This window comes from Nonomuraea sp. PA05 (assembly GCF_008086045.1).
GTDB lineage: Bacteria > Actinomycetota > Actinomycetes > Streptosporangiales > Streptosporangiaceae > Nonomuraea > Nonomuraea monospora.
Genome location: NZ_VSEY01000003.1, coordinates 113,508 through 160,761, shown reverse-complemented (window position 1 = coordinate 160,761; position 47,254 = coordinate 113,508). Strand labels below are relative to the sequence as shown.

At 67.8% G+C, this 47,254-nt stretch carries 94 protein-coding genes and 1 pseudogene (2 of these 95 only partly in view); 4 read left to right on the top strand and 91 right to left on the bottom strand.

From position 1 onward, the window contains the following. The 4 genes in view from FXF51_RS06095 to FXF51_RS06080 are tightly spaced (at most 33 nt apart) and all read right to left on the bottom strand, a layout consistent with a single transcriptional unit that may run on beyond the window. Positions 1-172 carry the beginning of a hypothetical protein gene (locus FXF51_RS06095; protein WP_148433265.1) on the bottom strand. The gene continues 860 nt to the left of window position 1, outside the view, so 172 of the gene's 1,032 nt are visible here — the first part of the coding sequence; its start codon is at positions 170-172; its stop codon lies beyond the left edge, outside the window. A 3-nt stretch (positions 173-175) separates the two neighbouring features. After that, positions 176-1,693, bottom strand: coding sequence for a phage portal protein (locus tag FXF51_RS06090; protein ID WP_187414210.1), 1,518 nt, complete (start codon positions 1,691-1,693; stop codon positions 176-178). 33 nt (positions 1,694-1,726) lie between these two features. Continuing rightward, positions 1,727-3,367, bottom strand: coding sequence for a hypothetical protein (locus FXF51_RS06085; protein ID WP_148433263.1), 1,641 nt, complete (start codon positions 3,365-3,367; stop codon positions 1,727-1,729). Continuing rightward, positions 3,351-3,608: a hypothetical protein gene (locus FXF51_RS06080; protein WP_262379310.1), complete on the bottom strand. Its 258-nt coding sequence runs from the start codon at positions 3,606-3,608 to the stop codon at positions 3,351-3,353. Before FXF51_RS06080 ends, FXF51_RS06085 begins: the two co-directional genes overlap by 17 nt. A gap of 447 nt (positions 3,609-4,055) precedes the next feature. Between FXF51_RS06080 and FXF51_RS06075 the strand changes: the two genes are divergently transcribed. Next, entirely contained in the window at positions 4,056-4,403 is a 348-nt protein-coding gene (locus FXF51_RS06075) for an HIRAN domain-containing protein (RefSeq protein WP_148433261.1), read from the top strand. 286 nt (positions 4,404-4,689) lie between these two features. Here the strand turns inward: FXF51_RS06075 and FXF51_RS06070 are convergent, their stop codons facing one another. The 11 genes from FXF51_RS06070 to FXF51_RS06020 form a co-directional block, all read right to left on the bottom strand. Beyond that, positions 4,690-5,022 carry a hypothetical protein gene (locus FXF51_RS06070; RefSeq protein WP_148433260.1) on the bottom strand — a complete coding sequence of 111 codons (333 nt, stop codon included), beginning with the start codon at positions 5,020-5,022 and terminating at the stop codon, positions 4,690-4,692. Between the two features lie 5 nt (positions 5,023-5,027). Then, positions 5,028-5,327, bottom strand: a complete 300-nt coding sequence (locus tag FXF51_RS06065; RefSeq protein ID WP_148433259.1) for a hypothetical protein — start codon at positions 5,325-5,327, stop codon at positions 5,028-5,030. Further along, complete coding sequence (locus FXF51_RS06060) at positions 5,324-5,821, bottom strand: hypothetical protein (protein WP_148433258.1); 498 nt, start codon at positions 5,819-5,821, stop codon at positions 5,324-5,326. The genes FXF51_RS06065 and FXF51_RS06060 overlap by 4 nt, the downstream gene beginning before the upstream one ends. Then, a complete protein-coding gene (locus tag FXF51_RS06055; protein ID WP_148433257.1) occupies positions 5,818-6,120 on the bottom strand; it encodes a hypothetical protein in 303 nt (100 codons plus the stop codon). The genes FXF51_RS06060 and FXF51_RS06055 overlap by 4 nt, the downstream gene beginning before the upstream one ends. Then, on the bottom strand, positions 6,117-6,383 hold the full coding sequence (locus tag FXF51_RS06050; RefSeq protein WP_148433256.1) for a hypothetical protein: 267 nt from the start codon (positions 6,381-6,383) through the stop codon (positions 6,117-6,119). The genes FXF51_RS06055 and FXF51_RS06050 overlap by 4 nt, the downstream gene beginning before the upstream one ends. A gap of 90 nt (positions 6,384-6,473) precedes the next feature. Further along, entirely contained in the window at positions 6,474-6,626 is a 153-nt protein-coding gene (locus FXF51_RS60585; protein ID WP_187414209.1) for a hypothetical protein, read from the bottom strand. Positions 6,627-7,093: 467 nt separating this feature from the next. Next, complete coding sequence (locus FXF51_RS06040; RefSeq protein WP_148433254.1) at positions 7,094-7,450, bottom strand: hypothetical protein; 357 nt, start codon at positions 7,448-7,450, stop codon at positions 7,094-7,096. Between the two features lie 4 nt (positions 7,451-7,454). Continuing rightward, on the bottom strand, positions 7,455-10,340 hold the full coding sequence (locus tag FXF51_RS06035; RefSeq protein ID WP_148433253.1) for a hypothetical protein: 2,886 nt from the start codon (positions 10,338-10,340) through the stop codon (positions 7,455-7,457). Positions 10,341-10,408: 68 nt separating this feature from the next. Further along, on the bottom strand, positions 10,409-10,861 hold the full coding sequence (locus FXF51_RS06030) for a hypothetical protein (protein WP_148433252.1): 453 nt from the start codon (positions 10,859-10,861) through the stop codon (positions 10,409-10,411). Between the two features lie 2 nt (positions 10,862-10,863). Continuing rightward, a complete protein-coding gene (locus FXF51_RS06025) occupies positions 10,864-11,088 on the bottom strand; it encodes a hypothetical protein (RefSeq protein ID WP_148433251.1) in 225 nt (74 codons plus the stop codon). After that, positions 11,072-11,359, bottom strand: coding sequence for a hypothetical protein (locus tag FXF51_RS06020; protein WP_148433250.1), 288 nt, complete (start codon positions 11,357-11,359; stop codon positions 11,072-11,074). The genes FXF51_RS06025 and FXF51_RS06020 overlap by 17 nt, the downstream gene beginning before the upstream one ends. A gap of 127 nt (positions 11,360-11,486) precedes the next feature. Between FXF51_RS06020 and FXF51_RS60580 the strand changes: the two genes are divergently transcribed. Next, entirely contained in the window at positions 11,487-11,636 is a 150-nt protein-coding gene (locus tag FXF51_RS60580; RefSeq protein ID WP_187414208.1) for a hypothetical protein, read from the top strand. 314 nt (positions 11,637-11,950) lie between these two features. Here the strand turns inward: FXF51_RS60580 and FXF51_RS06015 are convergent, their stop codons facing one another. The 27 genes and pseudogenes from FXF51_RS06015 to FXF51_RS60565 all read right to left on the bottom strand — a co-directional run bounded on the left by FXF51_RS06015 (position 11,951) and on the right by FXF51_RS60565 (position 22,305). Further along, positions 11,951-12,178: a hypothetical protein gene (locus tag FXF51_RS06015; RefSeq protein WP_148433249.1), complete on the bottom strand. Its 228-nt coding sequence runs from the start codon at positions 12,176-12,178 to the stop codon at positions 11,951-11,953. A gap of 184 nt (positions 12,179-12,362) precedes the next feature. Beyond that, the gene (locus tag FXF51_RS06010) at positions 12,363-12,833 is read right to left on the bottom strand and encodes a DUF6221 family protein (RefSeq protein WP_148433248.1); all 471 of its coding nucleotides are present in this window, start codon (positions 12,831-12,833) and stop codon (positions 12,363-12,365) included. Next, entirely contained in the window at positions 12,833-13,474 is a 642-nt protein-coding gene (locus FXF51_RS06005) for a hypothetical protein (RefSeq protein WP_148433247.1), read from the bottom strand. The genes FXF51_RS06010 and FXF51_RS06005 overlap by 1 nt, the downstream gene beginning before the upstream one ends. Positions 13,475-13,705: 231 nt before the next feature. Beyond that, positions 13,706-13,951, bottom strand: a complete 246-nt coding sequence (locus FXF51_RS06000) for a hypothetical protein (protein ID WP_148433246.1) — start codon at positions 13,949-13,951, stop codon at positions 13,706-13,708. Between the two features lie 256 nt (positions 13,952-14,207). Further along, positions 14,208-14,993 carry a hypothetical protein gene (locus tag FXF51_RS05995; RefSeq protein WP_148433245.1) on the bottom strand — a complete coding sequence of 262 codons (786 nt, stop codon included), beginning with the start codon at positions 14,991-14,993 and terminating at the stop codon, positions 14,208-14,210. A 150-nt stretch (positions 14,994-15,143) separates the two neighbouring features. Next, entirely contained in the window at positions 15,144-15,506 is a 363-nt protein-coding gene (locus tag FXF51_RS05990; protein ID WP_222871142.1) for a hypothetical protein, read from the bottom strand. Beyond that, positions 15,503-15,877 (bottom strand): DUF6221 family protein, encoded by a 375-nt coding sequence (locus FXF51_RS05985; RefSeq protein WP_148433244.1) that lies wholly within the window; start codon positions 15,875-15,877, stop codon positions 15,503-15,505. Before FXF51_RS05985 ends, FXF51_RS05990 begins: the two co-directional genes overlap by 4 nt. Next, complete coding sequence (locus FXF51_RS62420) at positions 15,874-16,053, bottom strand: hypothetical protein (RefSeq protein ID WP_148433243.1); 180 nt, start codon at positions 16,051-16,053, stop codon at positions 15,874-15,876. The genes FXF51_RS05985 and FXF51_RS62420 overlap by 4 nt, the downstream gene beginning before the upstream one ends. Before the next feature lie 90 nt (positions 16,054-16,143). Next, a pseudogene (locus tag FXF51_RS63665) lies at positions 16,144-16,224 on the bottom strand (DUF6011 domain-containing protein); the annotation flags it as partial. A gap of 35 nt (positions 16,225-16,259) precedes the next feature. Continuing rightward, positions 16,260-16,457, bottom strand: coding sequence for a hypothetical protein (locus tag FXF51_RS05975; protein ID WP_148433242.1), 198 nt, complete (start codon positions 16,455-16,457; stop codon positions 16,260-16,262). After that, positions 16,454-16,999 carry a hypothetical protein gene (locus tag FXF51_RS05970; RefSeq protein ID WP_148433241.1) on the bottom strand — a complete coding sequence of 182 codons (546 nt, stop codon included), beginning with the start codon at positions 16,997-16,999 and terminating at the stop codon, positions 16,454-16,456. The genes FXF51_RS05975 and FXF51_RS05970 overlap by 4 nt, the downstream gene beginning before the upstream one ends. Further along, entirely contained in the window at positions 16,992-17,270 is a 279-nt protein-coding gene (locus tag FXF51_RS05965) for a hypothetical protein (RefSeq protein ID WP_148433240.1), read from the bottom strand. Before FXF51_RS05965 ends, FXF51_RS05970 begins: the two co-directional genes overlap by 8 nt. Then, the gene (locus FXF51_RS05960) at positions 17,263-17,475 is read right to left on the bottom strand and encodes a hypothetical protein (RefSeq protein WP_148433239.1); all 213 of its coding nucleotides are present in this window, start codon (positions 17,473-17,475) and stop codon (positions 17,263-17,265) included. The genes FXF51_RS05965 and FXF51_RS05960 overlap by 8 nt, the downstream gene beginning before the upstream one ends. A gap of 221 nt (positions 17,476-17,696) precedes the next feature. Next, complete coding sequence (locus FXF51_RS60575; protein WP_187414207.1) at positions 17,697-17,849, bottom strand: hypothetical protein; 153 nt, start codon at positions 17,847-17,849, stop codon at positions 17,697-17,699. After that, a complete protein-coding gene (locus tag FXF51_RS05955) occupies positions 17,846-18,118 on the bottom strand; it encodes a hypothetical protein (protein ID WP_148433238.1) in 273 nt (90 codons plus the stop codon). Before FXF51_RS05955 ends, FXF51_RS60575 begins: the two co-directional genes overlap by 4 nt. Beyond that, the gene (locus FXF51_RS05950; RefSeq protein WP_148433237.1) at positions 18,105-18,644 is read right to left on the bottom strand and encodes a hypothetical protein; all 540 of its coding nucleotides are present in this window, start codon (positions 18,642-18,644) and stop codon (positions 18,105-18,107) included. Before FXF51_RS05950 ends, FXF51_RS05955 begins: the two co-directional genes overlap by 14 nt. Then, positions 18,637-18,906: a hypothetical protein gene (locus FXF51_RS05945; protein ID WP_148433236.1), complete on the bottom strand. Its 270-nt coding sequence runs from the start codon at positions 18,904-18,906 to the stop codon at positions 18,637-18,639. Before FXF51_RS05945 ends, FXF51_RS05950 begins: the two co-directional genes overlap by 8 nt. Beyond that, entirely contained in the window at positions 18,899-19,123 is a 225-nt protein-coding gene (locus tag FXF51_RS05940; RefSeq protein ID WP_148433235.1) for a hypothetical protein, read from the bottom strand. The genes FXF51_RS05945 and FXF51_RS05940 overlap by 8 nt, the downstream gene beginning before the upstream one ends. Next, a complete protein-coding gene (locus FXF51_RS05935) occupies positions 19,116-19,625 on the bottom strand; it encodes a hypothetical protein (RefSeq protein WP_148433234.1) in 510 nt (169 codons plus the stop codon). Before FXF51_RS05935 ends, FXF51_RS05940 begins: the two co-directional genes overlap by 8 nt. Then, positions 19,618-19,884: a hypothetical protein gene (locus FXF51_RS05930; protein ID WP_148433233.1), complete on the bottom strand. Its 267-nt coding sequence runs from the start codon at positions 19,882-19,884 to the stop codon at positions 19,618-19,620. Before FXF51_RS05930 ends, FXF51_RS05935 begins: the two co-directional genes overlap by 8 nt. A 6-nt stretch (positions 19,885-19,890) precedes the next feature. Next, entirely contained in the window at positions 19,891-20,043 is a 153-nt protein-coding gene (locus FXF51_RS60570; protein ID WP_187414206.1) for a hypothetical protein, read from the bottom strand. A gap of 5 nt (positions 20,044-20,048) precedes the next feature. Beyond that, positions 20,049-20,321, bottom strand: a complete 273-nt coding sequence (locus FXF51_RS05925; RefSeq protein ID WP_148433232.1) for a hypothetical protein — start codon at positions 20,319-20,321, stop codon at positions 20,049-20,051. Positions 20,322-20,430: 109 nt separating this feature from the next. Continuing rightward, positions 20,431-20,886 (bottom strand): hypothetical protein, encoded by a 456-nt coding sequence (locus tag FXF51_RS05920; RefSeq protein WP_148433231.1) that lies wholly within the window; start codon positions 20,884-20,886, stop codon positions 20,431-20,433. Between the two features lie 3 nt (positions 20,887-20,889). Continuing rightward, positions 20,890-21,102 (bottom strand): hypothetical protein, encoded by a 213-nt coding sequence (locus tag FXF51_RS05915; protein ID WP_148433230.1) that lies wholly within the window; start codon positions 21,100-21,102, stop codon positions 20,890-20,892. A 71-nt stretch (positions 21,103-21,173) separates the two neighbouring features. After that, positions 21,174-21,458, bottom strand: a complete 285-nt coding sequence (locus FXF51_RS05910) for a hypothetical protein (RefSeq protein WP_148433229.1) — start codon at positions 21,456-21,458, stop codon at positions 21,174-21,176. Between the two features lie 23 nt (positions 21,459-21,481). After that, positions 21,482-21,880, bottom strand: coding sequence for a hypothetical protein (locus FXF51_RS05905; RefSeq protein WP_148433228.1), 399 nt, complete (start codon positions 21,878-21,880; stop codon positions 21,482-21,484). Between the two features lie 284 nt (positions 21,881-22,164). Continuing rightward, positions 22,165-22,305: a hypothetical protein gene (locus FXF51_RS60565; RefSeq protein ID WP_187414205.1), complete on the bottom strand. Its 141-nt coding sequence runs from the start codon at positions 22,303-22,305 to the stop codon at positions 22,165-22,167. 106 nt (positions 22,306-22,411) lie between these two features. Here FXF51_RS60565 and FXF51_RS05900 point away from each other — a divergent pair, with 106 nt between their 5' ends. After that, positions 22,412-22,684, top strand: a complete 273-nt coding sequence (locus FXF51_RS05900) for a hypothetical protein (protein ID WP_148433227.1) — start codon at positions 22,412-22,414, stop codon at positions 22,682-22,684. A 4-nt stretch (positions 22,685-22,688) separates the two neighbouring features. Here the strand turns inward: FXF51_RS05900 and FXF51_RS05895 are convergent, their stop codons facing one another. The 17 genes from FXF51_RS05895 to FXF51_RS05825 all read right to left on the bottom strand — a co-directional run bounded on the left by FXF51_RS05895 (position 22,689) and on the right by FXF51_RS05825 (position 30,297). Beyond that, on the bottom strand, positions 22,689-23,111 hold the full coding sequence (locus FXF51_RS05895) for a hypothetical protein (RefSeq protein WP_148433226.1): 423 nt from the start codon (positions 23,109-23,111) through the stop codon (positions 22,689-22,691). Next, positions 23,108-23,395 (bottom strand): hypothetical protein, encoded by a 288-nt coding sequence (locus tag FXF51_RS05890; protein ID WP_148433225.1) that lies wholly within the window; start codon positions 23,393-23,395, stop codon positions 23,108-23,110. The genes FXF51_RS05895 and FXF51_RS05890 overlap by 4 nt, the downstream gene beginning before the upstream one ends. Then, positions 23,395-23,739: a hypothetical protein gene (locus FXF51_RS05885; protein WP_148433224.1), complete on the bottom strand. Its 345-nt coding sequence runs from the start codon at positions 23,737-23,739 to the stop codon at positions 23,395-23,397. The genes FXF51_RS05890 and FXF51_RS05885 overlap by 1 nt, the downstream gene beginning before the upstream one ends. Positions 23,740-23,856: 117 nt before the next feature. Further along, the gene (locus FXF51_RS63415) at positions 23,857-24,135 is read right to left on the bottom strand and encodes a DUF397 domain-containing protein (RefSeq protein WP_148433223.1); all 279 of its coding nucleotides are present in this window, start codon (positions 24,133-24,135) and stop codon (positions 23,857-23,859) included. Continuing rightward, the gene (locus tag FXF51_RS62410) at positions 24,125-24,253 is read right to left on the bottom strand and encodes a hypothetical protein (protein WP_262379309.1); all 129 of its coding nucleotides are present in this window, start codon (positions 24,251-24,253) and stop codon (positions 24,125-24,127) included. Before FXF51_RS62410 ends, FXF51_RS63415 begins: the two co-directional genes overlap by 11 nt. Next, positions 24,250-24,492, bottom strand: coding sequence for a hypothetical protein (locus tag FXF51_RS05875; RefSeq protein ID WP_148433222.1), 243 nt, complete (start codon positions 24,490-24,492; stop codon positions 24,250-24,252). The genes FXF51_RS62410 and FXF51_RS05875 overlap by 4 nt, the downstream gene beginning before the upstream one ends. 5 nt (positions 24,493-24,497) lie before the next feature. Then, positions 24,498-24,959, bottom strand: coding sequence for a hypothetical protein (locus tag FXF51_RS05870; protein WP_148433221.1), 462 nt, complete (start codon positions 24,957-24,959; stop codon positions 24,498-24,500). Next, the gene (locus tag FXF51_RS05865) at positions 24,952-25,752 is read right to left on the bottom strand and encodes a hypothetical protein (RefSeq protein WP_148433220.1); all 801 of its coding nucleotides are present in this window, start codon (positions 25,750-25,752) and stop codon (positions 24,952-24,954) included. Before FXF51_RS05865 ends, FXF51_RS05870 begins: the two co-directional genes overlap by 8 nt. Beyond that, positions 25,749-26,117: a hypothetical protein gene (locus FXF51_RS05860; RefSeq protein ID WP_148433219.1), complete on the bottom strand. Its 369-nt coding sequence runs from the start codon at positions 26,115-26,117 to the stop codon at positions 25,749-25,751. The genes FXF51_RS05865 and FXF51_RS05860 overlap by 4 nt, the downstream gene beginning before the upstream one ends. Then, entirely contained in the window at positions 26,114-26,401 is a 288-nt protein-coding gene (locus FXF51_RS05855) for a hypothetical protein (RefSeq protein ID WP_148433218.1), read from the bottom strand. Before FXF51_RS05855 ends, FXF51_RS05860 begins: the two co-directional genes overlap by 4 nt. Beyond that, positions 26,398-26,901: a hypothetical protein gene (locus FXF51_RS05850; protein WP_148433217.1), complete on the bottom strand. Its 504-nt coding sequence runs from the start codon at positions 26,899-26,901 to the stop codon at positions 26,398-26,400. Before FXF51_RS05850 ends, FXF51_RS05855 begins: the two co-directional genes overlap by 4 nt. Next, positions 26,898-27,203, bottom strand: a complete 306-nt coding sequence (locus FXF51_RS05845; protein ID WP_148433216.1) for a hypothetical protein — start codon at positions 27,201-27,203, stop codon at positions 26,898-26,900. Before FXF51_RS05845 ends, FXF51_RS05850 begins: the two co-directional genes overlap by 4 nt. Continuing rightward, positions 27,200-27,406: a hypothetical protein gene (locus FXF51_RS05840; RefSeq protein ID WP_148433215.1), complete on the bottom strand. Its 207-nt coding sequence runs from the start codon at positions 27,404-27,406 to the stop codon at positions 27,200-27,202. The genes FXF51_RS05845 and FXF51_RS05840 overlap by 4 nt, the downstream gene beginning before the upstream one ends. Beyond that, positions 27,403-27,555 carry a hypothetical protein gene (locus tag FXF51_RS60560; RefSeq protein ID WP_187414204.1) on the bottom strand — a complete coding sequence of 51 codons (153 nt, stop codon included), beginning with the start codon at positions 27,553-27,555 and terminating at the stop codon, positions 27,403-27,405. Before FXF51_RS60560 ends, FXF51_RS05840 begins: the two co-directional genes overlap by 4 nt. Positions 27,556-27,690: 135 nt before the next feature. Then, positions 27,691-28,254: a hypothetical protein gene (locus FXF51_RS05835; protein WP_148433214.1), complete on the bottom strand. Its 564-nt coding sequence runs from the start codon at positions 28,252-28,254 to the stop codon at positions 27,691-27,693. After that, positions 28,251-29,324: a hypothetical protein gene (locus tag FXF51_RS05830; RefSeq protein ID WP_148433213.1), complete on the bottom strand. Its 1,074-nt coding sequence runs from the start codon at positions 29,322-29,324 to the stop codon at positions 28,251-28,253. The genes FXF51_RS05835 and FXF51_RS05830 overlap by 4 nt, the downstream gene beginning before the upstream one ends. Positions 29,325-29,397: 73 nt before the next feature. Next, the gene (locus FXF51_RS05825; protein WP_222871140.1) at positions 29,398-30,297 is read right to left on the bottom strand and encodes an HNH endonuclease; all 900 of its coding nucleotides are present in this window, start codon (positions 30,295-30,297) and stop codon (positions 29,398-29,400) included. 147 nt (positions 30,298-30,444) lie between these two features. Between FXF51_RS05825 and FXF51_RS05820 the strand changes: the two genes are divergently transcribed. Further along, a complete protein-coding gene (locus tag FXF51_RS05820) occupies positions 30,445-30,678 on the top strand; it encodes a hypothetical protein (protein ID WP_148433211.1) in 234 nt (77 codons plus the stop codon). 26 nt (positions 30,679-30,704) lie between these two features. Here FXF51_RS05820 and FXF51_RS05815 read toward each other — a convergent pair whose 3' ends face one another. From FXF51_RS05815 to FXF51_RS05675, 32 genes are all read right to left on the bottom strand, one after another. Then, positions 30,705-31,364: a hypothetical protein gene (locus FXF51_RS05815; protein ID WP_148433210.1), complete on the bottom strand. Its 660-nt coding sequence runs from the start codon at positions 31,362-31,364 to the stop codon at positions 30,705-30,707. Further along, positions 31,364-31,717: a hypothetical protein gene (locus FXF51_RS05810; RefSeq protein ID WP_148433209.1), complete on the bottom strand. Its 354-nt coding sequence runs from the start codon at positions 31,715-31,717 to the stop codon at positions 31,364-31,366. The genes FXF51_RS05815 and FXF51_RS05810 overlap by 1 nt, the downstream gene beginning before the upstream one ends. Then, a complete protein-coding gene (locus FXF51_RS05805) occupies positions 31,717-32,013 on the bottom strand; it encodes a WhiB family transcriptional regulator (RefSeq protein WP_316247608.1) in 297 nt (98 codons plus the stop codon). Before FXF51_RS05805 ends, FXF51_RS05810 begins: the two co-directional genes overlap by 1 nt. Beyond that, a complete protein-coding gene (locus tag FXF51_RS05800; RefSeq protein WP_148433208.1) occupies positions 32,006-32,233 on the bottom strand; it encodes a hypothetical protein in 228 nt (75 codons plus the stop codon). The genes FXF51_RS05805 and FXF51_RS05800 overlap by 8 nt, the downstream gene beginning before the upstream one ends. Then, positions 32,223-34,751: a helicase-related protein gene (locus FXF51_RS05795; RefSeq protein ID WP_222871139.1), complete on the bottom strand. Its 2,529-nt coding sequence runs from the start codon at positions 34,749-34,751 to the stop codon at positions 32,223-32,225. The genes FXF51_RS05800 and FXF51_RS05795 overlap by 11 nt, the downstream gene beginning before the upstream one ends. Continuing rightward, positions 34,744-34,998 (bottom strand): hypothetical protein, encoded by a 255-nt coding sequence (locus tag FXF51_RS05790; protein ID WP_148433206.1) that lies wholly within the window; start codon positions 34,996-34,998, stop codon positions 34,744-34,746. The genes FXF51_RS05795 and FXF51_RS05790 overlap by 8 nt, the downstream gene beginning before the upstream one ends. After that, positions 34,998-35,399 (bottom strand): hypothetical protein, encoded by a 402-nt coding sequence (locus tag FXF51_RS05785; RefSeq protein ID WP_148433205.1) that lies wholly within the window; start codon positions 35,397-35,399, stop codon positions 34,998-35,000. The genes FXF51_RS05790 and FXF51_RS05785 overlap by 1 nt, the downstream gene beginning before the upstream one ends. Further along, positions 35,399-35,605 (bottom strand): hypothetical protein, encoded by a 207-nt coding sequence (locus tag FXF51_RS05780; RefSeq protein WP_148433204.1) that lies wholly within the window; start codon positions 35,603-35,605, stop codon positions 35,399-35,401. The genes FXF51_RS05785 and FXF51_RS05780 overlap by 1 nt, the downstream gene beginning before the upstream one ends. Beyond that, positions 35,598-35,924, bottom strand: a complete 327-nt coding sequence (locus tag FXF51_RS05775; RefSeq protein ID WP_148433203.1) for a hypothetical protein — start codon at positions 35,922-35,924, stop codon at positions 35,598-35,600. The genes FXF51_RS05780 and FXF51_RS05775 overlap by 8 nt, the downstream gene beginning before the upstream one ends. Continuing rightward, positions 35,921-36,082 (bottom strand): hypothetical protein, encoded by a 162-nt coding sequence (locus FXF51_RS60555; RefSeq protein ID WP_187414203.1) that lies wholly within the window; start codon positions 36,080-36,082, stop codon positions 35,921-35,923. The genes FXF51_RS05775 and FXF51_RS60555 overlap by 4 nt, the downstream gene beginning before the upstream one ends. Continuing rightward, positions 36,083-37,099 carry a DNA cytosine methyltransferase gene (locus tag FXF51_RS05770; protein ID WP_148433202.1) on the bottom strand — a complete coding sequence of 339 codons (1,017 nt, stop codon included), beginning with the start codon at positions 37,097-37,099 and terminating at the stop codon, positions 36,083-36,085. After that, entirely contained in the window at positions 37,077-37,247 is a 171-nt protein-coding gene (locus FXF51_RS60550) for a hypothetical protein (RefSeq protein WP_187414202.1), read from the bottom strand. Before FXF51_RS60550 ends, FXF51_RS05770 begins: the two co-directional genes overlap by 23 nt. Beyond that, complete coding sequence (locus FXF51_RS05765) at positions 37,244-37,441, bottom strand: hypothetical protein (protein WP_148433201.1); 198 nt, start codon at positions 37,439-37,441, stop codon at positions 37,244-37,246. The genes FXF51_RS60550 and FXF51_RS05765 overlap by 4 nt, the downstream gene beginning before the upstream one ends. A 159-nt stretch (positions 37,442-37,600) precedes the next feature. Continuing rightward, on the bottom strand, positions 37,601-38,263 hold the full coding sequence (locus FXF51_RS05760; RefSeq protein WP_148433200.1) for a hypothetical protein: 663 nt from the start codon (positions 38,261-38,263) through the stop codon (positions 37,601-37,603). Further along, positions 38,260-38,619: a hypothetical protein gene (locus tag FXF51_RS05755; RefSeq protein ID WP_148433199.1), complete on the bottom strand. Its 360-nt coding sequence runs from the start codon at positions 38,617-38,619 to the stop codon at positions 38,260-38,262. Before FXF51_RS05755 ends, FXF51_RS05760 begins: the two co-directional genes overlap by 4 nt. After that, positions 38,612-38,890 (bottom strand): hypothetical protein, encoded by a 279-nt coding sequence (locus FXF51_RS05750; RefSeq protein WP_148433198.1) that lies wholly within the window; start codon positions 38,888-38,890, stop codon positions 38,612-38,614. The genes FXF51_RS05755 and FXF51_RS05750 overlap by 8 nt, the downstream gene beginning before the upstream one ends. A 44-nt stretch (positions 38,891-38,934) precedes the next feature. After that, entirely contained in the window at positions 38,935-39,375 is a 441-nt protein-coding gene (locus FXF51_RS05745; protein ID WP_148433197.1) for a hypothetical protein, read from the bottom strand. Continuing rightward, on the bottom strand, positions 39,372-40,028 hold the full coding sequence (locus FXF51_RS05740; protein WP_148433196.1) for a hypothetical protein: 657 nt from the start codon (positions 40,026-40,028) through the stop codon (positions 39,372-39,374). Before FXF51_RS05740 ends, FXF51_RS05745 begins: the two co-directional genes overlap by 4 nt. Next, positions 40,025-40,618 carry a hypothetical protein gene (locus FXF51_RS05735; protein ID WP_148433195.1) on the bottom strand — a complete coding sequence of 198 codons (594 nt, stop codon included), beginning with the start codon at positions 40,616-40,618 and terminating at the stop codon, positions 40,025-40,027. The genes FXF51_RS05740 and FXF51_RS05735 overlap by 4 nt, the downstream gene beginning before the upstream one ends. After that, positions 40,615-40,869, bottom strand: coding sequence for a hypothetical protein (locus FXF51_RS05730; protein ID WP_148433194.1), 255 nt, complete (start codon positions 40,867-40,869; stop codon positions 40,615-40,617). Before FXF51_RS05730 ends, FXF51_RS05735 begins: the two co-directional genes overlap by 4 nt. Beyond that, a complete protein-coding gene (locus FXF51_RS05725; protein ID WP_148433193.1) occupies positions 40,866-41,306 on the bottom strand; it encodes a hypothetical protein in 441 nt (146 codons plus the stop codon). Before FXF51_RS05725 ends, FXF51_RS05730 begins: the two co-directional genes overlap by 4 nt. A gap of 80 nt (positions 41,307-41,386) precedes the next feature. Then, the gene (locus tag FXF51_RS05720) at positions 41,387-41,896 is read right to left on the bottom strand and encodes an HAD domain-containing protein (RefSeq protein WP_148433192.1); all 510 of its coding nucleotides are present in this window, start codon (positions 41,894-41,896) and stop codon (positions 41,387-41,389) included. Further along, the gene (locus FXF51_RS05715; protein ID WP_148433191.1) at positions 41,893-42,288 is read right to left on the bottom strand and encodes a hypothetical protein; all 396 of its coding nucleotides are present in this window, start codon (positions 42,286-42,288) and stop codon (positions 41,893-41,895) included. Before FXF51_RS05715 ends, FXF51_RS05720 begins: the two co-directional genes overlap by 4 nt. Next, positions 42,288-43,091, bottom strand: a complete 804-nt coding sequence (locus FXF51_RS05710; RefSeq protein WP_148433190.1) for a hypothetical protein — start codon at positions 43,089-43,091, stop codon at positions 42,288-42,290. The genes FXF51_RS05715 and FXF51_RS05710 overlap by 1 nt, the downstream gene beginning before the upstream one ends. 90 nt (positions 43,092-43,181) lie before the next feature. After that, positions 43,182-43,340 (bottom strand): hypothetical protein, encoded by a 159-nt coding sequence (locus tag FXF51_RS60545; RefSeq protein WP_187414201.1) that lies wholly within the window; start codon positions 43,338-43,340, stop codon positions 43,182-43,184. Positions 43,341-43,467: 127 nt separating this feature from the next. Then, positions 43,468-44,013 carry an HNH endonuclease gene (locus FXF51_RS05705; RefSeq protein ID WP_148433189.1) on the bottom strand — a complete coding sequence of 182 codons (546 nt, stop codon included), beginning with the start codon at positions 44,011-44,013 and terminating at the stop codon, positions 43,468-43,470. Beyond that, a complete protein-coding gene (locus FXF51_RS05700) occupies positions 44,010-44,447 on the bottom strand; it encodes a hypothetical protein (RefSeq protein ID WP_148433188.1) in 438 nt (145 codons plus the stop codon). The genes FXF51_RS05705 and FXF51_RS05700 overlap by 4 nt, the downstream gene beginning before the upstream one ends. Further along, positions 44,444-45,412 (bottom strand): phage recombination protein Bet, encoded by a 969-nt coding sequence (gene bet, locus FXF51_RS05695; protein WP_148433187.1) that lies wholly within the window; start codon positions 45,410-45,412, stop codon positions 44,444-44,446. Before bet ends, FXF51_RS05700 begins: the two co-directional genes overlap by 4 nt. Further along, positions 45,409-46,353, bottom strand: a complete 945-nt coding sequence (locus FXF51_RS05690) for a YqaJ viral recombinase family protein (RefSeq protein ID WP_148433186.1) — start codon at positions 46,351-46,353, stop codon at positions 45,409-45,411. The genes bet and FXF51_RS05690 overlap by 4 nt, the downstream gene beginning before the upstream one ends. After that, a complete protein-coding gene (locus tag FXF51_RS05685; RefSeq protein ID WP_148433185.1) occupies positions 46,350-46,730 on the bottom strand; it encodes a hypothetical protein in 381 nt (126 codons plus the stop codon). Before FXF51_RS05685 ends, FXF51_RS05690 begins: the two co-directional genes overlap by 4 nt. Then, the gene (locus FXF51_RS05680; protein WP_148433184.1) at positions 46,727-47,023 is read right to left on the bottom strand and encodes a hypothetical protein; all 297 of its coding nucleotides are present in this window, start codon (positions 47,021-47,023) and stop codon (positions 46,727-46,729) included. The genes FXF51_RS05685 and FXF51_RS05680 overlap by 4 nt, the downstream gene beginning before the upstream one ends. Then, on the bottom strand, positions 47,020-47,254 hold the 3' portion of the coding sequence (locus FXF51_RS05675; protein WP_148433183.1) for a hypothetical protein. It continues 176 nt past the right edge of the window; 235 of the gene's 411 nt are visible here — the last part of the coding sequence; its start codon lies off the right edge, out of view; it ends in the stop codon at positions 47,020-47,022. Before FXF51_RS05675 ends, FXF51_RS05680 begins: the two co-directional genes overlap by 4 nt.

Below are 47,254 nucleotides of genomic sequence, written 5' to 3'. Positions count from 1 at the left end.
GGGCTCTGGCCATCGTCTGCACAATCGACGGCCCGACACCGGCCTGCCACGACTCCGTCAGCCTGGCCCGGTCGAGGCGCCGCCACCAGCCGAGAATCATCGCGATCAACGCCAGGATGATGCTCCGCTGGCGCTGCTGGTGGGCGACCGCTATCTCCTGCGGGGTCGCCACCGGCTACCTGACCGGTTCCGGCGCGACCTCAGCCAGGTCCTCGCCCTGCGCTGCTGCCGAGGTGGCGGCGATCGGCTGGACGCCGCCGTTCATCGCCTGGTTGATCGGGTCCATTTGCGCCATCTCTTCTGCCATGCGCATGACCCGCTCCACCTCAGGCGGTTCGAGCCCGTACTGTTCGGCGATCCACGGCAGCGGGAAGCCGATCGTCTTCAGCTTCATCAGCGCGTCAACCTTCTGGCCGAGCGCCCGGAACTGGGTATCGGCCCACATGACGGTGCCGCGCTGGCACGCCTTGGCCTTGCCTTCGTGGCCCATGGCGTTGGCCATGAGGGAGTGGATCTCGCGGATGGAGGAGTTGACGTAGACGATCCGCTCGCCCGTCTTCGACACCAGGCCGGTCTCCGCTGCGGTGAGCGCCTCAGCGGACAGGTTGGCGACCTTGCCGATCAGGTAGTGCGGCGGGGTCCGGGTCTGGGCGGCGATGTGTTCGATCGCCCGCTCGATCACGTTGCTGTACGCCGCGAGATCCGCTGCCGGCCACGACCCGATGCTGGCGTCCCCGGTCAGCCACAGGATCCGCTCGTTGATGAGCGTGTCCAACTCGATCGGGCGTTCACCGACCTTCTGCCCGCTGTCGTCGAGGATCGGCACCTTGGGCACGTCCGCGCCCATGACGACCCGCTGCGGCAAACTCGCGAAATCCAAGGCGTTCATCAGGTACGCCCAGGTCAGGTTGATGGCGTCCTGCATGGCCATCACACCCGAAATGTCGGACAGCGGCTCATCGTCGAGGAGCGTCTGGTTCCGCAGCTCCACCATCGGGACGACACCCATCGGATTCGGGATCGGCCACGTGGTGTCGAGGTCGCCCTGGCGCGGCTGCCAGCCGTACGGGCCCGCGTTCCGCACCACGTCGCTCCCCGCGGGGACGATCAGCCCAGACACGCTGTACCCGGTGCGGGCATACCGCGGCCTGGAGAACTTCCACACCTCGGTGCGGGTGTACAAGGTGGCGTACTCCAGCGTGTCGTCCGCCCACAGCTTCAGCGCCGCCGACCGTTCCCCGGTGTCGGAGTCGTAACCCACGATGGCCTGATCCGGGCGCTCCCACGTCACCCGCGGCTCTTCCTCGTTGGCAGGGTTGCCCCACACCAGGCAGTACGAGCGGGCCGCAGCCAGCGTGACGACGAACGCTTCGGATGAGGTGCGTTCGCAGTCGGCGACCTTCCACGCCTCCGACAGACCCTTGTCCGCAGTGCGCTCGTCCGGGTCCAGCCGGATCCCGAGCACGTTCATGCGTTCGGCCGGCGCCGCCGCCACGGGCGCGGTCCAGTTGTCGGAGAACCCCTTGAACCGGTCCGCGAAATAGTCGCGGAACTCCGGGGAGGCGTAGCAGAGCTTGTGCTTGCCCTTGTAGTAGTCAAGCCGCCGCGTGGTTTCCGTCTCCCGCCTGCGCAGCTCGTCGGCGAGCCGATTCAGTAGGTTGACCGCCTTGCGCGCCTCATCCGAGGCCGTCATGTCCGAGACAGGCAGGGGCATGGCCACCGGGCGTCACCTCCGCCGTGTCGATGACGCCGTGTAGATCAGGTTCTCCGCGGGTTTCTCGACCGTGAACAGGCCCGCAGCAAGCGCGTCACCGTACGCCTCGTGCGCGAGAACGGAGCACACGGTCAGGTCGATCTTCTGAGTGGGGGACGCCTTCGCCAGCACGTACCGCTGGCCAGGCCGTGGCGCTTTTCGCGTGTTCCGCTGGTGGATCGCGGTCGTCGGGCAGCCGTCATGCGTGAACGGCGACCCTGCCTTGCCGACATCGACCAGCAGCCGCTGACACGCGGCGTGCATCTGCACCGGCCGGTACGTCGCCCACCGGATGACGACCTTCTCGCCGTACTTCTCCACCCAGGCGTCGATCTCCGACTTCCAGTCCGGCGGATCCGCGTACATGCGCACCACCTGGAAACGCGTCATGAGCTCGTCCACAGCGGCAGACACTTCAAGCCGCGGCACCTGGCCGCTGAACGCCGCCGGATCCCACACCGTCGGCACCTTGTCAGGCCCGTACGTGGGGGTGAACTGGTAGCCGTCCGCGGTCTCCGCGCGGATGCCCGTCCAGTCGTCCACATCGCTGCCGTCGAAGCCGAGCACGATCGGCGTACCGTCGGGGACCTCGCGGGGCGCCTCCCGACCGTCCCAAACGTCGCCGTCGATGTAGCCGCCCTGGCCGTACACGACCCTGTTGCCGAAGAACCGTTCGGCCTGCGCCGGGTCCTTCTCCAGCAGCTCCGCTGCCTCGGCTTCGATCGCGTCAAGGTCAACGTGAGTGGAGCCGCGGTACACGAACCGGTGAATCTTCGCCCGCTCGGCCTTGTTCTTGTACGACAGGTGGGCAGGCGGGACGCGGTGGAACTTGAAGATGTCCGGCCGCTGCGACTCCGACGTCCTCTGCGCTACCGACTCCTCGGACGGGTCCCAGGCATTCGACGTCTCCATCGTCCGCCCGCCCATGCCGGCGGCGCCGCGCCGCTGCGTCTCGGCGACGCGCACCATCTTGTTCGTCTTCGTGTACAGGCCCGTCTCGTCCTGCATCGCGAACGTGATCGGGTTACCCAGCCGTGACGTCGCCGACGAGGTGACGACGTCGATCCGGCCATCGTTCGGCAGCCGGATGAACTCCTCGCCCGTCCGCATCAGATCCGCGAGCGGCCCCGACTTGGCCATCGCCTGCAGCGGCCGGTACACGTTGTCGACCTGGTCTTCGGACGTGGCCAGGAGCTGGATCAGCGGTGTCGGCCACGGCATGCCCATCGGCTCGCCCGGCTCGTACTCGTACGACCAGCCGCACCCGCACCCGTAGTCGCGGCAGTCGTACACCTCATGGCCCGTGGCCCAGCCCGCGAACACGGCAGGCCCGACAGCCTCAAGACAGATGATCGACGCCGACCACGGCCCCTTGCCGGTCTTCTGCGGAGCGATGACCTGCGAGCGCCGATTGTGGAACGCAGGAGCCAACTGGCCCAGCGTGGCGGCCGGCTTGACCCGGTAATGGTTGGCCGTGCACCAGAGCTGCCAGTCGTACATCTCGAACCGGTCGCCCTTGCGGAACCCGTCCGGGACGCTGCAATGCTCCTCGATCCAGTCGATCGCCACCCACAGCGTCGGAAAGTCGACGACGAACTCACTCGCCGGAGGCATCGCCCGAGATCACCGTGAGACGACTCCTCGCCGACCTACGCAGCGGAGCCTTCTGCGCCTTCGACGGCTCGGCCGGCGCCGCATCCGACAGCCGCCACCGGTTGCGCAGCATGCCCTGCGTGGACAGCCCGAGCGAGTCGAAGTACTGCCGGACCACCTTCTGCAGCTCGATCGACGACTTCGGCTGCTCGGCGCGGGCCAGCATGCGCACGCACATCGCGACCTCGTAAAGCTGGCCCATCTTCTCCCACATCAGCGCCTGCGGGCGGGACCAGAAGTCCGTCCACAGCTCCCACTCGCGGCCGTCCGGTTCGAGCAGAGGCCACTCGGGAGGGTCTCCATCCCGTCCCTCAGAAGGAAGGGTGGTCCACGTGGCTGCGTCCGCGGGCCGACTGCGCCGGAGCGCGTTCGGATCAGGCGCAGGACCGGACGCGGCGTGTCCGCCTCTCGGCATAGCACTCACTACTCCTCAGCCGCGTTGCGCGGCATCGGGCGATGGTCACCTTGCGTCACCACCTGAAGTTGATCAAGGACTCTCTGACCTGGCGGACCTCGGAGCCGCCTCCCCCGCGGTCCTCGTTTTAGCATGTTTGTAGCAGGTCATGCCCCACCCCGGCACCGTGTCCAGATACGGACAGTTACCTCGCTCGCGTGTTCGCGCGGATCATGAGGTGGTCTGCTGTTTCGCATGCATGTCGAGTACTCCGCAGTGAAGTTGCGTGGAGCGAAGTACCAGGGCGATCTCGCGAGGTATGTGAAGGCAGGCTCTGAGGTCGAGCTGGTGCGTGAGCCGGACAATCCTTACGACTCGGACGCGGTGCGGGTGTTGGCTGTGGTGCCGAGCCAGGGTGAGATCCCTGTGTCGATCGGCTACCTGGCCAAGGGCGCAGCATCACGGGTGGCGAGGGACATGGATGCCGGCCGTACGTTCCGCGGTGTGTTCGTCGGTGGTGGCGTGGATGCCACGCCGTACGTGGTGGTGCTCGCAGCAGGTGAGGGTGAGGACCTGAAGCTCACCAGGCTGAAGCACAGGTAGGTCAGGGCTGCTGGTGCTGGGCTGCCAGGTGGTCTATGGCGTGAGCCCATAGGCCCGGGATGGTGGCGATGTTGGCCACGCACGGGTCTGGGTACGTGCTACCGGTCCGGTCGTAGTAGGCGAGAGGCCGGCCGCCGTCATGGTGGTCGCGGCAGTGGAGCCCTACTCCTCCGTCCTCGCCACCCAGGAGGTAGAGGGACGGGTGGGTCAGGGCTTCGAGGAGAGCATCGACAGGCGCTCGGTCATGGAGGTTCTGGTCCACTGTCACCAGCACCTCCTTACCGCGCTACTCGGTGGGCGACCGTCCGAGGCCGGTGAGTGCGCCGTCCCACGTCAGTGAACCGACTCGCGGTGCGGTCGCCTGGAACATGGCGTCGCCGGTGCTGCCGTCGGGGAGGCGCAGCGTGGCCTCGCCGTAGGGTGGGCGTGCGTCCGTCAGTAGATCGCCGGTGATGTCCGCGTCCCACCTGTGCGCATCCCTGATGTATGGCCGGTCACCGCCAAGGTCGGGGATGTCGTGGTAGACGCGGACTCGCGCCTGGCACGGATAGTCCCGGCCGTCGCTCTTCGGGATGAGCATGGCCTGTCCCTGATAGGTGACGGTGGCGGCGATCTCCATGCCCGTCATTCTCTCTCGCGGGTGGGCGTCCTGAGGCCGAACCGTTTGCGAGCGGCGAGGTCTTCGGGAGAGCCGGGCTCGCAGTTCTCGATGTGCAGCCTGGGCGCGTGAAGTTGTTCGATGACGTACCCGAGCAAGGCAAGGCACACTACTCGATCACGGCCTGCGGGCAGGTTCCCGATGGGGGCGCGGTCCAGGATGGTGATCGTCGGGTTGTCGCCCTCGGTCACGTACAGCAGGGCCGGGCCTGGTGGCAGGTCGATGGTGCGTTGCGTCTCGTCTATCGGGACAGGGACGATGCTCATCGGTCACCTGCTGCCGGGTGGTGAATGGCGAGGTGGATGAGGGCCTGGCTCCACAGCCCGGAGACGGACGTGGCGAAGGTGATGCCCGTGTTCGCTGCTTGCTCGCCTTCCTTCGCTCCGAGGTAGGCGATCGTCTCATGAGCTATCGGCGTGCAGGCCCGGCAGTACATGCCGACGCCTCCGCCTCTCTGCCCGAACAAGACCAGGTCCGGGTTGATGAGGATGCGGTAGGCGAGTTCACGAAGATCGAAGCGCATGTCTCTGGACAGGGCTTCCTGCGTGGCCCGCTCCACGCCAGCGATGAGTTCGGGGGAGGAGACGGGCGCGTCCGTTGGCGTCTCGGGCACGCGGATCGTCTCGCCGCAGGAAGGGCAGGGAAGCTGCGCTCCTGGCACATCATGGCCGTCACCGCCACAGGAGCAGCGCCAGAACATCTTCACTGGCGAGGTCGAGTCGGGGGCGCACCTCACGGCGTGGACGACGCGGGCGCTCACCGCTTCCTCCCCCGCGAGCGGGAGCGGCGGTGGTACTCCGTCTTCGCCCTGCGGGAGCGCGGGCTCGTGCGGCCGAACACCAGCCGGTAGCCGGACCAGAGCAGGCGGCCTCGCAGCTTGAGCGTGTACGGTCCCGTCCGCTCCAGGAGCGACGGAGAGACCACGAGGAACCGTTGAGTCTTGGACAGCATCTCGATCGGCGTAGGCGGGCCGGTGACGAACTTCAGGTCCGACACGGTTTCTCCGAGCTCGACAGGCTCGCCGGTAGCGGGGACCCAGGAGACGCGGACCGTGGTCATCGGTCACCTGCCGGAGGAGTCCAGCCGAGAGCGATCAGCGCGTCTCGCGCTGCGTCGGGCATGGACAGGACGACCTCGGAGTCTCGGACGCCGAGATCGGCCACCTCGATGGCGTCGATGAGGAGTTCAGCCTCGACGGCCGGGCGTTCGCCTGCTTGGAAGCGGATCGTCAGACCGCGCAGGGCTCGGCTCAGTTCATGGTCGCCGAGCTTCACTGTCGGGCCGAAGACCGGTCCGGTGATGGACAGTTCGCGCTCTTGCATGGTTTCTCCCTGGTGTGGCGACGGCCCCTGAGTCAGGGAGATCTCAGGGGCCGTCTACCTCCCGCCGCGAACGGGAGGATCTTGTGTGGGTCAAGGGTTGATCAGGTCGGCGCCGGCCAGCACGAGGAAGGCGAAGCCGAGGCAGAACAGGGCTGCGACCCACGACTTGTGGACGAAGCCCACTACGGAGGCTGCGAGGAAAGCGATCAGGGCGAGAAGAGTGAAGAGGTCGGGGACGTTCATGACCGAACTCCTTCGTGGCAACGGTGCGTAACATGGGCGGGCGCTTCGACGGTTACCCGCCCGTGCGAGAGGCTGACTTTGTGCACGTCAGGACGACGTGCACGGAGAGTTACTATCGGGCGTTCCAGCCGCCCTTTTGGCTCTCGTTCGCCTGTGTGGCCTTGCCGTGACATGAGGCACACAGGCCGCGCCCGTACTTCGGGTCGTCCGGGTCCAGCCCTCGGGCTACCAGCTCTCGGCGGTCCATCGGGTGATGGTCCGCCACGGTGCTCCGTGCGGCTCCACACAGCACGCACGTGGGGTGCTTCGCCAGCACGCCCGTACGGAACCGATCACGATGGCGGGAGCCGTAGCCGCGCTGTGAGGCGCTGCCACGAGCCTTCTCAGCAGCGCTACGGCACTCCGGGCACCGGCCGCCGTCGCACAGGTTCGGGCAGCCCGGCGTGCTACAGACCGACGCTGCCCGCCTAGGCATCGGCGACGGACAGCCACCCCTCGATGGCTGTCTTGGTAGCCGATGGGGATCCGCGAGTCACTCTGATCTTGTAGAACCAGACGCCCGGCGACTCGGTCACACTCTCGGGGAAGGTGAGCGTGATCAGGCCTTGGGCTGCGTCGTCGATCGTGACGCCGTCGCCCTCGGTCAGCGTGAACACGCCCGTCGAGGCGTCGTCCTCCACAGCCTGGCTCGCCTTGATGACAGCGAACACGTCCGCGCCCGTGAGGCTGAGAGCGGTCCCCGAGTCGTCGACGATGCGGAAGGACGCGGACTCGTTGTCGTCCTCCACCAGCGTCAAGTTGACGAAGTCCGGCACCGCGTCCACCTCCTCACGTGAGAGATCCGCCGAGCTGACCCGTGGTGACCTTGGAGCCGCCGAGACCATGGCCTTCGATTCGGGAGCCGCCCAGGCTGTGCTGGGCGACCAGAGCGCCGCCGAGCCTTGGGGGTAGATGATCGGGAGACGCTCCCGCGGACACGGACGGCGCCGAGATGGACGCGACCGCAGCCACGGCGGGAGGACGTGCTGTCGTCGACACCAGGGCCGCGGGGATCGTGGCGAAGGCCTGCACAGCCGCGGGCGTGGCAGCAACCAGGACCGAGGTCGTCGGCGTGGGCACGGCAGCGGTGGCGAGCACGACGGCCGGCGTGGCCGTGGAGCTGGTGCCCGTGGCCGGGGACGGGATGCTCGCCGCGGCGGTGACCGTCGCTGGTGTGGCGGCGGCGTTCCCGTCGGCTTCGACAGTCGGGGCCGGGATGCTGGTGCTCGCCTGGACGGTGCCGGGCGTTGCGGTCGCTCCCGCGCTGACGGTTGGCGCTGGAATCGACGCAGACGCTTCCACGGGGTCCGGCGGGGCGGTGGAGCCTGCCGACACCTGAGGGGCGCTCACGGACGCTGTAGCAGCCGCCACAGGAGGCTGCGCGGTCGCTCCAGTCGTCACGGCCGGAGACGCGATCGCCGCGGCGGCGGTCACCGTGTCCGGGGTGGCGGTGGAGCTGGAGCCCGTCTGGATGCTCGGCGCCGGAACTGAAGCGAAAGCAGCGACGACGGCAGGGGTGACGGTCTGCCCGTACGAAACGGTGGGCGCCGGGATGGCGGCCGTCGCGGTGACGGTCGCAGGTTGCGCAACCTGACCGGTGGCGACGGCCGGCTGAGGAACAGACGCTACGGCCTGGACCGCGCCGGCTGTGACCGTAGCGCCCGCTGAGACGGCTGGAGCGGGGGTCTGTGTTGTGCCGGCGACAACGGAGGGGCTCGCCGTTGAGCCCGTCGTGGTGGTCGCCTGCGGGACGGTGGTGGTCGCTGGAACCACGTCAGGAGCCGCGGTCGCCCCGGCCGTGGTGGTGGGCGCCGGGATCGTCGCCGTGGCTGCGACGACGTTCGTGGCGGCTGTAGAGCCGGTGGAAATGGCAAGGGCGGGGATGGACGCGGCGGCCTGGACGGCGGCAGGGGTTGGGGTGGAGCCCGCCGCGACGCCCGGGGCAGGGATGGACGCCGCGGCGGGGACAGTAGCCGGGCCTGCAGCCGAGCCCGTTCGTGTGGACGGCGACGGGATGCTCGCCAGCGCGGCCACCACAGCCGGCGAAGCCGCAGAGCTCGTGCTTGATGCAGGGGCCGGGATCGCCGCGGTGGCGGAGACGGCGGGCGGGCTGGCGGTGGCGTTCCCGTCCGGGGCGGCGGGCTCCAGCACGATCGACCAGGCGCCGATCGCGTCACCGACACCGCCGAACGTGCGCGTGCCCGTGGCGCCGGGAGAGGCGACGACCTGATCCGCTTCGGCGTTGTAGGCCTGCGCGGACAGCGGGGTCCGGTCGGTCATCCCGGCTGGGGCGGTCAAATCCTGCGACGACTCGTCCGCGTACAGGACCACCAGCAGCGAGTTCGCCGTGACGGTGGTCACCGATGGCGCTACCGGGTCGGCGGCGTCGGACTGGGCGTAGATGGCCGGCGCGGTCGTACCGCGGTAGGCGAGGATGTCGATGATGGGGCCGCTGCTGGACCCGATCCAGGTGTGGTCGGTCGGGTCGCCGGTGACGGTCGTGGTCCAGGCGTTGCCGTCGAATTGCTGGCCCACCCGGCCGACGCCGATCTCCGTCCAACCGTCAGGCCCGTCCAGGAGTTCCGCGTCTTGGACGATCGCGAGGAGGACGTCGCCTTCCTGGATGCCGACGGGCAGGTTACCGATGGTGGATTCGGAGTGGGCGGCGTCGACGAACTCGACGGCCGCGCTGGTGGACACTGCCGGGGCGGGCACGACAGCGGTAGCCGCGACCACTGGCGGGGTTGCGGTCGCTGACGCCTGCGCCGACACGGTCGCAGCCGGGACGGATGCGGTCGCTGCCACCGTTGCGGGCGAGGGTGTCGCGCTGGCTGACACCAACGGGGCGGGAATCGCCGCCGTCGCCGCCACCACGGCCGGGGTGGCGGTTGAGCCCGTACGGGGGGAAGGAGCCGGAACGGCCGCCGAAGCCGGCACCACCGCAGGAGTCGCCGTCGCGGTCACCGACACCGCCGGGGACGGGACCGACGCGGTAGCCGACACCGCAGCAGGGGTCGCGGTCGCGCCCGTACCCGCAGACGGTTTGATCTCCGCCGCCGCCCAGTTCCACTCGCGCGACAGGCCGCCACCATTGAAGTTCAGGGTGACTGACGTGCCAGAAGACCCCGTGTTGGCGGCCTTGTGGACCGCTATCCCGGCAGTCTGGAAGAACTCATCCCACGGGAAGCCCGTGTCGCTGCTGGTGACGGCGCCCGATTCGAGGGCGTCCACCGCGATGCCGACCGCTCGGGAACCCGCGACGCTGGAGGTGTAGACAGCCGGGGTGATGCTGCTGGTGGCCGAGCTGCCTTCGCCGACGTTCCCCACAGGAGACGCCAGGTCCGCACCCGTCACCACCAGCAGCTTCAAGACGACGAAGTCTCCGCCGTTGCTGCTCGTCAGGGTGACGGTGCGGGCCGCCGACGCGGCAGCGGGGGCGGTGAAAATCTCCACCGCCGGCGTGTACGCGCCCGCGTCGTCGCCCAGCATCCGCCGCACCCGCGACGTCCACGTCAACGCGGTCCCCGAGTTGGTCACGGTGTGGGTGACCGCTCCGGAGTTGGAGGCACACAACGCCACCAGGAGACTGTTGGCGGGCGCGGTGAAACTCGCCGTGGTGACGGCGTCAGTGTCGGTGACCAGGGCAGGCGAAGAGGAGTCGATCGCAATCGCCACGCCCGCCCCCGAACAGCAGAAAACCGCCCGGAGGCGGTGAGGGTCGGGTGGGTGTCAGCGGCAGGTGGTCACGGCGTCCAATCGACCGTGAAGATGCCGGACCCGCTGTACTGCAGGAGGAACGTGCCCGCTGACGTGCTGTAATCCTGGCCCAGGTTGAGGAGTACCACCGCGTTGTCGCCCGCCAGGCCGTCGGCGTAGATGAGGGCGGCGCGGGCGTTCGTGATCGTCGAAGACGCCCAGGAGGAGTCGGCCGCGTCGAACGTGGTCGAGCCGGAGCTGCCCGTGAATGTGGTGGTGGTGAGCGTTGCCCCACCGGCGGTGTAGCCGGTGCCGCTGACTTCGTTCGCGTTGTACGGGGACACGCCGTACGCGGTGTCCGAGCTGAAGTTGGGTGTGATCGAATTCGTGAAGAGGGCGACCTTGAGCTGTGTCTCCGACGACAGGTCCAGGCCGAGCTGGGTGTCGTCGAACACGTCCACGATCGTGGCGATGTAGATGCCCGAAGCGGTGACAGCCATGATCAGACCTCCTCAGAAGTGGGGCTGACGAAGGCGTCGCCGCCGACCGTCGTGCCCTCGGTGCGGGTCTGGGATCGGGCCTCCCGCAGCGCGAGAGACGCCTCCCGGATGGCGGCCTTGTCGCCGCTCTCCTTCGCGGCCAGGAGGTCGTTTTCGAGGCCGGCCATCGCGTCGAGAGCGTCGGCCTGTGCTCGTAGTTCGGCGGCGCGCTCAGCGCTCGATGACATCGGTGATCTCCCTCTTCGACGCGGAGGCGGGAACGTGTGCGCGGACGGTTTGGATGCGCGCGATGACGGACTGCTGGTCGTTGCCGTGCTGGATGACGTCATGGCCGAGCTGGTCGGTGGTGCGCTTGAAGCGCTGGCCGAACCGGTCACGGCCTTCCGTCACCTGGTCGTGGGTGGCGTTCGTCCATCCGCTGGCGCGGGTCTGGACTCCCTTGTTGCGGAGCCAAGACGCGTAGGAGCCGTGAACTGCGGGGTTGTACTCCTCGCGCACGCCGATCACCTCCGGACATGACGGAGGCCCGCACAGTGGCGGGCCTTCGGACGCGGCTGTGTTGGCAGTACAGGTGTCGAACTCAGTAGTCACAGACAGCGTGTGCCTGCGCCGTTACGGTGCGGGCATGGCGAAGCAAGGTGACGACGACGAAGCGCCCCCGGTGTGCGGTACCTGCCTCGGTGCGGGCGGGGAGTGGATGGAGATGAACGGCAAGAAGGGCGCCAACCGCCAGTGGGTGGCGTGCGACACCTGCAACGGAACCGGCCGGGCGTGACGTGACCGACCCCATCACGTGCCCGGAGTGCGGAGGCCGGCGCGGGCAGCAGTTCGGGCCGCTGTTTCTGGCGTGCCGCTTCTGCGGCGGGCAAGGCACCGTGGGAGGCGACAACGAGCCTGCCGAGCGGAGCGAGAAGCCGCCTCCTCCACCGCCGACCGCGACCGACCACAAGGTGTGGACGGACCCGCTCATCGCCAGGGCATTCCTGTGCCGGTTGTGCTTCGGATCCGGTCAGCTCGCCCACATCGACGAAGAGGCCGGGACTCTGGTGACGGTGCCTTGCCGGTGCGCTGCAGTGGCTGAGTGAGTGGTCAGGCGCGCGAGCGTGGTACCCGTGAGTAGTCGACGCCCTTGATCGGCTCTACCTCGTACGCCTGCAGCCAGGACCGGTGGGGTTCCAGCCCACCCTTGTAGCCGGGGACGTCCAGCACGTACTCCACCAGCGCTTCCCACTGGCCCGTCCGGGTTTTTCTCCACTGGTGGAGGAGCCCTGCGCCGGCGGGGTGGTGAGGGAGACGTACGGAGGGCGGGTCTTGCATGTGGGCGAGCCTACCCGCGAGGTCGAACGACTATTCGAGTGAGTCCGCAGCCGCGTGGTTGATGTCCGGGCGGGCCAGGGAAGCCCAAGCGAAGGCGTGCGGCTGATCGTTGTGAGAGAAGCCGTACCAAGCCCGCCCGGAGGTCTACGGGATCAGCGCCAGCATTGGGCGGGCGGGATAACCTCTATCGGCTCTTCCGAGTCTGGACCCCAGAGGCGCATGCCCTGCTCCGGGTCGTAGTCCCAGTACATCTCTTCCTCTTCCGCTTCCTCCGAAGCGTGTCCCGTCGGCAGGCGCGGTGGCGGTAGCCCACCACCAGGCGGCCCAACGCATCATGCAGCGCGCCAAAGTAGGCCCCTCCGAGCGCGTAGCCGTGCTTCTCGAAGAGATCCAGTACCGACAATTCGGCCTCACACCGGGCGATCGTGTCGCGCGGGTCGTGGAGAGCGACGTGCTTCGCTTCGACCTCGCACAGGGTGCCGGTTATGCAGCACCCGCAGGCTTTGCCGAAAGCCCCGGCGTCCTCGATCTCGATGAAGAACCCTTCGTCACGGTCGTCGGCGGCGGCCCAGACCTCACCCAAGTTCTCCTCGGCTAGCGCCTTGTCGCCCTCGATCGTCGCCTTCAGCCAGGACAGCATCTCGTCGGAGGCCATCAGGAACTCGCCCTGGAAGCGGTCGCGGTCGGTAGCGTCGCAAGCCCGTCTTTGGCCGGGGCCCGGCACACCTTGAACCCGTCGATGTGGTCCAGCGTCAACGTGTCCACGGTGAACCACTGGGCATGCAGGGTCGCTCCTCGCGGCATGCCCGCCTGGTCGGTGATCAAGTCACGCGACACCCGCAGCGCTCTCTCCGGCAGGTGCAGCGGCGTCAGCACCAACGCATATCCGTCACCTGGCTCGTACCAGACCTTCACGTCGATACGGTCCAGCGAGGCGACGAACTCGGCGGCGCGCCGCTTATGTTCGGCCTGCCACTCGGCCATCTTCGCGTCCGCGCGACCTGAGTCGAACGTCTCGAACACGGCCCGCCAGCCGTGCTCCTCCAGCGTGTCGCCGTTGCCTGTGTCGATGCGGCGGTAAGACGTCCGCTCGGGGCCACGGAAAAGACTGTCGTACAGGGTCACCACGTGCCGGTCCCGCACGTACGCCGGGCCGTCCAACACGTCGAATGCCAGCACTCCATCTGCGAGTTCGCACTGCTCGGCGTCGACCCGGTCGGCAAATACGCCGACCACTTCGTAGCCACCGTCGTAGTCGTAGGAGTCGTAGTTGCTGATCGCGGCGTACACCTTCATCGGTGATCTCCAAGGGGGCTGTACAGGGGGTTGTGGTGCGGCCCGCCACCAACCCCCCGGAAGAGGCAGGCCGCACGATGAGGGGTTGGCCGCCCGGCCCGCGACCCTCGCAGACACGGGACCGGGCGACCTGGGGAGGGCTCGACACAGGCCATGGGGGCACGTCCTGCGGAGCCGCGCGTCTCCCTCAGCACCGAAGGGACGCGCGTCTATGGGAATCTCTACGGCTGTCTAGGCTGCGCGGGTGACCCGCTTGCCGCTGCCCGACGTACGGACCGCAGCCTCGTACGCCATGCGATCCGCCTCATCCACGTCAGCGACCTTGAACAAGCGCCGGCGCGGCGGACAGCCGGGGACCGGGGCGAGGTAGCCGATGCGAACCCACCGATCCACCGTTGCCGGCTTCACGCCTTTGAGATCGGCGGCTTGCTGCCGGGTGACGCACGGTTCGCCGTCGGGGTCGTAGTGGAAGCGCATCCGGGCCACCCCCAGACACGCGAAAGCCCCGGCGCTGGAAGCGTTCCGGGGCATAGATCGTCCGCTGTTTCCCAACGTTAGACCGCTCGCGATGGACTTGTCCAATCCTGTCCAGGCGACTCGCCGCACAACCGTTCACAGAGGTCCTTACGCTGCTCCGGCGTGAGGCGCACGGGCCACACTGCAGGCAGCAGCAGAACATCCCCGTTGGGCATGCGCACGACATCGAGAGGAGAGTTCGGGGAGGCGTTCACAATCACGATGCCTTACGTACCTTCTTGGCCTCGTCCACCAACTCCTGGTACTCCGACCACTTCAGGACCCGCTCGCAGGTACGGCGCCGGCACGTCACCTTGTCCTCGCCCACCTTCCGCTCCAGGGTGAGACCGTTGCATTCCGCGCAGCGCGCTCCCCTGAGCGGTTCGACGACAACGTCTGACGGGTCGTAGCGGACGAGCCTGCCGTGCCAGCGGTTGACCTCCTCGCCGAACGCGGGCGCCAGGTCCGGGTGGGCGAGGATGCGTTCCGCTCGCACCACCAGCCATGCCGTTCCCAGGGTGACGGAGTCGGCGAGCATGCCCTGCCTGGCCATCGTCTCCGCCCCCAGGTAGGCGGCTTTCCAGTCGCGCAGCCACCCGTCCAGTTCGTCGATGTCCTCGACGGCCGGCGACAGCGACGGCGGCTCGCTGCCCTTGGACGACACCTTCGCCTGGTCGGACTGGCCTCGGAATCCGTCCGCTTCCCGCAGGTACACGCAGGCGGCGCCGTCCAGCTTCGACAGCTTCGACTTGCAGGCGTACACGCAGTCCGGGCAGAACACCGGGTCACCCTCGATCCGGTACGGGAGGCGCGGCTCCTCCGGCTCGGCGGGCTCGTCTGGCCACACGAGCGGGGCATGCCACGCCGCGGCGTCGGCCTGCCATTCCGTATGGGCGGCGCGGTAGACGGCGTAGGCGTGCTCGTAGGAGCGGACCTTACGCCGGTAGCCGTTCATGCAGGCGCCGGCACACAGGCGTTCGAGGTCGTAGGTGCGCTGGGACATTTCGGCCTCCCCGAATGTACGCTTACGGGAGGCTTCGTTCTGCGGTGGATGAGGCTCAGCGAGGGTAGTGGGACGGGGCGGCTCTCCATGGGGGTGGAGGGCCGTCTTCGCTTCCAAGGTCAAATATGCCACGTATGTGCAGGTGACACCTCAGTTCGCGGCGAGGCTCGCTTCCCGCTCGGCCCGCACCTCGACTACCGCCTGCATGTCGGGCTGCTCGTACGGGATCCCCAACAGGTCGTGCAGCTTCTGGTAGATGCCCGTCTCCACGAGTTCGATCTGGACCTGCTGCCAGGGTGTGGCCCTGCCCAGCGCTCGGGTGAGGACCGCGATTCGGCGGGCGACATCCTCGCACCCTGCTGACCAACAACCGTTGTAGGCGAAGCGGATCTGCTCGTGAAGGTCTCCCCACAGGCGCATCAGTTCGTCGGCGGCGGCCTGGTCGAGGGAGGCGAAGCCCTCCTCGTTGGCGGAGTCGATCGCCTCCTGGAGTTCCTTCGCGCGGTCAGTCACGGCTCGACTTCCCCTTTCGCCCACTTGTGGCTGTAGTCCTCATGGTCGGCCCACGGCTCAGCGAGGGCGCACGCGATCAGGTACGCCTTGCCCCACCGCTCGAACCCGTCACGATCAGGGCCGAACACCTGCGTACCCGCGTCGAGGTCGGGCTGGATGATGTCGAGGATCCACCGCTTCGACTTCACGTCGGCGAGGACGGCGTGCATCGCTGCGTCCTCCTCTTCCCACAGGGTCGAGCCCATCAGACCGGCGTCGCGGGCCTTCTGGTTGATCTCAAGAGCCCCGCAGGCGTCCTTCTCGCGCTCGTCCAGGCGCATCCTGACGAACGCTTCAGGGCAGTACTGGAGTTGGGCGCGCGTGTCGGTCACGTCTCCCCCAGGCAGGTCGTACAGGGCCTCATCTTCGCTGTCTCCTCTTCGGAGACCTCGCGGATGGGGTGGCTCTCGTAGTTGTTCGGTGCGCTGGCGTTGCGTCCGCGCTGGAAGGCAGGACATTCCTGGTCGCGGTGGTAGAAGTCGCTCGCGTCCGTGGTGATGTACAGCATGGCTTCCTCCAGGAGGTTGGCCTGTCCCTCGCAGCATCCACCAGAACGGCGGGAGAAGCGCGGGCCTGGCGGGTCGATGATCCCGAGCTTCTCGGCACACTCCGGCCCGAAACCGCGCCTTCTCGACTCCGGCGCAGTCAGGTGACGGCCACAGCCTCCCAGACACAGCATCGGCGACAAGGGAGGGGCGTCAAGGTTGAGGAGGTTCACTCGAACGGCCCGTAGTCGTCCGGGTTCACGTACTCCAGCAGGTAGCAGGTGCAGTAGGTGTCCATCGTGTGCCCGCACGTCTTGCGGGGCGCGTCCGGGGTGATCGGGTCGGGGCAGTGGCACTCGTCCTCTGGGTCGCCGGTCCGGCCGTAGGCGCACTGGCGGGAGTGCCAGCGATCCTCAGCGGTGGTCACGTCTCCTCCTCGGTGGCTGTCGTCTCAGGGGGCAGGCTGGGCGGGTCAGGCCGTGGCTCATCAGAGCCGTACGCGGTGCCGTCCAGGTACTTGGACAGCATGAGCCCTGCCGCGTGGTGCATGTCGTCCGGCGGCCACGCCAGCCACTTGTCCCTGAGGTTCTCCATGCGGGCGAGCGCCAGTTCGGCCTCGCCCAGCTTGGCAGCGAGGCCGGCGGCTTCCTCGCGGATGGCCTTCAACTGGGCTCGGACGATGCTGTAGGCGTCCTCCCCTCTCCCGTCGAGGCGGTCGATGTAGGCGACCAGGTCTCTCGCGTACCGGCCTGCCACGCCGTTAGGGGAACACCAGAACCGGAAGTCCTCGTCGATGTAGCGGCGGATCTCGATCAGGCGGCGCTCGGCCTTTTCGGCACGTTCCCGCCAGTGGTCGCGGTCCTGCTCGGCTTCCTCGGCACGGGTGCGCTGCCTGGTCAACTCGGCGGCAACGGCCTTCTGGTAGCCCCTCTTCAGGACATCCCGGAGCTGTACGGAGTCGTCAGTCATGGGTCACCTTCTCCTCGGTGATCCACAGGCAGCCCTCGTCGTCGGGTTCCTCGTCGCGCTCGTGCACCGCCCACGTGCGTGCTCCCTTGGTCCCCAGAGCGGCATTGTTGACCGTCGTGGCCACGAGGTCGCCACCGAAGATGTCGTCGGTACGGAGGGCGTTCAAGGCTGCTTCGAGGCTGGCACCCACGGCCACGCGCTTACGCCCGTCCACGGGGTTACCGCTGAACCAGATCACTTCAGCGATGTAGACGGTGATGGGCTCAGACATCGTTCTCCTCACGTTGGGCGGCGTGCGTTTCGAGGCGGGCGATCACGTCGGCCAACCCTCGGTCCCGCATCGCCTGCTCGTAGCCCTCCTCGTAGCCTTCTCGGTGCGCCCGATTCAGGACCTGGCGGGCCACGTAAACGCGCTCTTGCAGGTCGTCATCTTTCAGGGTGACGAGTTGACGGATCTCGGCGGTGAAGTCAGGCACGGACGGCTCCCTGAATCGCCAGAAGCAAGGCGTCGGATGTCGGCAGCTCCCGCACCTCCGTCAGGTAGGTGCGTCTGCCCTCGGTGACACGGACTCGCCCCAGTGGAGCCCTGCCGTGCTGCTCCAGGTGGACGTGCCAGCCGAAGGCGGAGCCGGACCCGCAGGCGCTTCCGTCGCACTCAACGGTGAAAAGGCCCAGCGGGAGATCGTCAAGCAGCGTCTCAGGCACCAGGACCCACCGCCTCGAGCCCGGAGAAGCAGCGAGGGCACACCTTCCACGGCTCGTCATTGACGCCGCCGCGCCAGTCGCAGTCTCCTGTGTTGGTGCACACCTGTCGCAGGTCGTCGTAGTGCTCTTGGATCACATACCTCACGGGTCGCTCCTCTCGGGTAGGGCGGCACGGAGGCGGTTGAGCAGGTCCGGCTCCTCTGTGATGTACCGCCACGGGTCGTTCACCGCTTCCAGGACCTCGATGGCGGCGCGGAGGTCCTCAGCGGAGACGACGACCATGCCTGCGCCGGCCAACGCGTCCAGGTCTCGCTGCGCCTCCTTAAAGAACGTCTCCCGGGAGGCGGAGCCGTCACCCCAGCGTTCCTCAAACGCGGCGATACGAGCCTCAGCGATCACCTCAGCGGGGTTCATGGGCTCCTCCGATCAGGTGAGCTGCCGCCTTCAGGGTGTCTCTCATGCGCGGGTGGTAGACGAGTCCGTGGTCGGCAAGGAAGGCGTCGAAGCGGTCAGGGTCATAGCCGGGGCGCTTCGGGTCGACAAGGTCCAGCAGACGCTCAGCCGCCTGCCGGTGCTCGTGCTCGCCACCATCACGGGCTCCCCCGTTCTCGGTGGCGAGGACCTCGGCCGCCCACTCCAGACTCATCGCCCGATCGTGGCCTTGCCATAGGTCTGCGACGACGGTCGGTTCTCCTGCCGCGCGCCTCTCCTGCGGGAGCGCCCGCTCGGTAGCGGCACGGGCGCGGAGGTCGGCGATACAGCGGGCTCGCTCACCAACACAGGCCTGGGCGGCGAGGACAGGAGCAGCAGCCTCGACAGCCGCGCGGGCGAGGTCTTCGTCGTGCTCCATCCACGTCCCGTACTCCGGCTGGCCAGAGAACAGCATCCGCGAGATCGCTGACGCAGCGGCCTGGACGGCTTCCTCGGGAAGGTCAGGCACGGTCTGTCATCCCCTGCTCTGCCAGGGCCGTAGCGAGACGCCGTACCACGTCTCTGGGGGCGTCCCCAGCGTGCTTCATGAACGCCAGCGCGATCGCGATGTCGCCGGCCATCACGGTCACCATGTCGTCGTCGCCCGAGCGAAGCGAGATCGGAACCGCTCTCGCCGCCCAGTCACCAACCGTCTCGCCCTCCCGCCGCGTGGTGAACGTTCCGGGGTCGTTGATGGCTCGGCGGATCAGCACGTGCAGATCATCAGGCATCAGCCTTCTCCTTGATCGGGGTGATCGGGGTGATGGTGAACCGCCACACGACGGCGTGCGGGTCGATGCGGCGAACGTGCCCCTCCTGCTCGTCGCCGCATTGGGCGCAGCAGAACGTGGTGTGCCTGCCCATGCCGAAGAGATCAGCGGAGAGCACCTGCGTTGCTGGGTGGTTCGGGAAGTACTCGCAGGTGAGTGGATTCTCCTGATCAGCCACGGCTTACCTCGCCGAAGATCTCAGGGTGGGCGGCCTTCCAGTCCGTCCAGTGCTTGAACGTCTCGCCACCGACGGTGTAGATGCGGTCCATCACCTGCACCAGCGTCATCGGGCCTGCCCAGTTCGGACGGTCGTCAAGGTGCGTGCCGCGCAGGCGAGGGAAGACCGGCACCCACACCGGCCCGTACTGCCACGTCACCACCCGGTAGGACCAGTCACCGTCCGCCCACTTGTGGAAGATCCTGGTGGGATTGCCGCTGTCGATATCGAACGGCCGCTCGGCGAGCTTCGCCTTCCACGTCTCGTTGAACCAGTGCTCGCGATACTCGTCGATGAACGAGACGAGCTGCGCAGCCTCCCAGTCGGTGGGCCGCACCTCAGACTCCCGGTCGAACGACGCCGCGTACTTCCAGCGCGGAACGAAGCACGTCACCGGGATGCGGAGCTTGGTGAGCGGGTCATGCTGGTCGGCGTCGTACGGCCAGTCAGCGGTCTCACTCATCATCGCTGCCACCCTCCCGGTACATGCCGAGGTATTCGTCGTCCTCGCCCACAGTGCCGGCCAGCAGCCGCCGAACTAGGTCTGCCTCCCACGAGCCGGGCCGTCCTGCGGTGAGGTCGTAGGAGCCGTGAGGCTGGGAGGCGGCGACGGTGGCGAGGGTCGCGGCCAGCCAGCCGGGGAAGTCGCGTTCGAGCGCGACAGCGGCGCTCAGGGCGTCTACGGCGTTACGCCCGTACGGGGTGTCAGTGATCAAAGCCATCGGGGATCAGCCCTCCTCCGGCCCGTAGACGATCCGGTACTCGGTGAGGGCGTCAACGAGGACGGCCCGCATCCGCTCCTCCAGGCAGAGGCTCGGATCCCGCCGCCAGGAGGAGAGAGCGGACTGCAACAGCCAGTCGGGGACGGTTACGTCAGGCATCGGGATCAACCTTCCTCGGGGGCGGGTGGGCAGAGGAACGCCAGACGGTTGGCCATGTCCAGAGCGTTCGCGTAGGCGACCAGATCGGCGACGGTGCGGCCCAGTCGCGCCGCCGTGGAGCCGACAATGGTCGCGGTGTCGTCCTTCACGATCTCGGTGAGCTGGTCCAGGACCGCTCGGGCGTCACGAAGTTCGATCTCCAAGTTGCTTCTCGCCCGGGTTCGTTCGCTGTCGTAGCCGTGGCGGAGGAGACGGTCAGGGAACTGCTCGCTGGCCATGTTCGAGGGCTCCTCTTGTGGATCTGGTCTTGTAGATCTGCCGTTGTCGATCTGGTCTTGTGGATTACCGCCCTGTCTCGCCAGGTACCGGAGAGACAGGGCTGGATGGTCAGCGGTAGCGGATCTCTGCGAGGGCGGCATTTACCCGCTCCTCCAGGGCCAGGTCCTCAGGGCGCTCGTTGAGCCGGTAGCAGGCCAGCCTGACCCGTCCGGTGTTGCGCCCGTCCGGCTTGAGCCGCCAGTTGGCCGAGCCGCCGTCGAGGATCGCCTCGAACGTCTCGCTGGGGCTGGCGTGGTGCTTCTGGACCGCCTCGCCGATCACCTCGGCCACGTACGGCTTCTTCAGGTCGGAGAAGTACGGCAGCAGGGTTGCGATCACCTGCTTCGCGTAGTGGCCGAGCACGCCCTTGGGCGGTTCACCAGCGCCGTGGCAGCGGTTCCCGCCCGGGGCGAGCCAGGCGTTGCCGCCCTTGCTGCGGACGTGCATGCGTAACGTCCCGTCCGCCTTCAAGCTCACGTCGGTACGGTCGCAGGCCCGGCACCCCTGGTGCTTCTCTTCGCTCATCGGTCAGTCCTCCACAACTTCCCAGCCGCCGGACGTCATGGTGGCGACCCACTCGCTGTACAGCTCGTTGCCGAGCTTCTCTTGCTCGGCTTTGGTCATGGCGTCCCAGTCCTCGCGGGTCTCGCCCGTGTCGATGACGCTCTCGGTGTTGCTGCGCACCGAGGTGATCAGGCTGACGTTCACCTTCAGCTTCACGGTCTCTTCGTTGTCACTCACGGGGAACTCCTTGGTCGTTGAGGGGTTGGGTGTCCCGGTCCCCGGCAGGAGGTACCGGGGAGAGGGAGAGGTCAGGCGCTCTCGAACGCGCGGGTGATCTGCTCCCATTCGGCGCGGTCGGCGAGAATCAGCGTCTCGATCTCGCCATCCTCCAGCCACGGCAGGTGCGGGAAGGCGAGGGAGCGGCGCGATAGGTCCCGCATGAGGACGCTCGCCGCCCACTCCTCGCCACGCTCGCGCAGCAGCTTCTTCGACTGAGCGGCGGCGCACGGATCCACGAAACGACTCTTCGCTGCCTCCGCCTTCCCTTCGGCGGCGAGAACAGCGAGACGTTCGGGCGAGAGCGTGGTTCTCATCAGGTCTCCTACGTCAGGGGCGGTCAGTCGTCGTTCTGGCACTCACAGTCGGTCTCGCACACGTGCGGGTCCGGCTCCATCGGCGGAAAGTTGGCGGCGGCCTCACGCAACGCCTTGACGAGGCGTCCCGGGGCGGGGCCGGTGGCGCGGACGCTGAACACCCACTTGCCAGGCGTGTGGTCCACGAAGCGCCCCGCCTTCCGCAGGAACTCCGCCACCTCGGCCGCCAGTTCGGCACGCCGCCCCGGGTTGTCGTCGTTCCTGACCATCACCGTCACGGAGCCGAACTTCCGCCTGCCCGACACGTACACGCCGGGCAGGCGGCGGCCGGTGCCGATACCGACCCCGATGACGGGGTATCCGGCGTTGCGCAACTGGCGGGAGATGCCGGACGGGGAGACCGGCTTGGGCTGGGTGGTCATCGGTGCTCCTACGGCAGCGGCAGGGGCGGACAAGATCGGGGAGTGGCAGGGGCGGGCTGCTCGGGCTCGGACATGTTCAGGCTGTGCATCGAGCCGGGATGGTCGGCGGGGCGTGTGCAGCGGAAGGTCATTCCCCACGTCTCAGCGGTGGCGGTGCACCGGTTGTCGGAGTGCGGGGCGGTGGGAGCGGTCATCTCGGTCCTCCGTGGCGCTGGTCGCGGGATCTTCCGGTCGGGTTCAGGGAGAGGGGGGGTGAGCCCCGGTCTTCCCGGGGCTCTGAGGTCCTACTTGCGGAGCGCGTCCCGGGTCTCGCGGACCTGCCTCCAGAAGCGGTCCGCGTCCGCGTCGCTCATGTAGGAGGTGAAGTCCTCGATGTCGGCGTCGGTGGTGTTCGGGTCTGCGGCGAGGATCTGGGCGAAAGTCATCTTGTTCTCCCTGGCGTCCTGTTGTGTATCTACAGATTAACTCTCATGCTTGTAGATACGCAATACCTCTGAGAAGATTTCTGTAGATACACAGCGAAGGGACGCCATGAGCAGCGACGACCAGGTCACCAAGCCCCGCCCAATCCGGGTGCCTGAAGTCCTCTGGGAGGCATACGGCGAGGTGTGCAAGCAGCTCGGAACCAACCGAACCGCCGACCTGCTCGACCACATGCGACGGCAGATCAACCGCCATGGAGGCGAGGCCCAGCTGGACAAGCTCGCGGCAGCCGAGCAGGAGCTGGCAGAGCGCCGCGCCCGCATGCACCCTGGACGCCCCCGAAAGCAGCACGCCGGCGAACCCGAGACCGCCGCCGAGTAGCCGTTCACCGGCCTTCCCCAGACTGGTCGGCGGGCTCGTCCGCGTCGATGCCGAGTTCGTCGCGGAGGCGTCGCAACCGCTCGTACGACCAGTGGCGGAGCTGCGTGGCACCGACCAGTTCCTGCATCTCCTTGGTGCCGTTGCGGTGCACGGCGAGGAGGATCCGCAGCCATGCCACGTCCACCCACTCCGTCGTGGAGTGGGTGGAGCAGCGGGGGCGGCCTGACCGTTCAGGGCCGGTGGCGGGCGGGCAGCCGACCTCGATCAGCGGGTACGAGTACCGGCCGATCAGCAGATCACACTCTGCGTGGCCGTCGATGCCTGCAGCGATATCCGAGACGGCCGCCTCGGGTCGGTGGTACTCGACCTCGGAGAGGATGATGGCCGGGTCGTGGGAGAGGCAGAGGACGCGGTAGACGCTGCTCACTGGGCAGCCTCGATGTCCTGGACGGGCTGGTAGCCAGCGGCGAACTCGGACACCCACACATGGCGAAGGGCCATCGTGTCGCCCATCGGCTCCTCAGCGATCCAGTCGCCGACAGGGACCTCCATCCGGTGCCACTCAGTCATCCAGATCTGCACCAGCGACGGCTCGTGGCTGGTGAAGGTCGTCCTCGATCTGAACGAGCCGACGAGGGCGAGCACCTCATCGCGGTTGTCTCCCGTCCACTGGACGGCCTCGACCTCGATCGTCTTGCGGTAGCGGGCCATCAGCGGGACACCTCGCTGTCCTGCTCGGCCCGCCTCTTGGCGATCGCCTCCCGGGTGACCTCCTCAGCTCTCGCAGCCATCCGCTCGGGCATGTGACGCAGGTCGTCCACGGAGAACTTGTCCTGGTCGTTCTCCGGCGCGGAGACCATCACCTCGGGCGGGAGCGCGCCCTCACGCCAGCCATACGCCGCCCTCCGGCAGATCACGGCCGCGTCCGTCTCGGCGTAACGGCCTGCGGCCCACACGTCGTGCGTGTAGCCCCGCCTTGCGGGCCCCCACCAGGCGTCGTGCTCGTTGGACCACACCAGCCAGACCTTCACGGGCGGCTCGTTGATGCCTCGCATCGTTCGGATCTCCTATCGAACATTGATCTTGAAGCTGCATATTTCGATCTTGCTGGGAACTGGAGTTCGCCTCGCGGGGCTGTAGGTACCCCAGAGCCCCGCGAGACGGGGCGGGCGCTACACGGAGACCTGAGACGCGTCTTCTCGCGCCGTAGGGGCCTCTGAGGCGCGAGCGCGGGCATCTCCGTCCGAGCCGTCCCCCGCCGAAGCGCAAAGGACCGCCAGATCAAACTCTCCGGCTCGGACGCCCGCCAGGAACGCCTCCCACTCAAGGCGGCTGTAGAGCAGCACCGGGCCGTCCGGCTCCTTCGAGTCCCGTAACGCCACCAAGCCCTCGACCTCCGCCACCTCCACACACGCGGTAGCGCCGTTGCAGAAGCTGGACCTACGCCACATCGGTGGCCTCCTCGTCGATCGTCTGAACGGGGGCGTCCTCGCGTCGCGGGTCCGTCTCGACGACGGCCGCCGCCTCCATCAGGGCGAGCGTCTTCAAGTACCAGTCCCGGCGGGTCACGACGCGGTCCCTTCGGCGAACAGCAGCCGGGCAGCCTCCAGCGGAGACAAGCCCGCAGCAACCAGATCGGCGAGCCGCACACGCTCGGACTCGGCTTCGTCGGCCACCTCTTCGGCAGTCTCCGCCCAGTCGGTTTTCGGCAGGACCTCCACGCGCCTGGCGGGCGCAGGAGGAGACGTCTCGACCAACGGGCCAGTCCAGCGAGGCCGCCACACCAGCTCGTAGAAGATGTCATCCACGCGGCTCACCGGGAGGTTCCGTTCAGGACACGAGCCACAGCCATCCCGCCCGCAAAGCAGGAGCACCGGTCCTCACCCACATCGAGCAGGACACCTCCGCAGCCGCCGTCATGGACGAGGAGCGTGCCGTGATCGACATGGCAGCCGTCACCGCATGCGGGGCACTCCGGCTGGTCGCAGATGACCTCCTTGTCGAAGACCTCCGCCACCTGCTCCAGCCAGGAAGCGAGAGGCTCACGGGCGTTGATCAGCGTCGCCACCAAGCGGGCCAGCACCCGGTCCTTCACGTCGAACAGGACACAGTTGCGGCAGGTCACCGCCGACTCCTCGTGGACGCTGCCGCACAGCACCACAATCGCGGTCTGCGGAAGCACCTCAGCGACCACATGCGACAACAGGTGCTCGCGCGCTCTCGCCGCCGCCTCTCGCAGTTCGGACGCGATCGTTTTCTCGGTGGTGTCAGCCATGGTCGCCTCGCTCCGGGAGGTTGGTCAGCGCGAAGTTCGCAGCGCGGCGGATCCGATCCTCCATGCCGTCCAGTTCGCGGCGGTGCCGCTGGAGCGCGACGTGATCGGGCGTAAACTCAGCGACGGCCGCCACCCACTCCTCCACGCCCACGAAACGCTCGTCCCTGCGGGACGCGTACCGCGTGATCTGCATCCCCATCGCAGCCTCGATCTTGTCCAACAGTTCCAGGCGCTCCTGGGTCTCGTAGTCGAGTCGGGAAGAGCCGATCTCCTGCCGGATCTTCTGCTCCTGCTCGTAGAGGGCGTTGCGGTGCTCCTGCTTGATCTGCCAGATCTCACCGGCGCGGATGTTGTCGGCCCGCCGCACCAGTTCGGTCATCAGCGCCAGCGTCAGCTTCGGCTGGCGCTCGGCGGGTTTCACCACCACCTTGAAGCGGCGATGGTTCGCTGACGTGGGCGGCACCATCAGGCCCCAGCCGGTCGGCAGTTCGGACGGCTGGATCATGTTCGGCGGGGCGACGATCCAAAAGCGGCTGGAGTGCTCCCACCAGGCTTCCGCCTTCGCTGGGTCGTCGAGTTCGCGCAGCCAGTCCGCGCGGCTGACCTTCAGCTCGTGCACGTCGATGCCGTACCCCCTGCTCGACCACAGTCCGACCCGTACGAGATCGGCGCGGCGGCTGGAGCCAGGGGCGGCCACTTCAGGGATGAGTACCTCACCGTCCTGGTCGGTGCCGGGCTTGCGGTAGTGGGCGAGCAGCGCGTCCATGAGCTGCCGTGTGGTGGTGTCGCTCATCGGGAGACCACTTCCTCGGAAGCTTCGACGGGCTCGATGTGGGTGAGGGCGATACCGCCCGACCGGCCTTCGACCGACACCACGGCAGCACCGTGGCCGAGCGTCCACGCTGGCGTCCGGGTACGGGTCACCAGCGGCTCGTCGTCGCGGGCGCCTGGCCATGCCAGGACCGGCGTGCCGACCGGGTGAACCGTGTTCCAGGCGACGGCGGCGTTCTTGTACCAGCGCCACGGCTTGGACGCCTTCTCTGGCGAGGACACATGCTTGCGAGGACCGTTCGACCGGCAGAGGCCCGTGCGGTGGGGCGGGAGGCCGCACACGTCCCCGTGCTCGCTCACCGCTCCGCACACGTCTACGGGACTCATCGCGAGGCCACCTCCTGCCCTGTCCCGTTGACGACCCGGGCGAGCACCAGCGCGGTCGTCCACGCGAAGCTGCCCTCTCCCCGGTGGTCGACCACCATCCGCCGCCACTGCGGAACATGCTCGGGAAAATCCTGCTCTTCGGCGTCCTCGCACTCCATCTCGAACGCGAGGTGGTCCAGCAGTTCAGCGACGAGTTCGCCGTTCGGGTGGCCCTTGTCGGTGCGGATCTTGACGGCAGCGGCTCGGACTTCGGCTTCCACGGACAGCGCGGTCTCGGTGCTCATCGGGCGAACACCTCGCCCCCGAACTCAGCAGCGGCCTTGCACGGCCACCGCGTCACCGAGCCCTCGTCCCAGCAGACGTTGCACACCCACGCCTTCGGGATGCAGTCGCCCAGCCAGTGCGGGGTGTGGAAGCGGGCCGGAAGCTTCTGCCGCTCCTCCAGCGTCTCAGGAAGCTCCTCCAGGCACGGCTTGTCGGGAGCCTCCAGCAGGATCGCCTTCACCGGCTCGGCGTAGGCGTATCGGAAGGCGCGCTCCACCTGCCGGATCGCCTCGGTGTAGTCCTTCGGGCCCTTACGCTCACCCTCAGGCTTGATCGGCTCGATCAGAAGCGTCAGCCGCTCCTCGGCCTGCTGCGCCAGCGCCTCCTCGAAGTCCTCCTGGCAGGCGAGCACCGGCCGGAAGCGGCCGTCCGGCCACGACAGGCGAGCGACCGCCGGGGTGGGCTCGTCGTGGTCCTCGTTGCCGCACGGGACGCGGATCTCGGTCTTGGTGTCACTCATGGCTTACGGGCCTCCTCAGGCTCGGTGAGTGTCGGGACGGGGACGGGAGAGGCGGGCTCGCCGACGTCGGTTTCGGGGTAGCGGCCGAGCACCTGCCGCATCGCGTTCAGCGCCGCCTGCGCCTCCTGGAGGTCCTCGTACTCGCCCGGGTCCACGATCACGGCCGCCAGACCTCGATCGTCTGGGCGGGCGATGTAGCGGGCGATCCGCCGGCCGGTACACCACCTGCCGTTGTCGTCACCTGACAGGAACTGGCGGAGCGCCTCCTGCGCGTCGTCGTGACCGAACGCGATGCACGTCATTGCGGGTTCTCCCTCGGGCCGTCGTGAACGTCCTGGTCAGAGTCGGGCGCCTCGTCTTCGTCGTCCAGGCCGAGCGCCACCAGAGAGTCGATGACCCTCTCGATCGCCCGCCGGTCCATCCCGGTCGTAGGCGGCTTCGGCGGGACAGGGCGCAGCCGCTCCGCTTCCAGCGACCACAGGCGGGCTTCCAACTCCGGGTTCACGGCACCTCCTCGCCTGCCATGGCTCGCCGGGCGAGTTCGGCGCCGCGGTGGGCGATCTCCGGGCGGGGCGGAGGGCCGATCTGCTGCTGCCACGGTCGCGCAGGCCGGGCCGCGGTCGGCCGCCAGCCCTGCCCGCGGAGCGCGGTCATGAACTCACCAGCGAACAGTTCGGCGTCGGGGCGTTCAGCGAGGGCTTCCCGCTCCCGGACCCTGTGCGCCAGGGCAGCGACAGCAGCCCTTGTCGCCTCGTCCAGGTCGCGTAGGTCGGCGGTGGTCACGGCACCTCACCCCGACACCCGGTGCTCGTCGTCGCCGACGCCAGCGGCCTTCAGCCGGGCCTCGTGCGCCGGAGCAGTCAGCCTGCGGCCATCCGCGTCTACGCACACAGCGCCGGGCACCGCCCGGCATGGCGGCCATGGGCACGACACGCGGATCGCAGCGACGCGAAGCGGGTCGTGGTCGACACCTCGGATCTCGAGGTACTCCGTGGACGGCTCCACCTTGGCCGTGATCTGCCTGGGCAGCGCGAACCCGCGGGCCATCTTCGCCAGCGCGGCCTGGAACGCCGCCCTGTAGTCGCGGGGCCTGTCAGCCAATTCGGCAGGGGGCGCCGGAACGGGCTCACGCGCCAGCCTCGCCGCCCTGATGTCCTTTACGCCCTTGCGGACATGGGCGGGCATCAGCCACTCCGTCGTCAGCGTGTAGTGCGCGATCACCGCGTCCTGGGCGTCGAGATAGTCCAGGTCCTTCACGGCGGCGTGCCAGGCGACCACGTCAGCCTCACCGACCTTGCGCCGGTCGTATGCCGCAGCGGTCGTGAGCAGGTCGATCACCTCTTCGGGAGTCATTGCGCAATCTCTCCTTGGATCGTTGGGGGCATGCCGGAGCGGAAGCGCTCCTTGAGGCTTTGGGCCTGGGCGACGCGCTCGTCAGTCGTAGAGCGCTGACTAGGGGCTTGCGACCGGCGGCCAACCTGGTTCTTTGCCTGGAGGCGCAGGCGGTCGTACTGGTCGCGCAGGGTCGGCATGCTGAGGATGTTGGAGCGCCAGAACTCGTCGTTCTGGCACCAGTCGATGGCGAGGTGGATCTGCTCCTCGGTCCGCCCGTCTTTGTCGAGCATCAGGCGGGCGGCGTTCCTCCAGCGCTTTCCGACGGTGGGGGGCTTGGACCCGTTCGCCACGATGCGATCAGCCAGGTGCCTGCACAGGCGCTCGACGTCCTCGCGTGACGGTTCGGCTTCTTCCTCGTCTTCGGCGCTGCCGTCGGCTTCGGACGTTTCCTGAGAAGTCGCAGACTTCTCAGCTCCAATTTCCGACGCTCCATCTACATCTCCTTCTCCCTCCGTACGGAGAGGAGTAGGAGTAGGAGTGTTCGTGAACGAGTTCCGCTCAACGGCTCCGTGAGTCCTCAGTGAGTCCTCAGTGATTGCCATTTGACCTGCGGCAATGAGGGCTGCGTCGGAGATTTGCTCGGAAACTTCCCACATGGCGCCCAGGTCGGCGCAGTCCAGTGCCCGCCCAATGCTGCGCGCGGTCCGAATGACATCTTCGTTACTGCTCACTGAGTCCTCAGTGAGCCCTCCGTGGGTCACCTTCGGGCACTCAGGGAGTTTGCTCGCCACGGGACGGTTCGGCTTCTGGTGCTCCGCGAAATTCACGATGTGCAGGTACTGCTTGCCGCCGCTCTCGTATCGACAGATCAGGTGTGCCGCCTCCAGTTCGTCGAGGAAGGCTGCCACCTCCCGCGGCGTGACGTCGTCGTCCAGCGGCCAAACGGCGGCTTTTATGAGTCGCACTTCGGCCCGGCCGCGTCCCTCGTCGTCGGCGTAAGTCCACAAGCCGGCAAAGTTCCAGCGTGCATGTACGGAGACCTCGGTGAGGGTCTCCGAACTGAACGCTTCCGGCTTGAGCGTGCGCATCCGTGGCAAGGTGTTGCTCCAGGTGGATCAGTAGGGATTGGTTGAACTGCGGAGCAGGCCCTGTCTTCGACGACTAGGCATGGGGCACCGTCGCACCAAGCGTGTGACTGACCGCGATTTCGAGCACCTCATCAGGGCACTCGTAGGCAGAAGTTCGGCGATGTCCTTTGCAGGCGGCATCCCACTCGGCGGTCGCCTTCACCAACGCAAGGGATCCTTCGTCGCCAGGAAGGCGTTGCAGCCATGCCAGGAGCGCTTCTTTGTCGCGGCCGAACTCCTCGATAACAAACCGCCCCTTGCTAGCAGCAGCCGTGATCAATTCGCGTTCGGACGGCCAGCGGTCGCCGATGTCCCGTCGAGCGGCCCAGAGCAGCTTGACTCGCTCTGGAGGGGTGAAGCCGGCGAGATAGGCGTGAGCAATGATCGCGTCGGCCTCCTCCTCGGACGTTCCACGATCGGCACCTGCCGGGGGGAGGAACACCGCGAGTTCAGGCTTGCGGGCTTCTCCTGCAGCTTCGCAAGCAGCGAGGATGTCTTCGGCCTTTCGGCCGGTCGCTACGGCGGTGGTGAACGACACCAGCCAGGCGCCACTCTCCAACGGGTGGGGAAGGTTCCGGCCGAAGCCCGAATACCACCTGACGGCAGAAGCGATCTCTAAGTCGTGCACCCACTCCGCCAGTTCTTCCTCGTCGCCTTCTTCGGCCGCGAGTGCGCGAGCAGCGATGGCGGCGTCCAGGTCGGCCTGAGGAACGTCCTCGACAACGGCGGACTCCAAGGCGATATCGCTCTTGCCTGAGTTGCAGTCCTCGCATGCCGTGATCAGGTTCGTGGGTACATCTCGGCCGCCATCGGACCTGGGGGTCATGTGATCGACTTCAAGGACCGCCCCATCCTTTGCCGCCAGTCCGCAGTAGCGGCAGGCGAAGTTGTCGCGGCGGAAGATCTGGAACCTGAGACGCTTACCGACGGCCATCGGCACTCCTGGGGTCACTGGGGCAACGCCCGACCCGTCCACTATATGCCACACACTTGTTGGCATACATGTTTGAGGCTTCACGGCTTGGGGCCTCTGATATATTGGCCTCATTAGAGGTGCGACCATGGAAAGGTGTCCGACCCCATGACCGGCATCCGAACCGCGAACGCCGCACTTGAGGAAGCCAAGGCCCGCGCCAAGCAGCTCATCGCCGACGCGCAAGCCGAGCTTGGGCGAGAGATCCTCCTGGCCCGCGCTGGGGGCGTTGAGCAGAAGGACATCGCCACCGAGTTGAAGATCACTCGCGAGCAGGTCCGGCGCTTCCAGGTGGCCGCCCGAAACGCCGGCATCGCGCCTTCCGAGTCCTCCGACTCCTGAGCTGCTGGCTACCCGAGCCCCAGAAGTCATGACGCCTCCCGGCGGACACCCTTGGGCTTCTCGTTGGGGTCGTCGATGTCGTCCCACGCCAGCGGTGACAGCCACCCGTTACGGGCAGCGCGACGGCAGGCCAGCTTGGCGCCGCGCGAGGGCGGGGCCGGCGTCCTCGACAACTCCCGATACAGGTCGCGGACCGCGCGGGCCGTCTCGGCGAACACGCGCGGGTTGCGCAGCACCTTGTAGTAGTTGTTGACCGTGCGTCCCAGCAGGGCGCACTGGGCGCTCAGCGAATACCCGATGGCGACGAGCGCCTGAACGCGGCGGCGGGTGCCCGTGGCGTCGATCAGCACCCGGTCCGGGATCGCGTCGAGGTCGAACGAGACCGCCAGGAGTGAGCGGGCGTTGATGTCGAGCGGGCCGCGCACATGCTGCTCGTTGAGCACCTGCAGCACGCACTCGGCGTGGACGCCCGCCAGGTCCGCGATCGCCGTGGGGCTGAGCCCGCGGGCCATCAGCCCGGCCACGTGCGCACGGACGAACCCGGCATCGCCGTACGCCGTCCACCGCCCGTACGCCATGAGGCGGCGCCGGTTGACGTCGTAACGGCTCTTGGCCGCCCTGCACGGCGTACAGCGGCAGCGGTAGGCGTTGTAGCGGCGGATCGTGCCGTGACGGACCTCGCCCATCACGCCGCCCCGGCCTGCTGGCGCGGCTGGACCGCGAGCAGCTTGTCGGCGTTGGCAGGCCTGATCCGGCTGGAGCGGCGGCGCCCCTGCGAGGGGACGCCGTAGATGAGGGCGTCCACGACACCCTTCGACACGCCCGCCGCGATGGCGATCTGCCGCAGGCTCATCCCGGCGTCCCTGAGCGTCTGCACGTGCCTGCGGACCTTCTCCGCCTCCGCGTCCGGGCGATGGTCACCCGTCTTGACAGCGAGCCGGTAGACGTTCTGCGCGCGGGCGTGCGCCGCGGTGCAGCGCGGGCAGCGGCAACCGCCAGACCGGTAGCGGTGGGCGCTGCCGTGCGGGTGCTCGGCCATCACACCACCGCCGTCTCAGCGCGGGCACGACGCTGAAGGCTTCGCTTGAGGGACTTGCGTTCCTCCTCCGTCTTGCCGCCCCAAATACCGGTTTCGCCCATGGTCAGCGCCCAATCCAGGCACGCCGCGACGACTGAACACGACCCGCAGACCTGCTTGGCCTCCGCTGCCTGAATGAGTGCATAACCGGTGTTCCCGACCGGGAAGAACGTCTCTGCGTCCATGTCGCGGCAGGCAGCCCGCTGGCGCCAGCCGCTGCCGTTGCCGGTCTTCTCTGGGATCCGGGCGCTAGGCACGAGTCTCCTCCTCTTTGGTGCTTGCACGGGTACCGACGTCGGTGTAGTCGCGCATCATCCGAACCAGCTCGGACAGTTCCGGGGGCGCCGACGCGTCGGCTGCGGCCTTCTCCCAGCAGCCGGGGTGTGGGGCGATGCGGTCCAGCCACCGGTAGAAGCGGTCCAGGGCTAGGTCGTCCATGCGGGCCTGCGCCGCATCAGGAGTCAGGTCAGGACGCATCGGCCACCTCGATCAAATCGAAGAGTCCGGGCATGTCGGCCTTCCGCTCTTGCGCCTGGAGATACTTGATGCCGTCGAGGAAGTAGCTGGTGTTGAGTTCCGCGGCTCGGCCGCGCCGACCAAGATGGAGCGCCCGAACGGGCACCGTGAACAGACCTCCGAACGGGTCATAAACGAGCTCGTCCGGGTTGCTGAACCGGGTGATGAGCCGGTCCACGATGTCCCACTGGAGAGGGCATACGTGGAGCTGCTGGCGCCGCCTGGACTGCTCGGTGTTGAGCGTGAGCATCCGGTTGACGTCGTGCCAGACCTCCGGGTGGTGCGAGCCAGGGGCGAGGCTCATGAACGTCGCTGGGAGCGCGCCCCGCCCCTCCAACGCCTCGCCGATGCGGACGTGCGCCTCGTAGTCGTACACCTGGCGCAGCGTGTTCTCCGTGAACAGCCGTGACATCTGGTCGGGCGGGAGCGCCGCCAACTCCTCCGGGGTGAGCGGCCGGTTACCGGACGACCTCCAGAAGGCGTGCGCGTCCACCTGCCACCGGGCCCGCGTGTAAGAGGCCTTATCCTTCACAACGGGGACATCGGCGTAGCCGCGGCTACGGTCGGTCTGCGGCTTGTGGAACAGCAGGATGTACTCGGGGGACCCGGCGCCCATCTTGGTGCCGTCCTTGCACTGCTCAGACCAGCCGAGCCTGTACGTCTGGTTGTTCTCTCGGACCACGTCCGTCACCACCGTGATCATGCCCATGTAGTCGAACCCATGGCGGCGGCCATGCATCAGTGCCTCGGCATGGAAGGGGGAGACGGTGGGCACGCCGGCGCCGGTCACCGCTCCGAACAGAATGCGGTCCTTGACGTGACAGGCGTAGACCCGGCCTGGCCGCAACACCCGCAACAGCTCGGGCGTCAGGAAGTCCATCTGGGCCCAGAAGTGATCGTTGTTGTCGGTGTGCCCGAAGTCGTTGTAGCTCGGCGTGTACTCGTAGTGGTTCGAAAACGGGATGCTCGTGACGATCAGGTCGACGCTGTCGGCCTCCATCGCCTGCGTCTCCAGCACACAGTCGTTGTTGGCCACCAGCCAGCCGTTGCCGCTCGCCTCGATCCGCTCCACTCCCATGGAGCGGACAAGCTCGGCGGCGATGCTGGCACTCGACAGGCCGTGCTCGCGAATGATGTCGCTCATGGTCGAGGTCAGTTCCTTGTGTCGGGCCCACTTCTCCTGCAAGGTGCGGACGACCTCACGCTCGGACTCGGCATGGATGATGTGCGCGTAGCAGGTGCGGGTCTGTCCGTAGCGCTGGATGCGGTGGACGGCCTGAATCAGGTCGTTGAACTTGTAGGTGACGCCGACGAACACGGCCGTGCAGCACTGCTGCAGGTTCATGCCCTGGCCGAGCATCACCGGCTTGCCGATCAAGGCGTATGTCTCCCGGTCGCGCCACTGCTGCAGCCGTCTCTCGGCCTCCTCCAGCGGGAGAGACCCGTGAACGGAGGAGTAGGTCAGGCCTGCGGCGGCGAGAGCGCGCTCGATGGCGTCCTGTTCGGCGTTCAGGTCGCACCAGATGATGATCTGGTCACCCGGGTGGTCGGCGACGTGGGCGCCCACGATGGACATGAGCTGGTCGATCCGGGCCGGGAGCGTGTCCCTCTTCTCCCGCGCCACATCCTCGACACCAAGCGCGCCACCGCGGAACAACGCGGCCTGTCCGTCCCGGTCGACCGGCGCGTCAGAGTGATCCACCGCCACCTCGTGGTGCCGGACCTCGATCGGCGGCAAGTCATATCCGGTGTCGTCGTAGCCGAGATCGGAAGGACTCTGTAGGAACACCGCCCACGTGTTGAGCCACAGCCAGAACTCGCGCTCTTTGTGCGGGTACAAGGTCAGGTTGTTCGCCTTGGTCGAGTCGCGCTGAAAGAAGCGCGTCAAGGCCTGCCCGGTGTCCATGACCCCGAGGAACCCGGCGTAGTGGATGAGCTCCTTGTACCGGTTCGGCGCCGGCGTGGCGGTCGCCAGAAACCGGTAAGGGACATCGCCGAACAGGGACAGAAACGTCTGGTACGTCTTGGAGCCGAACGAGCGCAGCACCGACGCCTCGTCCAAGCTGACGGCGTCGAACAGGTTCGGGTCAAGCTTCCCGTCCCGCACGCTCTCGTAGTTCGTGACGTACAGGCCCGGCCCGTTCACCTGGCCGGAGGCGCGGACGAACGTCACGGTGAGGCCGAGCATCGCGGCGTCCCGGATGAACTCGCCTCGCACACCGAGCGGGCAGACGATGAGGGCGCGTGCGCCACCGGAGTGGGCGAGCGTGAGGCGCAGGATTTCCAACTGCATCACGGACTTGCCGAGTCCGAATGCGGCGAACACCGCCCGCCTGCCACCTCGGACCGCCCACACCACAATGTCCCGCTGGTGAGGCTTCAAGATTGGGTGCACCTCGACAGGCTCCGTGGTGAACCCGGCAGGCTCGGCGAGCGAGGCCTTGCCCGCGAGGAAGTCGGTGTACGACTGGCTAGGCATCATTCGCCTCCGTTCGGGATCGTTCCGAGCTGTTCCGAACCGTTCTGGAAACGTCCGGAGACTCGGCGAGGCGGGCCACGACGTAGCGGCGGACCTTTCCGTCTCCGCCCTTGCGGGCGGGCTGTGTGCCGCTGTCGGTGGCGATCTCGGCGCCCGTCTCGCGAAGAATGCGGTCAGCGCCGTCAACGGCCGCCTGAGAGCCGATCAGGCGGATCTCCGTCCACTCGGTGAAGGTGGGCCGCGGCATCAGATCGTCCCCCACTGGCCGAAGTCCGGCAGGACCCGAACACCGTCCGCTCTCCCCCACAGGTGGAGGGCGAAGTTGTGGATGTTGACGTGCCGGTCCTGCGGCGGGAACACCTGGTACGCCTCCCGCTCGGGGCCGAACACTCCCGCCTTCACCACCGTCAGCTCGTCGTAGGTGGGCATCCGGTCCCGCCACGAGATGGAGGCGTGCAACCACTCGGTGTCGTCGAGCGGTCCTTGGGTGACGATCACCTTCCCCGCTGGCGTTCCCGAGAGGTCCCGCAGCAGGAGGACCACGCCGCACGGGCCGAACGGCTCTGGAGGCGTCGGCCTCATCCCGGCCTGCTTCAGGGCGCGGAACAGGTGCGTCGGGTCGCAGTCGAGTTGGACGAGGTGCAGCATCACAGCGCCTCCTCGGGAGAGTCCTGTACGGGAAAAGCAGGGACGATGTGACGGGCCAGGAACGGCTTGTCCTCCTCCGGGCACACCGCCGGCGTCTCCCCGGCGCTCACGGCCCTCTGGCGGTCGAGCAGCCGCTGCCCCACCGCTGCGGGGATGTCCGGGTCGCGGAGGACCGCCCACACGTCGATCAGGGGATAGTCAGGCATCTGCCGCGCCCTTTTGGAGCACGTCCGCCACCGTGTGGCCGTTGACCGTCTGGACCTTGGCGGCCTTCACCGCGATCCGCTTCGCGGTGTCCAGGTCGAACCGGTGCGTGGCCAGCCAGTCGTCCTCCCGCGACGACGGGCGCGGCTCGTAGTCCTTGCGGCCGTCCGCGTCGAGAGCGAAAGGCCCGTCGAGAACCGCCCACAAACCGCGCCCCCGATACTCGACGGAGATCGTGAAGTGCGGGGCGTCGATATGGCCTTCGGGCAGGCAGCAGAACTCGTAGCGGGTGACTCGCATCTCAGGCTCGGGGATGGTCACAGCAGCGGCCCTCCTTCCTCGGTCTTGGGCGGGTCGATGTCGAACAGGGGCTCTGTCTCCGGCTCCTCCACTGGGGCCGGAGAGCGGTGCACGCACACCAGGCGGTGCTCGTCGTACTCGCCGCGCTCCACGGCCTTCTCGCAGCACTCAGGGAGCACCTAGGCCACCTCCTCGAACAGGGAGGGCTGGTAGGCGACCGACTGGATCGCCGACGCAGTGGACTCGCCTCTCATTGCCGCGGCGACGCGCTCGCCCAGCCAACGGGCGATGCCGACCGGGACGGCGTTGCCGATCTGCTTCTTGACCTGCTTGCCGTCGCCGACGAACTCGTACGAGTCCGGGAAGCCCTGAGCGCGGGCGCACTCGCGGTTGGTCAGCAGCCGATGCCAAGCCCGCCCTTCACGAACGGTGGCGACGGCGTGGTGGTTGCCTCCCGCGGTGACGCAGGCGATCGGATGCCGATCGGCGCGCTTGGCCTTGGCGTTGCGCCGGTACGTCACCAGGTGCGGCACGTCCTCGTCGCGGATCTGGGCGATCTGCGGCGACACGTACAGCGGGCGAGTGACGAGCTTGCCCGGGTCGTCGTCGAGGATCGCGGACGCCGGCACGCGCGCCATGCCGGGCGGGGTCAGGTCCACAGCCAAACCGTTGCGGGTGGCGACGATGAACAGCCGGATCCGGTGCTGGGCGTGCCCGTAGTCGGCGGCGTCGAGCAACAGCGGCGTGATCCGGTCGTAACCGAGCGACCGCAGCCCGTCCAGCCACCAGCCGTACAACGTCCAGTCCTGGAACTCCGGCACGTTCTCCACCAGGACCACCGGGTACTTGTGGACCTCGGCCGCGGCGATGACCGCGAAAGCCGTGGCCCGGTCGATCGCCCCGGCGTCCTCGCGCAACTTCTCCACCTCAGCCGGCGGACGACGCCGGCCGCCCGAGCGGGCATGCCACACGCAGCTCGGAGACGCCCACAGCACGTCGGTGGCAGGGAAGGTCCGCCAGTCCACCTCCGACAGGTTCGCGATCCGGTGCTCGGTGTCCGGGTGGTTGAGCTGGTGTGTGGCCACCGGGATGCGCTCGTGGTTCGCGGCGATCGCCACGAAGTAGCCAGCCTGCGCCAGCCCTTCGGAAGAGCCGCCGCCACCAGCGAACAAGTCAGTGGCCTCCAGCACGGTCATCGTCGGCCTCCTCCCACACGTCGTAGAGATCGGCGACCGGCTCCCTCTTCTGCGCCCAGGAGTGGATCCAGGCCAGCAGTAGGGATCCGGCGGTGAGGTAGGAGCCGAAGAGGATCAGGGCGCAGCCGAGCAGCGTCAGGGCGGTCACCGGTCGCCTCCGCGCTGCTCCTGGCGGCGAACCTCGTCCTCCATGTGCTGGCGCAGGATCTTCGTCAGGCGGGTCGGCGGCTGGACGTCACGACCCTGCTCGTCAGTGCGCGGCTTCGGCGTGAGCGCCTTACGGATCTTCTTCAGCGGGTTAGCCACGACGACCACGCCCCCGCCCGCGGGACCGTCCGCCACCGTCGCGCAGGAGGTGATCCACCGGCACGCGCTGGGACGCCTCTCGGGTGTCCGCTGCCCGACGCCGGTCACCCCGGTAGGTGATGGTGGCGACCACACCCGCCATCGCGCCGAACACAGCCGCCACGTAGACGGCCACGACAGCCTGCCCAACGGCGATCACGGAGCCACCTCCTCGGAGGCGACATCACCCAGGACAGCAGCAGCGCCTGCGGCGTCACCAGCAGCAGCGAGGCGCATCGCCTGCTCCACCGCAACGCCGACCTTGGCCAAAGCGCCAGCCAGGTGCTTGGCGGACTCGCGGGCCTGGTCCCGCTCGGCGGCGAGCTGGCGCAGACGGTCCGTGAATGCTGTGGAGCCGCGCTGGAGTTCAGTCCCGAGCAGCTCTACAGCGGCTCTCAGACGGTCCACCTCGGCAGCTGGGGTGACCAAGTCCATCGCGTTCAGCCACGGGTCGTTACCGGAGGAGTGCTCGCCGATCACCTCGAGGGGAGCGACCTTCTCGGCGAACTTGTCGAGGAGCGCATGCAGGTTGTCCCGCTCGTCGATGAGTTGGCCTGTGGTGTGCTCGTCCCGCTTGGCGTCCGCCTCAAGACGGCGCACCTGAGCCTTGAGGCGGTCCACCTCCTGCTTCCAGTCGGCGTCCGCAATCTCGTTGAGACGGTCGATCGAGTTGACGTAGGCGTTGAGGCGGTCCACCTCGGAGAGGAGGCCCACACGGACCTGCTCCAGCAGGTGCACCTCAGCGTGGTACGGGAGCGCCCGGATCTCCGTGAGGCGCTCGACGGACAGCGGCGGCGTGTTCCGGTCTAGGGAGGTCACGGCTGCCGCTCCTGCTCTGCCTGAGCGGCCTCAGCGAGGGCGAGAAGAGCAGGCAGGGCGTTGACCGCCTCGACGATGAGTTCGGCCATGTGCCGCCGCTCGTCGTCGTCCTCGTCCTCCCCCTCGTCCCACGTGTCCAGATCCCAGTCGGCGATCAGGTCGTTGCGCTGGTACGAGCCGGGGGTGCGGTAGCCCTCGATGTCGCCGTCCTCGCCCCGGGTGACGTGCGTGAGAGCGGACTCGCGCCAGATTCGCATGTCGCCCTCGCAGTCCGACAGGAACCACGGGAGGCCCCCGACAGACGTCAGGAGGTCCTTCAGGTGGGCGACCTTCTCGGGGGTGATCGGCTCAGACATCGGAGGCACCGCCGTTCTGCTCGGCGAGGATCGCGTCCACGAGCCGCCGGCCCACGTTGTCCGACCGGTCGCCCTCGCTGTGCTTGTCGGCGAGGAGCTGGTGGAGGACATCGTCCGGGACGGCCACGTGGTGCGGTTCGAGCGCCTCAGTGAGAGCGCCGAGCGTCGGGATCTCGCGCGGCATCATGCCGAGCCAGAACACTTCGTCGTCGCCGTCGAACGCCATCGCGAAGAACGTGGTGAGCGGGGCGTCCCAGCCGACCGTAGTCACACGCTGGTCGGGTGACCCGGGAGCGTTGGGGATGACGTGGCGGCTCACTGGGCACCGCCCGTCTGAGCCTGAGCGGCCTCCCGAGCGTCAGCCATCGCCGCCAACTGCGCGGCCATCTCGCGGGCCTGAGACGGAGGGATCACCCACTCGTCAGCGCCACCAGGGAAGATCGTGATGCCCTGGTCGAGGAGAGCCAGCATGTCACCGCCGTCATGCCATCCCATGCCGAGTTCAGCGGGAGCCTCCAGCACGATCGGGACCGTCTCGCCCTCGACGACGACCGCCCGGAAGTGCTGCTCGGGCAGCTTCTCGCCGTCCTCGCTGTAGGCCGTGATGCCGATGTGGACGACGTTGCCTGCGGCGCCGATCGACGGGTGCCAGTAGTTGCCGTCGTGGTAGTCGTTGTCGCCTGAGGTGAGCATCTCGGCGACGTTCTCCGGGGTTGGCGGTGTCGCGGCGACCTTCTCGGGGGTGATGTCGCTCATGACGCCACCCCGGAGAACAGGTCAAGCTGGCCCGACGGCTCGGCTTCCTCGTAGGGCTTCTGCGTCCAGATCAGTGCCGTGCTGACCTTGGCCCCCATGCCGGAGAAGGCGCCTCGTTCGCACGATCGCGCCCTTCCGCATTCGTCGAGGAGTCCGCGCACCTTTTGTACGAGCTTGGAGCGGCCGGTCATCACGATGCGGGGAACCACCGCGCCGATGACGCCATACGGCGCGAGCAGGTGCGGATGGTGGTAACACTCCAGCACGTGTTCGGCCCATGCCTCGCGGCGGTCCGGCAGGGTGAACGGCGGGTTCATGACCACCAGATGGAAGGGCTGCCACGCCCCGCTGGTCGCCTGCCGCGTGACGTCGGCGAGGTACAACTCCAGGGTGGTCTGCACGACCTCGATGCCAGGCGTCGCGCGCAGGGCCGCAGCCCGTGTCTCGCTGGGCTCGACCGCCGTGATGTGCGCTTCGGGCAGGCGCTCCCGGATCGCGCGGACAAGGTGCCCCTCGCCTGCGGAGGGTTCGAGCACACGGACGCCATCACCGAGGGCGTGCCACGGTTCCATCAGCCAGTACACGAGATCGTCGGCGACCTCGGCCGGAGTGGGCCAGAAGGACATTTCCCGGTCTGAGGCTGGGACGGTCATGCCGCACCATCCGCACGGTTGAGCAGTGACGTGAGCACCCGCCGCGTGTTGTCGTCGAGCCCGACCAGGACCTCACGCCCGTCCTTGTCGATCATCCGGACCAGGGTCGCGCCGACGTTCTCCTCGGTCTCCACCATGAACACGGTGGGCGCGATCCTCACCGGATCCTCATGGACCGTGGCGTCACCGATGACGGCCGACGTGACCATCTCCCGCTCGGTCGCGGGCCGGACCACGATCTGCTTCTCGCCGTGGTAGTCGGCCGCTGTGGCGACCGCGAAAGCCTCCATGGCCTCTTCGGCACCCATCGGGTGCGACGGCGCGTCCTGCCCGGGGTACGGGGCGGGCTGGCCGTCCACCAGGACCCGCCACTTGCCGTGGCCGGTTGAGCGGGGCAGAAGGATCATGCCCTCGTCGTTGAGGCAGTCCTCCAGGTCGTCGGCGTCCTCCATGGCGGTGGGCTCACGGTCGCCCGCCTCGTCGACTTCGGCCGCCTGGCGCTGCCACGCCGTAACGGCGCGGGCCACGGCCTCGCGCTTGGCCTGGTACGGGTTCGTCGTCGCGGGCGTCTCGGGGGTTTCGGTGCTCATGCCGCATCCTTCGGGGAGTAGGGGTGCCGGTAGTCGGCGAAGGGGATCAGCTCGTCCTGGGCGAGCGGGAGCACCACGAGCGGGGTGCGTCGAGGCTTGGTGAACGTCTCCTCCCGCTGGGCGGGAACCAGGTGCGCAAGAGCAGCCCAACCGGTCGTGGAGCCGTGAGAGGCGAAGTGACGGCGACGATGGCGGCCCTGGTGGCGGGCGAACGGCGCGGCCGGTAACACGGCGAGACGGCGCCCGGTCACGACTCCGACACCTCGCCCTGCTGCTGGCACCACTCGCCGGCCGCCACCCACAGCAGGCCCTGATCTCCTGCGGTCTCGTGGACGTTGCCGTACTTCGCGGTCATGAACATCGGGTCGCCGCACTTCGGGCACTTCTCCGCCGTGTGGCCGCGCTCCCCCGCCTTCACCGGCCACACCGGCTGCTCGGCGGACGGCTGGTACTGCGACCCCAGGTCTCTGCGGTATCGGGCACGGGTGTCGGCGAGAGTCGCCCTGGTGGCCCGGCAGGCGGTGAGGTCGTCTTGAAGGAGGGCCTCGCGTTCGTCGAGCCAGGAGATGTCCATTTCAAGCTCGGCGAGCCTCTTGTTGAGGTGGTCGGCGTACAGCTTGGTCAGCGGCAGAGGCTCAGGCGTGAAGTGATCGATGTTCGGTCCGAGAATCTGGTCCGTGGTGCTCAAAGTGATCTCCTGTTGGTGCGCTTGTTCGGAGTGGTGCAGTGCGCTCGCCCGACCCCCGTAGGAGAGCGAGCACGGAAGAGTCAGGAGCGAGGGGCGGCGAGAGAGGACAGCCAGTCGGCGGCCATCTGCAGGTGCTCGGCGGACAGCCCCGAGTCAGCAGGGATGTCCACGATCAGGAAGTCGCCGACGCCTGCGTGATCGGCCAGGTAGGCGCGGTCTACGGCATCAAGGTCGTCGTCGAACCACACGAACGGCCTGCTGTTGATGTACATGGCGACGGGCGGCACCTTCGTGTTCACCCACGCCGCTTCGTCGCCCGACATGACGTCGATAACGGGCAGCTTCGGAAGGCCGATCTTCGGGCCGATCTCGCGGTTGGCGTCGTCCGTCCACGTGGTCGCCCACACCAGCTCGGCGCCGGTCTGCTCGGCCAGCTCCAGCAGCATCGGCCCGTGGGACGGGTTGAGTCGCACCCGGTAGGTGCCGTTCCAGCTTTGGCAGGTGTGGCGCTCCCAGCCGGGGCCCGGGTCGATGGTGAGGACGTTGAGGACGCCGTCCACGTCCAGCAGGATCAGCGGGCGGGTGCTCACGACTCACCGCCAGAGGGGACCCCGAGCGACTCGCGCCGCTCGCTGATGACGCGCTTCCACTCGGCGGTCAGGGCCGCCCACCTCTCGTACCTTTCGTTTCCTCCGACAGCAGCGCCGCGCTCAAGGGAGAAGCCGTGCTCAACCAGAGCGGGAGCGTGCGGGTTGTTGTCGTAGGCGTTCTCGCCTACGAGGTCGATCGCCCCTTCGTCGAACTGCTCATCGTCGTAGTGGAGGGGATCGGTGTAAAGCTGGCCGATGACGCACTCGCCGCAGTCGTTGATGTTGAGCGTGTCCAGGTGGATCCGCTGCCACCAGCCGGGGCGCTTCTCGTCCAGTAGGGCGGCACCGCGAGCGACACGCTCAGGGATGTCGAGGAAGGTTGTCTCGGGCATCAGGCACCGTCCAGGGGAAGCTCAGGCCAGCCGGGAGGGTCGAGGGGAAGGGTCTGAACGATCTCGTCGGCAAGTCGGGCGATGTCCTCGAACGCAGTTGGGATGTCCTCACCCGTGATCGCGTAGATCGCGCACATCTCGATCTCGAACGCCCTCGCCATCTGGCATGCCTCGGCTGGTTCGATTCCGCGCCCAATCAGGTAACGCTCCGCGGCGGTTGGGTCGGTCTCCGACCACGGCATGATGGCGTGGGCCATCATCTGCTTGCCGAGATCCAGCGCCATGCTCAGCGCTTCTGGCGCATTGCCGTCGTTGTAGAGCGTTCCGACGATCGCCAGCCGGTCCCCCAACTGGCTCATCCGAGCCCGAGTCGCTGTGCGCACCCGCTGCTCTTCCACCGAGCGATACATGGCCTTGCTACTGGTGAGGAGTTCATCCAGTTCGGCTGGCGTGAGTCGAACCACTGGCAGCCCGAGCGCGTACTCAACGACCTGATCGAAGTCCGCGCCCTGGAAGTACTCCACGCCAGCCGTGCGCGGCCAGCGCTCGGCGCAGAAGTCGATCAGGGCGCGCTCATTCACCTGGTAGCCGGTATGCGGGTCGGAGAACCACGAGCGGGTCACAGAATCGCCGTGCCGTGCCGCGCTCTTCGCGTGCTCGGACAGGCGCTTGTGCGCTTGCTTGGCCTGTCCCACTTTCACGGTGTTGCTTGCGAACTCGATCACGTAGACATGGCGCTCCCGCTCCTGGCGGTGCCTCTCGCGCTGTTCGTTGTCCAGATCGCGCGGCGTTATTGCTGCCATGATCCTGCCTCCTTGGTCAGGTGAACATCTGGTTGTGTGCCGTCACGTCCCCGACCCCCGATAGATGGCGGGGACGTGACGGAGGGAAGATCAGAACGGGTCGTCGTCAGCGACGATCGGATGGCACAGACACGGGCCGTCCCGGCAAGGCGTCAACGGGTCTGTGTCCACCAGTGCGCGTTCGGCCAGCTCGTCCAAGGTCCAGTCGCGGTCGTCGCCCGGCTCATACAGGTCGTCGATGTCGGTCATCGGAGATCTCCTAGGCGGCGAGGTAGACGATGAGGGCCGCGACCACAGCGGCGGCAGCCACGACGGTCAGCACGGCCAGGACCGCGGAGGACAGGCAGCCTCCGGCTCCACTTCGGGGTAGGCATGCTCACGTCGTCTCCTCAGGAAGGTCGGAAGGGGAGCCGTGCGGATCGGCGACGTGGCCGGAAATGACCCACTTACCGTCCGGGCTCGGGTACGCCCACGTGGTGCCGCGCAGCAGAACGGGCACGTCCAGCGGGTCGAAGCCGGTCCGCACCAGGTAGCCGTGGTTGTAGGCCTCGGTGCGGCGCCTTTCGACCCACCCATGGCAGCCCGTCACGCCGCTGCCGCACAGCAGGAGGAGGTTTTCGGCGGTGTTCTCGCCGCCGCGGCCTCGCGGGATCCGGTGGTGGATGGAATCCTCGTCGCGGGGCACCTGGGCACCGCAGCGGACACACCCGTTGTCGCGGGCCTCCACCAGCGCCCGCAGCTTGGTGGACGGTCCGGAGTTCGGCTGCGGGAACTTCAGGTGCCAGCCGTTGCGGCACAACTCCACGTCGAACGGCAGAACGCTCCGCACCCCGAGGGCGTGCATGCGGTCCAGCCGCCGGCGGGCCTCCGCCTCGTTGGCGAACGTCTCCTTGTTGCAGCAGGACTGCACGCGCGTCTTCATCGGCCACGCCCCGGCGTGTCATACAGCGCCTTCGCGTTGACGTTCAACGAACGCATCACTTCGACCTGCGTCTTGACCTGCCACACGTAGTCGGAGGCGTTCTGCCGGATGACCTTCGCCTCCCGGAAAGCCCAGTACTCCTTCGAGATGCGGACCGCGTACCACTCGTCGGCCTGCTTCTGCGTCACCTGGCCGGCCTTGCGGCCCACCTCGGGCGGCTCCTCGCTGGTCGCGAACAGGTAGGCGGTGCGGGCCTCCAGGAACGCCCGCTCAGCGGTGACCTCAGCGTCCCGGGCCCTCATCAGGTTGAGCTGGGCGCGGGCCAGTTCGTTGTTGAGCCGCTTCAGATACACGTCCGTGTCCGCGGGGGTGAGGACGGCGTCCTCGGAGATGAACTGGAACCCGGCCTCGCTGCGCTGGAAGACGTCCGTCATGACTGGCCGCCCTCAGAGTCGGCGGCCTCGTCCTCGCTGTGGTCGAGCGGGTTGTCCTCGGCCGACCTGGTGAACGGCGGCTCGTCGAGGAAGTCGCCTCGGTTGAGCGCCACCATCACCTGGGCGGCCTCTGCGCCGGTCAGATCCTCAGGCTTGGCAATCTCCCGGTCGGCAGCCTTGGACATGTAGACGAGCGCCAAGTCGGGCGACGTGATGCCATTCTTCGACAGCAGCAGCACGATCTGGTTGCGCTGCCTCTTGGCGGACATGCCGTCGGCCTGCTCGGCGTCGCCGTTCTGCGCAGCGACAGTTTCGCGGATGGTCTGGCCCTGGATCGTCTCGCGCGGCGTCTCGTCGTCGAGGTGCTCCATCTCGACGTCGCTGTACATGCCGCCCAGGTCCTCGGGGAAAGCGCGGCGTAGCGCCTTGGCTTCGGCGCACTTTTCGATTTGGCCGTCCGGGCTGGTCTTCCACAGAGCCTTCGGGTTGCCGTCCCGGTCCCGGTCCACGTAGGCGGCGAAGCGGGCCACCCCGGAGAACCGCTTGCCGTTGCGCAGGACGACGACCTTCGCCGCGACCGGCGGCTGCTCAGTCAGCCACACCTCGTGTTGGGCGCCATCAGCGTCGAACCAGACGGTGTCCTCGTACTCGTAGTCGATGCCGGACTTGTCCGCCGCCCGGCGAGCGATCACCCGGAAGCCGTCGATCCCGGTCTGTGGCGTGAACACCTTCCGGCCGGCCCGCTTGTCATAGCGGCCGATCAGATACACCTGCTTGAGGAACGGGTCCAGGTCGCGCCGCTGGCACAGGTGGATGAACCCGGCCAGCTCGGCGTTGGTGCACTCGTGGTCCACGCCCATGCTCGCCAGGACGGCCCGCTGTTCGGCGTTGAACATGGACTGGGTGGGCTGGATCGCCAGCGCACCACTGCCCTGCACGGCGGGCAGGTTGTCAGTCACGGTCATGCCGCAACTCCTCGTAGAAGTAGGTCGGAAAGGTCAGGGAGCTTCTTTTCGGCGACCAGGAACGGCGTCCCACCGCCTTTGGCCTGCCTGCGGGCCAGACGGCGCCCGTCGTAGTAGGCGCGGTGCGCGGACCCCATCGCCTCAAGCAGGCGGGCTCGGACCTTCTGTTCGCGCTCCTGCGCCTCGGCCAGGCTGGTCGTGGCGTCGATGAACTCGACCGCCAAATCCAGGTCCGCCACGAACGACGTGTCCTTGTCGATGTCCGGGTGCAGTTTGCGTACTGCGGCGTACGTGGCCGGGTGGTGGTCCAGGTCCGGCATCTCCCGCCAGTACAGCGACGACAGGAAGTCCTCGGCCTGGTCGCGCATCCACGTACAGTCGAGAGGGTCGTAGCGGACGACGTACTCGCGGAACTCCAGCCGCCCCGTCAGGACGACCACGTACCAGACGTCCAGGCCGAGCGTGTCCATGTACCACTGGACTTGTGGCCGGTAGTAGGCCGGGATCTCGTCCGTGCCGGGATTCCCCCACCCGGACGCCTCAGCGTCGGTCTTCAACTCCAGTCCTGCCCGCACGCCCGGCTCAGGGAAGTGGCCGGGCATGCCGAGCAGGAGCCGGTCCGGGTTCGCGAGCTGGTAGTCCCGCTCGGCGTGCACGTACGTGCCGGCCTCGCGAACCTCGTACTCGGGGTGCTGGTCGGCGAACCATGCCGCGATCCCGGACTCCAGGTAGTGGCCGCGAGCCTGCTCCTTGGTCTGGGTGTCCTTCTGGACCAGGCCCGCCATCAGGCACCACACCGAGTACGGGGACTCCCACGGGGACAGGCCAAGCAATGCCGCGATCCTGGATCCGCCGAGCCGCTGAGCGCGGGCGGCGTCCCATTCGGGCGTGCTGCTCTCCCATCGGCCGATGAAGCGCCCCGTTGGCGTGGGTAGCGTCACTGCTGCTCGTCTCCCTCGTCGTTGGGGGTGTCGTCGCTGTAGTCCGCCTGCTCGCGGCGGAAGTCAGGATCGGTCCACGGCTGCCACGCCGGCTTCGCGTTCTCGGCCAGGTCTTCGCCCTCATGGGCGGCCAGCTCCGAGGCGGACTCCAGGACGTCGATCTCCCGGTGCGGCAGACGGTGCAACCACACCCGCCGACCGTCAGGGGTGCGGGCCTCGCACACCAGCGCCCGGCAGGAGAACGGGCCGCCACACGGAGCGGGCTCGGTGGCCAGCCGGAGTGGCTTGCTCCAGTCCTCCGAGTGGGCGTTCAAGTGGACGTAGATGCGGTGCAACTCGATGAGGTCGCCAGCGTGGGCGTTAGCGAAGGCCGTCATGAGGTCACTCCCGCCGGTGAAGCGAGCGCTGCGGTCAAGAGCCGCAACAGCTCGGGCGTATGCAGCGGTTCGCCCTGCTGCAGTCCGGGCGTCTCGGCGACCGCCCGCTCCAGGTCGGTCCATGACTCGTTCAGGGACAGCCATGCGCCGCCCGCCTGGTGGCGGTAGGAGGAGTAGGTGCGGCCCCGCTTGCCCGGCTTGATGTAGGCCACCACTACATCGGCGGACCCGTCCGGGCGGGTGAGGGTCCGGCGCACTTCGAAGGTTCCGTAGTCCTGCGGGTTGCGGTTCATGTCGTCGCCTCCGCCTTCTCAGCGAGACGGGCAGTCACCGGCTCGCTGGACGCCTCAACGGCGGTCCACCGCCACGACCCGTGGTAGAGCTGCTTCTCGTGCCGGATGTAGACGACCGGCTCCGACCGCAACAGCCTTGCGGCCTCATGCCAGGCGTCCCGGTCCATCCGCAGCCGCCCGTTCCGGATCCCGGCGAGGGACGAGTACCAGGCGACGCCCACGCCCCAGCCG

Coding starts and splice junctions, on each gene's coding strand:
- FXF51_RS05825 (WP_222871140.1), bottom strand. CDS start 30,297: ATGGCCGTCGGTAAGCGTCTCAGGTTCCAGATCTTCCGCCGCGACAAC.
- FXF51_RS05745 (WP_148433197.1), bottom strand. CDS start 39,375: ATGAGCGACATCACCCCCGAGAAGGTCGCCGCGACACCGCCAACCCCG.
- FXF51_RS05910 (WP_148433229.1), bottom strand. CDS start 21,458: ATGAGAACCACGCTCTCGCCCGAACGTCTCGCTGTTCTCGCCGCCGAA.
- FXF51_RS05780 (WP_148433204.1), bottom strand. CDS start 35,605: ATGCCTGACTATCCCCTGATCGACGTGTGGGCGGTCCTCCGCGACCCG.
- FXF51_RS05710 (WP_148433190.1), bottom strand. CDS start 43,091: ATGGCAGCAATAACGCCGCGCGATCTGGACAACGAACAGCGCGAGAGG.
- FXF51_RS05845 (WP_148433216.1), bottom strand. CDS start 27,203: ATGACGTGCATCGCGTTCGGTCACGACGACGCGCAGGAGGCGCTCCGC.
- FXF51_RS06055 (WP_148433257.1), bottom strand. CDS start 6,120: ATGACCACGGTCCGCGTCTCCTGGGTCCCCGCTACCGGCGAGCCTGTC.
- FXF51_RS06025 (WP_148433251.1), bottom strand. CDS start 11,088: ATGTCATCGAGCGCTGAGCGCGCCGCCGAACTACGAGCACAGGCCGAC.
- bet (WP_148433187.1), bottom strand. CDS start 45,412: ATGACCGTGACTGACAACCTGCCCGCCGTGCAGGGCAGTGGTGCGCTG.
- FXF51_RS60565 (WP_187414205.1), bottom strand. CDS start 22,305: ATGACTTTCGCCCAGATCCTCGCCGCAGACCCGAACACCACCGACGCC.
- FXF51_RS05700 (WP_148433188.1), bottom strand. CDS start 44,447: ATGACGGACGTCTTCCAGCGCAGCGAGGCCGGGTTCCAGTTCATCTCC.
- FXF51_RS05930 (WP_148433233.1), bottom strand. CDS start 19,884: ATGGCTTTGATCACTGACACCCCGTACGGGCGTAACGCCGTAGACGCC.
- FXF51_RS05810 (WP_148433209.1), bottom strand. CDS start 31,717: ATGGCCGAGCACCCGCACGGCAGCGCCCACCGCTACCGGTCTGGCGGT.
- FXF51_RS05835 (WP_148433214.1), bottom strand. CDS start 28,254: ATGACTCCCGAAGAGGTGATCGACCTGCTCACGACCGCTGCGGCATAC.
- FXF51_RS05850 (WP_148433217.1), bottom strand. CDS start 26,901: ATGAGTGACACCAAGACCGAGATCCGCGTCCCGTGCGGCAACGAGGAC.
- FXF51_RS05905 (WP_148433228.1), bottom strand. CDS start 21,880: ATGACCACCCAGCCCAAGCCGGTCTCCCCGTCCGGCATCTCCCGCCAG.
- FXF51_RS05995 (WP_148433245.1), bottom strand. CDS start 14,993: ATGTCCCAGCGCACCTACGACCTCGAACGCCTGTGTGCCGGCGCCTGC.
- FXF51_RS05705 (WP_148433189.1), bottom strand. CDS start 44,013: ATGAAGACGCGCGTGCAGTCCTGCTGCAACAAGGAGACGTTCGCCAAC.
- FXF51_RS05945 (WP_148433236.1), bottom strand. CDS start 18,906: ATGCCTGATGATCTGCACGTGCTGATCCGCCGAGCCATCAACGACCCC.
- FXF51_RS60580 (WP_187414208.1), top strand. CDS start 11,487: ATGGCGAAGCAAGGTGACGACGACGAAGCGCCCCCGGTGTGCGGTACC.
- FXF51_RS60560 (WP_187414204.1), bottom strand. CDS start 27,555: ATGACCGCGCTCCGCGGGCAGGGCTGGCGGCCGACCGCGGCCCGGCCT.
- FXF51_RS06030 (WP_148433252.1), bottom strand. CDS start 10,861: ATGGCTGTCACCGCTTCGGGCATCTACATCGCCACGATCGTGGACGTG.
- FXF51_RS06050 (WP_148433256.1), bottom strand. CDS start 6,383: ATGCAAGAGCGCGAACTGTCCATCACCGGACCGGTCTTCGGCCCGACA.
- FXF51_RS06085 (WP_148433263.1), bottom strand. CDS start 3,367: ATGCCTCCGGCGAGTGAGTTCGTCGTCGACTTTCCGACGCTGTGGGTG.
- FXF51_RS06080 (WP_262379310.1), bottom strand. CDS start 3,608: ATGGGCCAGCTTTACGAGGTCGCGATGTGCGTGCGCATGCTGGCCCGC.
- FXF51_RS05795 (WP_222871139.1), bottom strand. CDS start 34,751: ATGCCTAGCCAGTCGTACACCGACTTCCTCGCGGGCAAGGCCTCGCTC.
- FXF51_RS05870 (WP_148433221.1), bottom strand. CDS start 24,959: ATGGCTGACACCACCGAGAAAACGATCGCGTCCGAACTGCGAGAGGCG.
- FXF51_RS06005 (WP_148433247.1), bottom strand. CDS start 13,474: ATGAAGGTGTACGCCGCGATCAGCAACTACGACTCCTACGACTACGAC.
- FXF51_RS05800 (WP_148433208.1), bottom strand. CDS start 32,233: ATGCGTCCTGACCTGACTCCTGATGCGGCGCAGGCCCGCATGGACGAC.
- FXF51_RS05855 (WP_148433218.1), bottom strand. CDS start 26,401: ATGAGCACCGAGACCGCGCTGTCCGTGGAAGCCGAAGTCCGAGCCGCT.
- FXF51_RS06010 (WP_148433248.1), bottom strand. CDS start 12,833: ATGGCCTCCGACGAGATGCTGTCCTGGCTGAAGGCGACGATCGAGGGC.
- FXF51_RS05815 (WP_148433210.1), bottom strand. CDS start 31,364: ATGGGCGAGGTCCGTCACGGCACGATCCGCCGCTACAACGCCTACCGC.
- FXF51_RS05925 (WP_148433232.1), bottom strand. CDS start 20,321: ATGGCCAGCGAGCAGTTCCCTGACCGTCTCCTCCGCCACGGCTACGAC.
- FXF51_RS06075 (WP_148433261.1), top strand. CDS start 4,056: ATGCATGTCGAGTACTCCGCAGTGAAGTTGCGTGGAGCGAAGTACCAG.
- FXF51_RS05680 (WP_148433184.1), bottom strand. CDS start 47,023: ATGAACCGCAACCCGCAGGACTACGGAACCTTCGAAGTGCGCCGGACC.
- FXF51_RS05755 (WP_148433199.1), bottom strand. CDS start 38,619: ATGTCTGAGCCGATCACCCCCGAGAAGGTCGCCCACCTGAAGGACCTC.
- FXF51_RS05885 (WP_148433224.1), bottom strand. CDS start 23,739: ATGCGAGGCATCAACGAGCCGCCCGTGAAGGTCTGGCTGGTGTGGTCC.
- FXF51_RS05790 (WP_148433206.1), bottom strand. CDS start 34,998: ATGCCGCGGCCCACCTTCACCGAGTGGACGGAGATCCGCCTGATCGGC.
- FXF51_RS06000 (WP_148433246.1), bottom strand. CDS start 13,951: ATGCGCTTCCACTACGACCCCGACGGCGAACCGTGCGTCACCCGGCAG.
- FXF51_RS06065 (WP_148433259.1), bottom strand. CDS start 5,327: ATGAGCATCGTCCCTGTCCCGATAGACGAGACGCAACGCACCATCGAC.
- FXF51_RS06090 (WP_187414210.1), bottom strand. CDS start 1,693: ATGACGGCCTCGGATGAGGCGCGCAAGGCGGTCAACCTACTGAATCGG.
- FXF51_RS63415 (WP_148433223.1), bottom strand. CDS start 24,135: ATGTGGCGTAGGTCCAGCTTCTGCAACGGCGCTACCGCGTGTGTGGAG.
- FXF51_RS05920 (WP_148433231.1), bottom strand. CDS start 20,886: ATGAGCGAAGAGAAGCACCAGGGGTGCCGGGCCTGCGACCGTACCGAC.
- FXF51_RS06070 (WP_148433260.1), bottom strand. CDS start 5,022: ATGGAGATCGCCGCCACCGTCACCTATCAGGGACAGGCCATGCTCATC.
- FXF51_RS05890 (WP_148433225.1), bottom strand. CDS start 23,395: ATGGCCCGCTACCGCAAGACGATCGAGGTCGAGGCCGTCCAGTGGACG.
- FXF51_RS05955 (WP_148433238.1), bottom strand. CDS start 18,118: ATGAACCCCGCTGAGGTGATCGCTGAGGCTCGTATCGCCGCGTTTGAG.
- FXF51_RS05740 (WP_148433196.1), bottom strand. CDS start 40,028: ATGACCGTCCCAGCCTCAGACCGGGAAATGTCCTTCTGGCCCACTCCG.
- FXF51_RS05935 (WP_148433234.1), bottom strand. CDS start 19,625: ATGAGTGAGACCGCTGACTGGCCGTACGACGCCGACCAGCATGACCCG.
- FXF51_RS05865 (WP_148433220.1), bottom strand. CDS start 25,752: ATGAGCGACACCACCACACGGCAGCTCATGGACGCGCTGCTCGCCCAC.
- FXF51_RS60585 (WP_187414209.1), bottom strand. CDS start 6,626: ATGAACGTCCCCGACCTCTTCACTCTTCTCGCCCTGATCGCTTTCCTC.
- FXF51_RS05785 (WP_148433205.1), bottom strand. CDS start 35,399: ATGCTGCACCTCGTCCAACTCGACTGCGACCCGACGCACCTGTTCCGC.
- FXF51_RS60545 (WP_187414201.1), bottom strand. CDS start 43,340: ATGACCGACATCGACGACCTGTATGAGCCGGGCGACGACCGCGACTGG.
- FXF51_RS05820 (WP_148433211.1), top strand. CDS start 30,445: ATGACCGGCATCCGAACCGCGAACGCCGCACTTGAGGAAGCCAAGGCC.
- FXF51_RS62420 (WP_148433243.1), bottom strand. CDS start 16,053: ATGCTGTACATCACCACGGACGCGAGCGACTTCTACCACCGCGACCAG.
- FXF51_RS05970 (WP_148433241.1), bottom strand. CDS start 16,999: ATGACTGACGACTCCGTACAGCTCCGGGATGTCCTGAAGAGGGGCTAC.
- FXF51_RS05900 (WP_148433227.1), top strand. CDS start 22,412: ATGAGCAGCGACGACCAGGTCACCAAGCCCCGCCCAATCCGGGTGCCT.
- FXF51_RS05735 (WP_148433195.1), bottom strand. CDS start 40,618: ATGAGCACCGAAACCCCCGAGACGCCCGCGACGACGAACCCGTACCAG.
- FXF51_RS06015 (WP_148433249.1), bottom strand. CDS start 12,178: ATGCAAGACCCGCCCTCCGTACGTCTCCCTCACCACCCCGCCGGCGCA.
- FXF51_RS05830 (WP_148433213.1), bottom strand. CDS start 29,324: ATGCGCACGCTCAAGCCGGAAGCGTTCAGTTCGGAGACCCTCACCGAG.
- FXF51_RS05965 (WP_148433240.1), bottom strand. CDS start 17,270: ATGTCTGAGCCCATCACCGTCTACATCGCTGAAGTGATCTGGTTCAGC.
- FXF51_RS60570 (WP_187414206.1), bottom strand. CDS start 20,043: ATGCCTGACGTAACCGTCCCCGACTGGCTGTTGCAGTCCGCTCTCTCC.
- FXF51_RS05685 (WP_148433185.1), bottom strand. CDS start 46,730: ATGACGGCCTTCGCTAACGCCCACGCTGGCGACCTCATCGAGTTGCAC.
- FXF51_RS05770 (WP_148433202.1), bottom strand. CDS start 37,099: ATGACCGTGCTGGAGGCCACTGACTTGTTCGCTGGTGGCGGCGGCTCT.
- FXF51_RS05860 (WP_148433219.1), bottom strand. CDS start 26,117: ATGAGTCCCGTAGACGTGTGCGGAGCGGTGAGCGAGCACGGGGACGTG.
- FXF51_RS05715 (WP_148433191.1), bottom strand. CDS start 42,288: ATGCCCGAGACAACCTTCCTCGACATCCCTGAGCGTGTCGCTCGCGGT.